Here is a 55828-nt window from a genome sequence, read left to right as displayed (position 1 = left end):
CGGCACTGCGGCTGGCTCACCGCGGCCGCCGCGAAGGAGTACCGCACGTGGCTCGACGCGCAGGAGTGGGCGCCCGCCCTCGGCCTGACGCGCGAGCGCTGGGACGTGCACGCGGTGTTCCTGCCGGAGCTGCAGCTCGACATCGAGGCCGAGGCCGCGCGCCTACGCACCACGATGGACGAGATCGGCAACGTCAACATCTTCCTGTCCGAGGGCGCGGGCATGCACGAGATCGTCGCGCAGCTCGAGGCCGCCGGCGAGGAGGTGCCGCGCGACCCGTTCGGCCACGTCAAGCTCGACACCATCAACCCCGGGCAGTGGTTCGCGAAGCAGTTCGCCGAGAAGCTCGGTGCCGAGAAGGTCATGGTGCAGAAGTCGGGCTACTACTCGCGTGCCGCGGCCGCGAACGCCGAGGACCTGCGCCTCATCAAGTCGATGACCGACCTGGCCGTCGAGTGCGCGCTGCGCGGCGAGGCCGGCGTCATCGGCCACGACGAGGAGGACGGCGACCGCCTCAAGGCGATCGCGTTCCCGCGCATCGCGGGCGGCAAGGCGTTCGACGTCTCGGTGCCCTGGTTCGGCGAGATCCTCGAGGGCATCGGCCAGCCGCTGGTCGCGGCGCAGCCGGCCGCGCACTGAGGCACCGGCACCGAGAGCTCGGGGGACCCGCATGAGCACCGCCGTCGACATCGTGGCACCCGGCACGGACCCTGAGGGGCTCGACCGGTTCCGCGCGCTCGAGGCACGCCAGCAGCCGGCCTGGCCCGACGCGGACGCCCTCGCGGCCGTCGCCGCGCGGCTGTCGGGTGCTGCGCCCCTGGTGGTGCCGGCGGAGGCCGAGCTGCTCACGCAGCGCCTCGCCGCGGCCGGCCGCGGCGAGGCGTTCCTCCTGCAGGGCGGCGACTGCGCCGAGACGTTCGCCGACGCGAGCGCGACGCGCATCCGCAACAAGGTGCGCACCATCCTGCAGATGGCGGTCGTCCTCACCCACGGGGCCAGCACGCCCGTGGTCAAGATGGGCCGGCTCGCCGGGCAGTACGCCAAGCCGCGCTCGAGCGACTCGGAGACGCGCGACGGCGTGACGCTGCCGGCCTACCGCGGGGACATGGTCAACGGGCACCCCTTCACCCCGGCCGACAGGGCCCCCGACCCGCGCCGCCTCGAGCAGGCGTACCGGATCTCGGCGGCGACGGCGAACGTCGTGCGGGCCTTCACCCGCGGGGGCTACGCCGACCTGCGGCAGGTGCACGAGTGGAACCGCGGCTTCATGCGCAACCCCGCGTACTCGCGGTACGAGCGCACGGCCACCGAGATCGACCGGGCGATCCGGTTCATGGAGGCGTGCGGCGCGGACTTCGACGCGCTGCGCACGGTCGAGTTCTACCTCAGCCACGAGGCGCTCATCCTCGACTACGAGCGGGCGCTGACGCGGGTCGACCCGGCGACGGGCCGTGCGTACGACACCTCCGCGCACTTCCTGTGGATCGGGGAGCGCACGCGCCAGCTCGACGGCGCGCACGTCGAGTTCCTGTCCCGCGTGGCGAACCCGGTCGGGGTCAAGCTCGGGCCGACGACGGCGCCGGCGGACGCGATCGCGCTCGCCGAGCGCCTCAACCCGGACAACGTGCCGGGCCGGCTGACGTTCGTCGCCCGCATGGGCGCCGGCCGGGTGCGCGACGTGCTGCCCGCCGTCGTCGAGGAGGTGACCGCGGCCGGGGTGGCGGTCACCTGGGTGACCGACCCCATGCACGGGAACACGATCACGTCGGACAGCGGGTTCAAGACGCGCCGGTTCGCCGACGTGCTGGACGAGGTCACCGGGTTCTTCGAGGTGCACCGGGCGCTCGGCACGGTGCCCGGCGGCCTGCACATGGAGCTCACCGGTGACGACGTCACCGAGGTGCTCGGCGGGAGCGAGGAGATCTCCGACGACGGGCTCGCGCTGCGCTACGAGACGCTGGTCGACCCGCGGCTCAACCACCAGCAGTCGCTGGAGACGGCGTTCCAGGTGGCGGAGATGCTCACCAGACAGTCACGGTGACGGTGCTGCCCTTGGGCGCCTTGCCGGTGGTGTCCTGGAACCGCACGGTATCGAGCAGCCCGCCGAGGTAGCTGTTCTCCTCCACCTGGAAGCCGGCCTTCTCCAGCGCGTCGTGGGCCTCGGCGCTCTTCATCCCGACGACGTCGGGCACGGCGACCAGGGGCGGGCCCTGCGACACGGTGAGCGTCACGGTGTCGGTCCGGTGCGCGGTGGCCCCGTGCTCGGGCGTCTGGGACAGCACGTGGCCCTTGTCCACGGTCTCGGAGTACTCGGGCTCGGCGAGCGTGACGCGCAGCCCCAGGCTCTCCAGGTCGGCGACGGCCTCGTCCTTCTCCTTGCCGACCTCCTGCGGCACCTGGACGGGTGCCGGGCCGTCGGACACCGTCAGCCGCACCGGGGTGTCGTGCCGCTGCCGTGAGCCCTCGGGCACCGAGACGCCCAGGACGGTGCCCTTCGCCGCCGCGTCGTCGTGCTCGCGGACCACGGGCGCGAGCCCGAACCCGGCGTCCTCGAGCGCTGCCGCGGCCTGCTTCCGGTGCGCGCCGACCAGCTCGCCCGGGACGGTGAGCATCTGCACCCCGCGCGAGACCACCACCTCCACGCTGCCGTCCTTGCGGACGCGCTCGCCCGGCGCGGGGCGGGTGGTGACGACGGCGCCGGCGGGGACGTCGTCGTGGAAGGCACGGCTGGCCGACGTGTCGAGGCCGGCCTGGCCGAGCACCTGCTCGGCGTCGTCCGCGGGCACGCCCGCGATGCCGGTGGGCACGGTGGTCCAGGCGCCGGGGCCGTCGTCGAACCACCACCAGGTGCTGTAGCCGCCCCCGCCGACCAGCAGGAGCAGCACGAGGACCCAGGCGACGACACGCCGCCGTCGCGAGCGCCGCCGGCTCCCGTCGTCGAGCGCCGCGGTCGGCTGCTCGACGAGGAGGTCGGTCGCGCGGCCCGGCGCGGAGACCTCCTGGAAGAAGCCGGTCGGGATCTCGTCCACGGCGCTCGTCCCGCCGTCGTCGACGTCGTCCTCGTCGGGGCCGCGGGGGGCGTCGTCGGCGTCGTCGGCCACCCGCGGCGGCGGGTCGGCACGCAGGTCCAGGACGTCGTCGTCGAGCCCCGCGCGCAGGAGCTCGAGCGCCTCGAGCGCCGCACCCGCGTCCGCAGGTCGGGCCTGGGGGTTGCGTGCGGTGCACGAGGCCACGAACCGGTCCAGCTCGGGGGGCAGCCAGGGCACCCGTCCGGACGGCGCCGGGAAGTCGTCGTGGACGTGGTGGAACGCCACCTGCAGGGGCGGCTCCCCGGGGTAGGGGAGCGTCCCGGTGAGCATCTCGTACGCGAGCACGCCCACCGCGTAGACGTCGGTCCGGGCGTCGCAGGCGCCGCTCGTCACCACCTCGGGGGCGAGGTAGGCGACGGTGCCCAGGATGGTCCCGGTGGCCGTCGACGTGACCTCGGTGACCGCGCGCGCGAGGCCGAAGTCCGCGACCTTCACCCGGCCACCGGCCGGCCCGTCGCCGTCCTCGGGCTCGTCGTCGGTGGCGTCCGGGTCGGCGACGACGAGGACGTTCTCGGGCTTCACGTCGCGGTGCACGAGCTGCTTGCGGTGCGCGGCGGCGAGCGCGGCGAGGACCTGGGCCAGGACGTCGAGCGTGCGCCGCACGCTCAGCGTGCCCTCGGTGTGCAGCTCGTGCCGCAGGTTGGTGCCCGGCACGTACTCCATCACGAGGTAGCTCGTGTCGCCGTCGAGCCCCTGGTCGTAGACGGCGACCACCCCCGGGTGGGTGAGGCGTGCGGCGGCCCGCGCCTCCCGCCGGAAGCGGGAGACGAAGGCCGCGCCGTCGACGCCGTCCGCCAGGTGGGGGTGCATGACCTTGACCGCGACGTCGCGGTCGAGCCGGCGGTCGGTGGCGAGGTAGACCGTGGCCATCCCGCCGCGGGCGAGGCGTGCGGAGACCTCGTACCGCCCGTCGACCAGGCGGCCGAGGAGCGGGTCGGTCGTCGCGATGGCCACGCGACGAGTGTAGGCGCGGGGGCGCCGGCGGGGCCGTAGGCTGGCCCGGTGAGTGATGCGTCCCCCACCCAGGCCCGCCCGTCCGACGACGACGGGCAGAGCTCGCTCGATGCGCTCGTCGGGGAGTGGCTGACGCTGCCCGACGTCGCCGAGGCGCTCGGCACCGACGTCGGCAAGGTCCGCCGGCAGGTGTCGGAGCGGAACCTGGTGGGGGTGCGGCGCGGGGAGCGTCGCACGTTCCAGGTGCCCGCCGCGTTCCTGGTGCCGTCCGAGGACGGCGGCCAGGAGGTGCTCGGGGCGTTGCGCGGCACGGTCCTCGTCCTCGCTGACGGCGGACTGCCCGACGACGACATCCTGCGCTGGCTCTTCGAGCCGGAGGAGTCGATGGGGACCACCCCGGTCGAGGCGCTCCGGTCCGGGCGCAAGCACGAGGTGCGGCGCGTGGCCCAGACCGTCGGCTGACGGTCCGGCACGCCCCGCGGACGTCCCGTGGACTCCCGGCGCGTCGGCGGTGGTCGGGCGCCGCTCAGGCGGCCCGGTCGACCGCCGCCCGCGCGAGGTCGGCGAGCACCGTCCGGGAGCGCTCGTCGAGGTCGGCCGCGCCGAGGGCGTCGAGGGCCTGCCCGGTCAGCTGGGCGATGAGGTCCTCGACCTCTGCGAGCGCGCCGCTCGAGGTGATGACGTCGCGCAGCCGGGCCACCGTCCCGGCGTCGAGGTCGGGGTCGCCCAGGCTCGTCGCCAGCAGCTCGCGGCCGGCACCGTCGGCGTTCGCCATCGTCCGGGCGACGAGGACGGTCCGCTTGCCCTCGCGCAGGTCGTCCCCGGCGGGCTTGCCCGTCACCGCCGGGTCGCCGAAGACCCCGAGGACGTCGTCGCGGAGCTGGAAGGCCTCGCCCAGCGGGGTGCCCGCCGCGGTCATCGCGGCGAGCGCCTCCGGCCCCGCGCCGGCGAGCAGCGCGCCGAGGACGAGCGGCCGCTCGACCGAGTAGCGGGCCGACTTCGCCCGCAGCACCGCCCGTGCGCGCTGCTCGTCGGACGCCGGGTCGAGCCCCCACGGCTCGGCCTGCACGAGCACGTCGAGGTACTGCCCGACGACGACCTCGGTCTGCATCGCGTCGAAGACCTCGCGCGTCGCCGCCGCGCGTCCCGCCGGCAGCCCGGCGACCGCGGCCGCCATCTCGCGCTGGCACGCGACGAGGCACAGGTCCCCGAGCAGGATCGCCGCCGCCGTGCCGAAGCGCCCCGCGTCCCCCGACCAGCGGGCGCCGGAGTGCCGGGCCTCGAACACGCGGTGGGCCGTCGGGCGGCCGCGGCGTGTGTCGGAGGCGTCCATGACGTCGTCGTGCAGCAGCGCCGCAGCCTGGAACAGCTCGAGCGCGGCGCCCGCGCGCACGGCCGCGTCCCGCCCGGGACCCTCGGCCGGCACGCCGTGGGCCCGCGCGGACCAGTAGCAGAACGCCGCCCGGAGGCGCTTGCCGCCGGAGAGCAGCGCGGCGACCTGCGTGGTCAGCGCGGACGCGGCGGCGCCCACCGTGCTCACCTCGGCGGCCAGGGCCTCGAGGTGCTGGTCGAGCGCCGCGTCCACGTCGGTGCGGAGGTTCTCGAGATCGACGAGGGCGGTGGCGGTGGGCATGTCCGACAGCCTAAGCCGACCCGCGGGCGCGGTGAGCCGGGCCGGGCGCCGGGAGGGGTCAGACGACGAGGGACCCGCTCACCGTCACGAGCCGCCGTTCGCCCTCGTCGAAGACGCCGAGGAGCACGGTCTCCAGGACGGGCTTCTTGTGCTGCTGCTTGCGGGTGAAGGTGGTCTGCGCCGTGAGCCCGGAGAAGGTCGTCGACGCCGACTCCTCGAACCCGGCGTCCCGGAGCCGTTCGGCGAGCTGGTCGATGACCTGCTGCGCGCTGCGGGAGGTGGTGAGGTTGAGCGTCACCTCGGTCAGCCGCCCGTCGCCGGGGACGGCGGAGCTGGCGAGCACCGTCGCGTCGTCCGGTGCGCCGAGGAGGTCCTTCGGGAAGTCCGGCGCGTACCCGCCCACGGTGGTGGCGGGGTCGAACGTGGGGAGCGCCGCCGGGGTGTCGGCGGGCTGGGGGTCCGTGGTGGTCTCCGCGTCGTCCCCGGGTTCGCCGCGGACGCCGCGCCCGGAGTCGTCGGACGTGTCCGACGCGGCCGACCGGGCGGAGGCGTCGGAGCCGGACGCGGGACCGCCGTCCGCCTGGCAGGCCGTGAGGCCGGCCAGGAGCAGCACGCTCGTGACGCCTGCCACGACGCCCGCGGGACGCGTCGCGGGACGCCTCACGGCGCGGGGTCGACGGGGGTGCGCAGGGTCGGACGGGAGCACGGCGCCCACCGTAGCGGGCCCCGCGGTCGTCGGTCACGACGGGTCGGTGCGCGGGGCGACGGGCGGCGGAACCTGTGCCCAGGTCGGGGCGTCCACAGACCTGCCCACCGGCCGCGCGGGGCGCGACCGGAGCGCGCTGGGATCGGGGCATGCCACCGACAGCCCAGACACGTGATGCCGTGCCGCCGCCCGACCCGTCCGCCGACCCCGGCGGCGGTGCCGCCGGCAGTCCCGCCGCGGACGCCGACCCGCCGGTCGTCCGGGCACGCTCCGCCCGCGACCTCCTCGCGGCGGTCCCGCACCTCCTCGGGTACCGGCCGAGGGAGAGCCTCGTGGTCGTGTGTGTCACCGACCGGCAGGTCGTGGGACTGGTCGCCCGGGTGGGCCTCGACGACCTGCGCGGCGGCTCGTCCGGCAGGGAAGGGCGGGGCGCCGTCGACCGGCTGGTCGCGGCGGCACGGCGGGTCGGGACCGCGGAGATCGTCGCGGCGGTCCACACGGCGCGCGACGCGCGGACCGCGCGGCGCCTGGTCGGTCCCGCGCTGGCGGAGCTCGCGCTCGTGGGCGACGTCGACCCCTGGCTGGTGGCGCCTGAGGGCTATCGCGGCCTGGACTGCACCGACCCCGCGTGCTGCCCTCCGCACGGGCACCCGCCCGCCGACCTCGAGCACCGCGCGGTCAACGCGGCGCTGGCGCTGACCGGGCGCGCGGTGGCGTCGTCGGCCGACGACGCGTACCGGCTCCCTCGGGTCGACGACGCCCGGCGCTCGCGGGCGGCGCGCGCTGCGACCCGCGCCGCCCGTGCCCGGGAGGCCGTCCGCGAGGCGCCGGCCGCGGGCGCCGGTGCGACGCCACGGGACCACGCCGCCCGCAGCCGGGCCTCCGGGTACGACCTGTGGTGCGACCTCGTGCGCCACGCCGCGCGGGACCTCGAGCTCGGCCCGGGGGAGTCCGCGCCGACGGACCTGCCGCCCGCACGCCTGGGCCGGTTCGCCGTCGCGCTCGACGACGTCGCGGTCCGGGACGCCGTCCTGCTGTCCGTGATCCCCGGCGGGGACGAGCCCGCGCGCCGCACCGTCGCCGGCAGGGACGCTCCCGACGAGGACGCTGCCGGGCGGGCCGAGGTCGAGGTGGCCACGGCGCGGGCGATCGCGCGCGTCGTGGACCCGCGGGTCGCCGTCCTGCCGGACCCGGGGACGGCGGCAGCCGCGCAGGTGGTGCTGGAGCAGCTCGTCGCGCACGTGCCGCGGCGGTGGCACGCCGCCCCGCTCACGCTGCTGGGCCTGCTCGCCTGGTGGCAGGGTGACGGCGGGCTCGCCGCCCACCGCGTCGCGGCGGCCGCCGAGGCGGACCCGGCATACCGGCTGGCAGCCCTGCTCGACGGGGTGCTCGCTGCGGCGGTCCCGCCCGGCTGGGTGCGGGCGATGCCCCGGGGCACCGGGGCCGGCGCGGACGGCGGGAGGGTCGGGTAGCGTGCCACCCATGTCGATCGTCGTCGGACTCCTGGGCACGGCGGAGGGGCAGGCGGCGCTCACCGCTGCCGTCACCGAGGCCCGGGAACGGAACGTCCCCCTGGCCGTCGTCGTGAGCCGGCCCGAGGAGGACCGGGAGGCGGTGGAGGCGGTCGGGGCCCGGCTGGCCGACGCCGGTGTCTCCTCCAGGATCGTGCCCGGCACGGGTGATCTTGCGGAGGACCTGGTGCGGACCGCGCACGGTTCCGGGGCCGAGCTGATCGTGATCGGCCTCCGTCGACGCAGCCCGGTGGGCAAGCTGATCCTGGGGTCGGGCGCGCAGCGGATCCTGCTGGAGGCGCCGTGCCCGGTGCTCGCGGTGAAGCCGTGACGACCGGAGGCCGCACGGCCCGGCCGCGCGAGGGACGCGAGCGTTCGTCCTGGTGGTGACGGTGCGGGCGATCGTGCGGGTGACGGCGACGGCGCCGTGGTGTGACACACGTGACCACCCGCCGGTCACAGGCCGGCGCGGCGGCCCCCGGCCGAGGTTCCGCCAGGCCGCGTCTGCCGCAGCATGGTGGGAATCTTCGTCCGGTCCCGGGCGTTGGACAAGGACCGGTGAACGAGCGGAGCAGGGTGCACATGCGGGCGCAGGAGCCCAGGGTGCCGTGCTGGCGCGGGTGTCGCCGGTACAATAGGGGTGTCCCGCTCGAGCCTCGACCCTCCCAGTCCCAGGGCAACGACGGCGGTGCACCGTACCCTCGAATGCCGAAAGGTCGGTTTGTGGCGTCCACAGCGCAGAACCCTGCACTTCCCCGTGAGTTCGAGCACCCTGCCCTGCAGGGGCTGCTCGCTCGCGGCACCGCCGCCGGTCGGGTCGACGCCGAGAGCTTCCGCGCCGCGTGCGAGGAGGCGTCGGTGGGCGACCCGAAGCGCCTGAAGGCGGTGCTCCGGGCCCTCGCCACGGCGGGGGTCGAGATCGGCGTGCCCGCCGCCACGAAGGTCGCGGCGGCCGCGGCCGGTCGTGCCACCACGACGCGCGCGAAGGCGCCGTCGACGCGGTCCGCGGCCACGAAGTCGGCCACCGGGTCGACGTCGACGACGAAGGCCGCGCCGGCCACGGACGCTGCCGACGACGACGCGCCCGCCGCGGCCAAGAAGCCGGCCCGCAAGTCCACGTCGACCCGTTCGACCAAGACGTCGAAGGCCGCCAGCCGCACCGCCGACGCCGTGGGCGAGGAGGTCGACGACGAGCACGTCGAGGCCGACGCCGACGACACCGCTGCGGCGAAGGCCAACGGCAAGGCCGCCGGCAAGGACGGCAAGCCGGAGGACGAGGCGTCGGGCTTCGTCGTCTCCGACACCGACGACGAGGACCAGCCGGCGCAGCAGGTCGTGACCGCCGGCGCGACGGCCGACCCGGTCAAGGACTACCTCAAGCAGATCGGCAAGGTCGCGCTCCTCAACGCGGAGCAGGAGGTCGAGCTCGCCAAGCGCATCGAGGCAGGCCTGTTCGCCGAGGAGCGGCTGTCCAAGGACTACGCCGACTGGGACCGGACCAAGGCGAACGCCGACGAGCGCCGCATGTACCGCGACCTGCGATGGATCGCGCACGACGGCAAGCGCGCCAAGAACCACCTCCTCGAGGCGAACCTGCGGCTCGTGGTCTCCCTGGCCAAGCGCTACACCGGCCGCGGCATGCTGTTCCTGGACCTCATCCAGGAGGGCAACCTCGGCCTGATCCGTGCGGTCGAGAAGTTCGACTACACCAAGGGCTACAAGTTCTCGACGTACGCGACGTGGTGGATCCGGCAGGCGATCACCCGTGCCATGGCGGACCAGGCCCGCACCATCCGCATCCCGGTGCACATGGTCGAGGTCATCAACAAGCTCGCCCGCGTGCAGCGTCAGATGCTCCAGGACCTGGGCCGCGAGCCCACCCCGGAGGAGCTGGCCAAGGAGCTGGACATGACCCCGGAGAAGGTGGTCGAGGTCCAGAAGTACGGTCGCGAGCCCATCTCCCTGCACACGCCCCTCGGCGAGGACGGCGACAGCGAGTTCGGCGACCTCATCGAGGACTCCGAGGCGGTCGTCCCCGCGGACGCCGTGTCGTTCACGCTGCTGCAGGAGCAGCTGCACCAGGTGCTCGACACGCTCTCCGAGCGTGAGGCGGGCGTGGTCTCCATGCGGTTCGGCCTCCAGGACGGCCAGCCCAAGACGCTCGACGAGATCGGGAAGGTCTACGGCGTGACGCGCGAGCGCATCCGTCAGATCGAGTCCAAGACGATGTCGAAGCTGCGGCACCCGTCGCGCTCGCAGGTGCTGCGCGACTACCTCGACTGACACCCGCAGGTCACAGGGCCCGCACCCGGTTCTCGGGTGCGGGCCCTCGTGCGTCCGAGGACCGCCCGAGTTGCGCGATCCAGGCATCGCGGGTGCGCTGGTGGCACCACGACGGAGTGGACCGAGGAAAGGTGACAGCGTTGTCGTTCCGGCAGAGATCACGCAATCCCCGTTCGAGCACACCCCTGAGCCGGCCCGAGGCACGGCCCGCACCACCGCCGCACGCGCGCCGTCGGCGGCTGGTCGCGGCCCTCGCGGCGGTGGCCACCGGCGGGGTGCTGGCGGTGGCCGGCCCGCTGCCGGCGTCGTCGGCGCCGGCCTCCGACGCCGACCCCTGGCCGGTGACCGACGCCCGGTTGCCGACCCCGTGGACCGACGAGGTCACCCCGGACAACGCGCTCCCGGAGTACCCCCGCCCGCAGCTGGAGCGCGACCGCTGGCTCAACCTCAACGGCCTGTGGCAGTACGCGGCGGCCGAGGAGGGTGCGGCGCCCCCGTTCGGCGAGGACCTCGCCGAGGAGATCCTGGTGCCGTACCCGGCGGAGTCGGAGCTGTCCGGGATCGACCGCCACGACGACCACATGTGGTATCGCCGCACGATGCAGGTGCCGCAGTCCTGGCGGGCCGGCGACCAACGGGTCGTGCTGCACTTCGGCGCCGTGGACCACGACGCCACCGTGTGGGTGAACGGCCAGGAGGTGGCCCGGCACACCGGGGGGTTCGGCCGGTTCTCGGCCGACGTCACCGACGCCCTGACCCGGTCGGGCCCGCAGGAGGTCGTCGTCGGCGTGACGGACAGGACGGACGCCACGTGGCAGCCCGTCGGCAAGCAGCGCAACGTCCCCGACCGCGGCATCTTCTACGAGGGGGCGTCCGGCATCTGGCAGACCGTGTGGGCCGAGCCGGTCGCGCCGGCGTCCGTCGAGAAGCTGGACATGACCCCCGACATCGACTCGGGGACGTTGGCGCTCACGGTCGAGGGCACCGACGCGGCCGAGGGGATGACGGTCGAGGCCGTGGTGCGGGCCGGCAAGCGGCCGGTGAGCCGCACCCGCGGCGTCGTCGGCGAGACCTTCGACCTTCCGGTGCCCGACGCCCGCCTCTGGTCGCCGGACGACCCGTACCTGTACGACCTGCAGGTGCGCCTCGTCGACGGCACGGGCCGGAGCGCCGGGCACGACGGCGGGAAGGGGCGGCCCGTCGACCGTGTCGACTCCTACTTCGGGATGCGCGAGATCGGGGTGGCGCCGGGTGCCGACGGCAAGAACCGGATCACCCTCAACGGCGAGATCACCTTCCTGCTCTCGACGCTGGACCAGGGGTACTGGCCGGACGGCATCTACACCGCGCCCACCGACGAGGCGCTCGCGTTCGACCTCGAGCAGCACAAGGAGCTGGGGTTCAACACGGTGCGCAAGCACATCAAGGTGGAGCCGGACCGCTGGTTCTACCACGCCGACCGGCTCGGCCTCCTCGTCTGGCAGGACATGCCCTCCATGAAGACCGGGGGGCGACCGCCGGCCGCCGCCCAGGAGCAGTTCGAGCGGGAGCTGCACGAGATGGTCGACCAGCACTCGAGCTGGACCTCCGTCATCGGCTGGGTGCCGTTCAACGAGGGCTGGGGCGAGTGGTCCCGGGAGGCCACCGGCCGCATCGCCGAGGAGGTCAAGGCGCAGGACCCGTCCCGCCTGGTGAACGCGCACAGCGGCGTGAACTGCTGCGACTCGCTCGGGGACAGCGGCGCCGGCGACGTCGTCGACTGGCACCAGTACGTCGGGCCGGCCACGCCGGCGCCGGACGCCAAGCGGGCGTCGATCGACGGCGAGCACGGCGGATTCGGCCTCGAGACGGACGGTCACATGTGGTTCGCCGACGGGCACGCGTACGAGATGACGCCGGACCCCGCCACGCTGACCCGGCGGTACGTCGAGAACCAGCGCGACGTCGTCACCGCGGCGCAGCAGTGCGGCGTCGGCGGGTCGATCTACACGCAGATCACCGACGTCGAGCACGAGGTCAACGGCTTCTTCACCTACGACCGGCAGGTCGAGAAGATGGACTTCGACCAGGTGCGTGCCATCAACGAGGAGATCATCGAGACCGCGGACGGCAGCGGTGCCGCGCCGCCGGACGACCCCGGCACGCCCGGCCTGACCGGGCTGTCGGCCTGGCCGCTGGACGAGGGCGTCGGTGACGTCGCCGCCGACGCGGCGGGCGACGCCGACCTGACGCTCCGCCCGGGCGCGACGTGGACGGCCGGCCGGGACGGCGGGGCGCTGCAGCTCGACGGGACGGGCGGCCACGCCGAGACCGCCGGACCCGTGCTGGACACGACGGGCAGCTTCACGGTCTCCGCCTGGGTCAAGATGGACCGTGACGACGGCTGGCGCACCGCCGTGGGTCAGGACGGCCCCGTCCAGTCGGCGTTCTTCCTGCAGAAGCGGGGGGACAACGACCGGTTCTCGTTCTCGACGGCCGGCGGGCGGGTCGAGTCGACGTTCGTGCCCGAGGTCGACCGCTGGTACCACGTCACGGGCGTGCGGGACGCGGCCACGCAGACCCACTCCCTGTACGTCGACGGCGTCCTGCAGGACTCGATGACGCAGTGCCTGAACCCCGCGTCCGAGGGGCCGCTCACCGTGGGCCGTGCGCGGTTCGGCGAGGGCGACGTCGACTTCTGGGCGGGCGCGGTCGACGACGTGCGCGTGTGGGACCGGGCCCTGGCCGCCGAGGAGGTGGCGCAGGTGGCCGGGGGCTGACGAGCCCGGACGCACCGGAGCCCCGCGCCGACCTGCGGCGCGGGGCTCCTGGTGTGTCGTGCTGCGTGGTGCTGTGTCCGTCGGGACGGGGCCCGCAGGCCTGCCGTCCGGGGGACCTCAGCCCGCGCCGTGCTCGGCGTGCAGCTTGTCGGTCTCGTCCTGGACGTGGGTCGCGACGTCCGCGTAGGCGTCCGCGTGCGCACGTGCGTGGTGCCCGCAGAAGAGGAGCTCTCCGACGGGCATGACCACGCGAACGTACGCCTGGGCGCCGCAGCGGTCGCAGCGGTCGGCGGCGGTCAGCGGCTGGCTCGGTTCGATCGTCGTGGTGCTCACATGACCATCCAACCATCCCCCCGCCGCGGAGCATCCCGGCCGCGGGGCGGGTTCGCTCCGGGCATAGCGGCGTGGGCCACACGGAACACCTGTTCGGGTCGTCTACCCTCGTTCCCGTGACTGCCACCTCCGAGTCCGGGTACACCGCGCGCCACCTGACCGTCCTCGAGGGCCTCGAGGCGGTCCGCAAGCGCCCCGGCATGTACGTCGGGTCCACCGACTCGCGCGGCCTCATGCACTGCCTGTGGGAGATCATCGACAACTCGGTCGACGAGGCCCTGGGCGGCCACGCGACGACGATCCGCGTCGTGCTGCACGCGGACTCGTCGGTCACGGTCGAGGACGACGGGCGCGGCATCCCCGTCGACGTCGAGCCCAAGACGGGGCTGTCGGGCGTCGAGGTCGTCTTCACCAAGCTGCACGCCGGCGGCAAGTTCGGCGGCGGCTCGTACACGGCCTCGGGCGGCCTGCACGGCGTCGGTGCCTCGGTGGTCAACGCGCTCTCCGCGCGCCTGGACGCCGAGGTCGACCTCGGCGGCAAGACCTACCGGATGACGTTCCACCGCGGCGAGCCGGGCGTGTTCTCCGACCCGGCGACGGGCCCGTCGCCGGAGTCCCCGTTCACCCCGTTCACCGACCACAGCGAGCTGGCCGTCGTCGGCAAGGTCAAGCGCGGTGTCACCGGCACCCGGGTGCGCTACTGGGCGGACCGGCAGGTCTTCCCGAAGTCGGCGGTGTTCAGCTACGACGAGCTGGTCACGCGCGCCCGCCAGACGACGTTCCTCGTGCCCGGCCTCAAGCTCACGGTGCGCGACGAGCGCGGCCTGCCGGGCACGCCGGGGGAGTCCGGCCCCTACGAGGAGGTGTTCCAGCACTCGGGCGGCGCCGTCGACTTCGTCGAGTTCCTCGCGCCGGACGCCCCGGTCACGTCGACGTGGCGGCTGCAGGGCAAGGGGCACTTCAGCGAGACGGTGCCCGTGCTCGACTCCCGCGGCCACATGACGCCGCAGGAGGTGCAGCGCGAGTGCGAGGTGGACGTGGCGCTCCGCTGGGGCGGGGGCTACGAGACGGAGCTGCGCACCTTCGTGAACATCATCGCGACGCCGAAGGGTGGGTCGCACCACGCCGGGTTCGAGCAGGGCCTGCTCAAGACGGTGCGCAAGCAGATCGAGGCGAACGCGCGCCGGCTCAAGGTCTCGACCAAGGACGCGGCGGAGCGCATCGAGAAGGACGACGTCCTGGCCGGGCTGACCGCCGTCGTGACCGTCCGTCTGGCGGAGCCGCAGTTCGAGGGGCAGACCAAGGAGGTCCTCGGCACCGCGCCGGTGCGCGGCATCGTCTCGCGGGTGGTGGAGAAGGAGCTCGGCGCGCTGCTCACCTCCACGAAGCGGGACGAGAAGGCGCAGTCGGCGCTGCTGCTCGAGAAGGTCGTCGCCGAGATGCGGGCCCGCGTCACCGCGCGCAAGCAGAAGGAGATCTCGCGGCGCAAGAACGCGCTGGAGTCGTCCTCGCTGCCGGCGAAGCTGGCCGACTGCCGCAGCGACGACGTCAACCGCAGCGAGCTCTTCATCGTCGAGGGAGACAGCGCCCTCGGCACGGCCAAGCTCGCCCGGTCGTCCGACTTCCAGGCGCTGCTGCCGATCCGCGGCAAGATCCTCAACGTCCAGAAGGCGTCGATCAGCGACATGCTGCGCAACGTCGAGTGCGCGGCGATCATCCAGGTCATCGGCGCGGGCTCCGGTCGGTCGTTCGAGCTCGACGCGGCGCGCTACGGCAAGATCGTGCTGATGACGGACGCCGACGTCGACGGCGCGCACATCCGCACGCTGCTGCTGACGCTCTTCTACCGGTACATGCGCCCGATGCTCGAGGGGGGCCGGGTGTTCGCCGCCGTGCCGCCGCTGCACCGCGTCGAGGTGATCGGTTCGGGGCGACGCAAGAACGAGTACCTGTACACGTACTCGGAGGCCGAGCTGACGGCGACGCTCAAGAAGCTCGACCGCGCCGGGCGCCGCTACAAGGAGGACATCCAGCGGTACAAGGGCCTGGGGGAGATGGACGCCGACCAGCTCGCCGAGACGACGATGGACCCCCGGCACCGCACGCTGCGCCGGGTCACGGTGGAGCACGCCGAGGCGGCCGAACGGGTCTTCGAGCTGCTGATGGGCAGCGACGTCGCGCCCCGCAAGGAGTTCATCGTGGCCGGCGCGCAGACGCTGGACCACTCGCGCATCGACGTGTGACCCGTCGGCCGGCCCGTTGCGCGCGGGCCGCGGCACGACCGAGGTGTGGATCGCCGGGCGAGCGGCGCGGCGGTCCGGGTAATCTCGGGGCGTGACGATCACCCACCCCCTTCATCGGCGCGCCCTGGCGAGCCTTCCGGCGGCGGTCCTGGCGGTCGGCCTGCTGGCCGGCTGCTCCGGGTCCGACGACGCCCCCGCCGCGTCCGCGAGCCCGACGGTCTCGGTCGACCCGAGCGAGCACGTCGCGGAGAACCTCAGCGAGTTCTCCTACGCGGGCGAGGACGGGCGCTCGGCGCTCGAGCTGCTCGAGGAGAACGACCCGCAGGCCCAGGTGCAGGGGAAGGGCGAGAACGCCTACGTCACCGCCATCCGCGGCCGGGAGGCCGATCCCGAGACCGAGTTCTGGGCACTGTACGTCGACGACGAGGCGGCCCAGGTCGGCGCCGGCTCCCTGAAGACGAAGGACGGCCAGACCATCACCTGGAAGCTCGAGGAGATCAAGTGACGTCTGCGCACGCCCCACGTCTGGACGCCCCGCTGGGCGCCCGCGACCTCGTCGGCCGCTGGTGGCGCCCGGCGCTGGCCGTGCTGCTCGTCGCGGGCGCGGTGGCCTGGCGCCTGGTGAAGGACGACCTCGGTGCCCCGCCGAACCTCGAGCTGTCGACGGCCGCGGCCTTCGCCGCCGCGGGCCTGCTGCGTCACCGGCTCGCGATGCTCGCGCCCCTGGTGGTGGTCGCGCTGAGCGACGTGCTGCTCGGCAACTCGAACGTGCTGGTGTTCACCTGGACGGCGTGGGCCGTGATCGGCGTCGGCGCCTGGTGGGCCGGCCGGGTGCGCGGCTCCGGCGCGCGGCTCGTCAGCGCGCTGGGCTTCGGCGTGGGCAGCTCCCTGTTCTTCTACCTGTGGACCAACGCCGGGGTGTGGTGGCTCGGCCGCGGCACCTTCTACCCGGCGGGGATCGACGGCCTGCTGGCCAGCTACGTGTCCGGGCTGCCGTTCCTGCGCCCGATGCTGCTCGGCAACCTGGTGCTGCTGCCGCTCGCCGCCGGGCTGGTGGCGCTGACCGGGCGCCTCGAGCGCACCACGGTCGTCGCGGCCCTGCCGCGCGCGGCGCACCAGTAGCAGTAGCCTCCCAGCGGGGAGCGCGAAGAACGGCACCACGAAGAACACGGCACCACGAGGTGCGGCACCACGAGGAGGCGACGATGGTCGCGGACCGGATCCGGCGGATGACGTTCGCCAGCATCTACCCGATGTACGTGCAGAAGGTGGAGCGCAAGGACCGCAGCACGGCCGACCTCGACCGTGTCCTCACCTGGCTCACCGGTTATGACGGGCCGGGTCTCGCCAGGGCGGTCGCCGACGAGGTCGACCTCGAGACGTTCTTCGCCGAGGCACCGGCCATGAACCCGGACGCCGTCCTCATCACGGGCGTCATCTGCGGCGTCCGGGTCGAGGAGATCACCGACCTGCTCATGCAGCGGATCCGCTGGATGGACAAGCTGGTCGACGAGGTCGCGCGCGGCAAGAAGATGTCCTCGATCCTGCGCGGCAGCACCGCGGCGTAGGGCGCAGGCGCAGCACGACGGCCCGGCCGGTCGGTTGGGCACATGCCGATCCTCCCGACCGACCGAGACCCCCGGCTCGTCACGCTGCGCCGCGGCGGCACCCTGACCGACGAGCACCACCGCCTGCCCACGACCTCGGCGCCGCGGCGGTGCGCGACCTCGTCCTGGACGGCCAGCGCCGCCGCGACGACATCTGCTGGCACGCGTTCCGCGACTGACGGCCCGGGTCAGCGGGCGTCGAGCCGCCGCCGCGGGTTCGGCGCTGCGGCGAGCAGCCGCCGGGTGTACTCGTGCTGGGGGTCGTCGATCACCTCGTGGCTCGGCCCGCGCTCGACGACCTGGCCGTGATACATCACGACCGTGTCGTCGGAGTAGGCGCGGGCGGAGCCGAGGTCGTGGGTGATGTAGAGGACCGCGAGGTCCTCGGTGCGGCGCAGGTCGGCGAGCAGGTCGAGGATCTCCTTGCGGATCGTCACGTCCAGCATCGACACCGGCTCGTCCGCGAGCAGCACCTGCGGCTGTGCCGCGAGGGCCCGGGCGAACGAGACCCGCTGCCGCTCGCCACCCGACAGCTCGTGCGGGAACCGGTGCAGGTACCGCTCGGGCGGCGTGAGGTTCACCCGGCGCAGGAGCTCGAGGCTCTGGTGCTCCACCTCCTCGGCGGTGGCGGCGTGACCGTGGATGCGCAGGCTCCGTTCCAGCACGTGGGAGATCCGGTGCACGGGGTTGAGCGACGCGAAGGGGTCCTGCAGGGTCATCTGCACCGTCGAGGTGTACTCCACGAAGCGGCGGCCGTGGGTCGCCGTGACCGGACGCCCGCGCAGCAGGATCTCCCCGGAGGTCGCCGGCACGAGACGTGCGAGCAGCCGCCCGACCGTGCTCTTGCCGGAGCCGGACTGTCCCACGAGCGCCGTCACCTGGCCGGTGCGCAGCGCCAGCGAGACGTGGTCGACGGCGCGGAACCGCGTGCGACGGAGCCCGGCACGCTTGCCCCGGAAGTCCTTGACCAGGTCGTGCGCCTCGAGCACCACCTCGCCGGTGGCGGGTCCGGGGCGTTTGGTGGTCGTGGTGCTCACAGGAGGGCTCCCAGGTCGGCGAGCGAGCGCAGCAGCGCGCGCGTGTACGGGTGGCGGGCGTCGGTGTACAGCTCGAGCGCGGGGCCGTACTCGACGAGCCGGCCGGTCTGCATCACGGCGATGGAGTCCGCGATCTCCAGCAGCAGGGCGAGGTCGTGGGTGGTGAAGACGATCGCGAACCCGTACTCGTCGCGCAGCCGCATGACCTGGTCGAGCACCTCGCGCTGGACCAGCAGGTCGAGCGCGGTGGTCGGCTCGTCCATGACGATGACCTCGGGCTCGAGCACGAGCGCGATCGCGATGGCGACACGCTGCTTCATCCCCCCGGACAGCTCGTGCGGGTAGGCGTCCACCCGGTCGGGCTCGATGCCCACCTTCTGCAGCATCTGCACCGCGAGCGCCCGGCGGTCGGCGGCGGGCATGGTGGGCCGGTGGACGCGGACCACGTCGTCGAACTGGGCCGACACCCGGGTGACCGGGTTGAGGGCGTTCATGGCGCTCTGGAAGACGATCGCGATCTCGCTCCAGCGCAGGACGCGCAGCTCGTCGTCGGGCAGGCCCAGGAGGTCGACGTCCTCGCGGCGGGAGCCGTCCCGCGACCTGCGGTGGTAGGTGATCGACCCGGCCGTGACCTCGGCGGGGGTGCGCAGCAGCCGGGTGACGGCGTTGGTGAGCGTCGACTTGCCGGAGCCGGACTCGCCGGCCAGCCCCAGGACCTCGCCGCGGTGCAGCGTGAGGGACACGTCGTCCACCGCGCGCACCCGGCCGTCGGGCGTGTCGTACTCGACCACGAGGTCGCGGACCGAGACGACGGGGTCGCCCGCGACGTCCGCCGGCCGGACCTGGGGGCCGGGGTCGGTGGGCTCCGACGACTCGGGCTCCCGGACCTCCGGGGCCGTGGTCGCCGCGGCGAGCGCGGCCGCGACGGGACCGGACCGCCGCACCGGCCGACGCCGGCTCCTGCCGGTGCGCAGGCGAGGGTTGGCGAACTCGTCGATCCCGAAGTTGATGAGGGCCAGGCCCGCGCCGACGACAGCGATCGCGAGCCCGGGCGGGACGAACCACCACCAGGCGCCGTAGAGGAAGGCCTGGGCGCTCTGCGCGAAGTAGAGCATCGACCCCCAGCTGGTGGTGGTCAGCGACCCGAGCCCGAGGAACGACAGCCCCGCCTCGGAGAGCACCGCCGTGATCACGGAGAACAGGAAGCCCGACGCGACCAGCGGCAGGGCGTTCGGCATGACCTCGGAGAAGATGATCCGGGTGCGCGACTCGCCGGTCGCGCGAGCCGCCTCCACGAAGTCGCGCCGGCGCAGCGACATCGTCTGGGCGCGCAGCACCCGCGCGGACCCCGCCCAGGACGTGATGGCGATGACGAGCGCGACCGACACCATCCCGCGGGACGGGAGGTAGCCGGTGAGGACGATGAGGAGCGGCATGCCCGGCACCACGAGGAACACCGCGGTGAGGACGTAGAGGAGCTCGTCGGTCGCGCCGCGGAAGTAGCCGCCGATCATGCCGACGAGCACGGAGATCACCTGCGAGACGATCCCCGCGACCACCCCGACGCCGAGCGAGACCCGGGCGCCGTGCACGAACTGGGAGAACACGTCCTGCCCGGTCTGCGTGGTGCCGAACCAGTGCTGGCCCGACGGCGGCTGCAGGATGTCCGGGCCGCTCTGCTGCGGGTCGTAGGCGGTGAGCAGCGGGCCCAGCGCCGCGAGGAGCACGAAGAACAGCGTGATGGCCAGGCCGAGCCGGACCTTGCCGGACGACGGGAGCAGCGTCGACGGTGACATCGCCCGCGTCATCGCGCGTGGGGTGGCCCGTGACGTGGCTCGTGACGTGGCCCGGGACGTGGCCCGTGATGTGGCTCGGGACATGCTCAGCCCTCCTGCCGGGTGCGCGGGTCGAGGAAGACGTACACGACGTCCGCGATGAGGTTCGCCGCGATCACCGCGAGCGAGATGATGAGGAACAGGCCCTGCATGAGGGGGAAGTCCTGGTTCTGGACCGCCTGGAAGAGGGTGTAGCCGACGCCGGGGTAGTTGAAGATGACCTCCGTCAGCATCGAGCCCCCGACGACGGCGCCGAGCGAGAGCGCGAACCCGGTCACCGACGGGAGGATCGCGTTGCGCGCGGCGTAGTCGAGCCGGATCATCCGGCGCGGCAGCCCCTTGGCCTCGGCCATCGTCACGTAGTCCTCGCCGAGGACGGTCACGGTCATGTTGCGCATGCTCAGCACCCAGCCGGCGAACGACGCGATGATGATGGTGATCGCCGGCAGGACCGCGTGGTACAGCACCGAGCCGACGAACTCGGGCGTCAGGCCCGGGGTCAGGCCCGGCGTGTACGCCTGCGAGACCGGGAACCAGCCCAGGTTCACGGCGAAGACGAGCACCAGGATCAGCGCCATCCAGAAGTACGGGACGGCGTTGAGGAACGTCAGGCCGGGCAGGAGGAGGTCGGTGCGCTTCCCGCGCCGCCACGCGAGGACGACCCCGAGAGCCGTGCCGATCACGAAGCTGATGACCGTGGTCGTGCCGACGAGGCCGATCGTCCAGGGGAGCGCGCCCATGACGATGTCCGCGACCGGCACGGGATAGAGCCCGATCGACAGGCCCAGGTCGCCCCGCGCGAGGGAGCCGAGGTAGTCCAGGTACTGCACCAGCAGGGGGTCGTCCGTGATGCCGTAGCTCTCCGCGATCGCGGACATCGCCGCCGGGTCGATCCGGCCGTTGAGCCGCTCGACCAGCAACGAGACCGGGTCGCCGGGCATCAGGCGGGGGATGAGGAAGTTCATCGTCAGCGCGGCCCAGGCGATGAACACGTAGAGCAGCACCTTGCGCAGGAGGTACTTCACGCCGTGGTCACTTCCCGGCCGGGGTCAGGCGGGTGACGACGAGCAGGTTGTCGGGGAACTGGTACGGCGCGCCGAGGGCGTACGGGTCCTCCTCGCTGGGGAAGCCCTCCCAGCTCGCGGTGTTGAACTGCGCCCAGTTCGGCGACTGGAGGAGCGGGATGAGCGGCAGCTCGTCGACCATGATCTGCTGCATCCCGTCGAGCGCGGCCTGCTGCTGCGCCTCGTCGTCGGTCGCCGCGTACGCCTTGAGGTGCGCGTCGGCCTCCTCGTCGTAGAAGCGCGAGTAGTTGGCGATGACCGGCCCCTCGTCCTCCCGGTACTCCGAGCTCATGATGGCCCGGTAGAGGGTGTACGGGGACAGCCCCATCGGCACGGACGCGATCGTCATCTCGAACGCGCCGGCGCCGCGCGCCTGCAGCCAGGCGTCGAACGACACGCCCTGCGGCTTCAGCTCGATCCCGACCTCCTTGAGCTGCTCGGACAACAGCTGGGACATCGTCACCCAGTCGACGTAGTCGGACGGGATCTGCAGGGTGAACGACAGGCGCTCGCCGTCGGGCGTCGTGCGCACCCCGTCGGGGCCCTTCGCGTAGCCGGCGTCGTCGAGGAGCTGGTTGGCCCGGTCCACGTCCCGCGTGAACGCCGCGTCGGCGTACTCGTCGCTCATGACCCCCTCGAAGGCGGGCAGCGGCAGTCCCGTGGGGTGGGCCGGCGGCGTGTACCCCTGCATCGCGACCTCGGACAGCTGGTCGCGGTCGACGGCGGCGGAGACGGCCTTGCGCAGCTCGAGGTCGTCGAACGGGGCCTTCTGGTCGTTGACGAGCAGGTTGACGAGGCCGTCGCCGGGGTACCAGTACGAGCGGTTCTCCGGGTCCTGGTTGATGAAGATCTGGTCGATGTTCGCGACGAACCCGCCGGCCCAGTCCAGCTCCCCGGCCTGCAGGGAGGTGTTGAACGTCTGGTCGGACGCCGCCGGGTACCGGACCTCGCCGACCTCGACCTCGTCGGCGTTCCAGTACCTGTCGTTCTTGGTCAGCGTGTACAGCTGCTGCGAGAAGTCGCCGAGGACGAAGGGGCCCGTCCCCACCGGCTTCTCGTTCGTGAACTCGACGGGGTCGACGTCCGCGAAGACGTGCTCCGGGACGATGACGGTGTTCTCGATCGCCTCCTTGAAGGCGAACGACGTGCTGTTGAACGCCACCTCGACCGTGCGGGCGTCGACGGCGGTCGCCTTGTCGAGGTCCAGGGCCGACGCGTTCGCGGCCGGGTTGTCGCGCATGAGGTTGAACGTGAACGCGACGTCGTCCGCGTCGAAGGCCTCGCCGTCGGACCACGTCACGCCCTCGCGGAGCGTGAACGTCGCGACTGTGCCGTCCTCGTTGAACTCCATGGACTCCGCCAGCCACGGGACGGACTCCCCGGGGGTCATCGGGGTGTTGAGCAGCAGGGGCTCGTAGATCATCCCCTTGGTGCCCTGGTTGGCGGTGGGCGAGTACGGGTTGAAGTTGCGCTCGTAGGTGTTCGCGGTGTTCGCGTGGACGGACAGGGCCGCCGGGGCGCCGCCGGGTGCGGGCTGACCGGTGTCGCCGCCGGCGCCGCTGCAGCCGGCCAGGGCGAGCGAAGCTGCGGCGAGCACCGCGGCCGCTCGGGGGAACGTCGTCGTTCTCATGGTGGCCTCTCGTGGGTGGATTGGTCGTGGGTTGCTCGTCGTGCCGGGCGGATGCCGCTGGCGGCTCCCGCGGGGAGGGTCAGGGGCGCGCGTCGAGCGGCGCGCGCATGACCTCGAAGCGCCGGACGACGTCGAACCCCGTGGACCGGTACAGGTGGCCGGCGGGGGAGTCCTCCCCGGTCCACAGGAACCAGGCGGAGTGCGCGCCCTCGGCCCGCATCCGCGTGAGGGTGAGGTGGAGCAGCGCACGGCCCAGGCCGGTCCCGCGACGGGACTCGTCGACGCCGATGGGCCCGAAGCGCTCGCGCAGGCCGCGGTAGGCGCCGTAGGTGGAGACGCCGACGACGTCGCCCGCGGGGTCCCGGGCGAGGAGCACCCGGCCGGGGCCCTGACCGTGCCGCAGGACGGAGTCACGGATCGCGAGCCCCCAGTCCGGCGCGAGCCGGCGGGACGCGAACTCGATGGCGTCCGGCAGATCGTCGTAGGTGGCCACCCCGAGGCGGTACCCCTCGTCGGTCCGGGCGCGCACCAGGTCCCGCACCGAGGCGGGCATGGCGTACGCGTCGAGGTCGAGCGTCATCGCGGCCGCGGTGTACCGCGTCGCGAAGCCGTGGGCGGCGAGCAGGGCGGCGGCCTCGGGATAGGTGTCGACGTCCAGGCCCGGCAGGAAGTAGGCCTGCGGGTATCCGGCGTAGGTGACCGACGTCGCGCCGCGTGCGGCGAGGTGCTCCGTCGCGCGCCTCAGCAGGCGCGTGCCGATGCCACGACGGCGATGGTCGGGGTGGACGCACCCGATGGTGAGGAAGCCCGCGGCCGGGTCGGCGGGGACGCCGCGGGCGGCGACCACCGCGTAGACGAAGCCGAGCCGCTGCCCGGTCTCCTGGTCCGCCGCCACGACGAGGCCGTCCGGGTCGAAGTTGACGTCGAGGAGCACGTTCTCCGCGAGCCACTCCTCGCTCACGACGTCGCGCGGCATGGCGACGGCCGTGAGCTCGGCGAGGGCCTCGAGGTCGCCGGGCCGGTGCCCCCGGTAGGTGACGGTCACGGGAGCCTCCGCAGCGCCGGGAGGTCGCCGCTCGAGAACGCGACGGCGTGCGGCACGCCCGCCAGGCAGCCTCGCGTGACCATCTGCGCCGAGTAGTAGTCGATGTAGCGGAACCCGTACGTCTCGCCCCGGGCGAACGCCTGGCCGCTGATCGCGTCCGTCCAGCGCGCCTGCGCCTCGGGCGAGATCTCGACGAAGGTGTCCGCCTCGAAGCCCGGGGCGTCCTCCCAGTTCTCGGTGTAGAGGAACCGCGCGACCCCGTGACGCGGGCGGTCATCCTCCCGGTGGCCCGGCAGGCCGGCCAGGAACCGTGCCCGCTCGGCGACCGTCGAGGCGTTGGTGTGGTCCGAGTGCATGCTGCGCGGCCAGTGGGCGAGCATCAGGTCGGGGCGCACGTCCCGCACCAGCATGGTGAGCCGGTCGGCGACGGCGTCGTCGGCGGGCAGGAAACCGTCGGAGAGGTCGTCGAAGACGACGACCCGGGCGCCGATGCCGTCGGCGAACGCCTCGGCCTCGGCGATCTTCTGCGCCTTGTAGCGCTCGGCGTCGAGGCGCGGGTGGCCGCGCTCGCCGGGGGTGAGAGCGACGAGCACGGACGTGCCGCCGTCGAGCACGTTCTGGGCGAGGACGGGGCCGGCCGCGAGGTCCATGTCGCCGATGTGGGCGCCGACGGCCAGGACTGTCTGGGGTGTCACGCAGGAACCTCCGCAGGGTGGTTCGGGTAGAGGACCGTGCCCGGCGGGATCGCGGGCGTGTCGGGCGCGGCCCGCAGGATCTCCGCGAGCGTGGCGCGGGAGTCGATGCCCTCGCGCAGCGACGGCGACCCCCACAGGAGGTCGACGAACGGGGGGCGGCCCTCGGACCGGTCGCGCCACAGGGCCCGGTCCGGGTAGAGGTCGGCGACGGTGCGCAGCAGGGCGAACCCCGTCGCGAGCGGGTCGAAGTCGCCCGAGTCCGTGAGGTGGAGCTGGACGCCGTGGACGGTCTCGCCGGCCCACGCGGAGAACATGGGGCGGAACACGGCCTCCCGCACTACGACGCCCGGCAGCTGCCGCTCGCGCAGCGCGGCCGCGAGCCGTCCGTCGGTCCAGCCCGCCCCGAGGAGCTCGAACGGGCGCGTGGTGCCGCGTCCTTCGGACAGCGTGGTGCCCTCGACGAGCCCGGTGGCGGGGTAGAGGACGGCGGAGTCGAGCGTGGGCAGGTTCGGGGACGGCATGACCCACGGCTCGTCGTCGGCTCGCCGGCCCCCGTCCCAGCCGTCGAGCTCGACGACGGCGAGGTCGGCGCCGCGCCCGGCGACGGCCGGCACGTGCACGGCGTTGAACCAGCGCGCCAGCTCGCCCAGCGTCAGCCCGTGCTGGAGCGGAACGGACTCCCGGCCCACGAAGCTCGCGCAGGCGGGGTCGAGTCCGGGCCCGGCCCGCCGGCGGCCGAGCGGGTTCGGCCGGTCCAGCACGGTGAGGCGCCGCCCGGTCCGGGCGGCGGCGCACAGCAGGTCGTACAGCGTCCACATGTAGGTGTAGAACCGGGTGCCGACGTCCTGGAGGTCGACGACGACGTGGTCGGCGCCGGACCGCCCGAGGAGCGCGTCGAGGTCGGCGCCGGCGACGCGGTAGGTGTCGAGCACGGGCAGGCGGGTGGGGGCGTCGACGCCGTCGCCGTCGCTGAGGCCCGCCTGGGCGGCGCCCCAGTACCCGTGCTCGGGAGTGAGCAGCGAGGTGACCGGGACGCCGGCGGCCAGGAGCGCGTCGACCCCGCGCTCGAGGTCCGCGGTGACGGCGGTGTAGTTCGCGCACAGTGCGACGGGTTCCTTGCCGAGCAGCCCGGGGTCGTCGACGACCCTGGTCAGTCCGGTCCGCGGCGGCGTTGCCGTGGTCACGAGTGACTCCTCTCACACCGGTGTGCCAATAAGTTACGAACAGATGCTTGTCCGCGTCAATAAATTTCGCGAACCGGTTCGATCGGGTGGCAGGCCGTGTGAGGAGGGGAGACGCTCAGCGACGGGGCAGGCGCATGCCCATCGTCAGGCCCCAGGGCTGGTGCTCCACGGTGCGGAAGCCCAGGTGCTCGTAGAACCCGATCGCACGCACGTTGCGCCCGCCGACGCCGAGGTGGATCCCCGGAGCGCCGGTGTCGCCGACGGCGTCCAGGACGGCCTCGAGCACGCGGCGGCCGCTGCCGCCCCCCTGCGCCTCGGGCAGCAGGTCGACGTGCAGGTGCGCGGGATACTGCGCCAACCACGCGGCGTCGGAGCGCGAGGGGGCGTGGATCGCGCGCACCAGGCGGGCGTCCGGCGACTCGTCTCCGGCGGCGGGCGGGGCGTAGCGGTCGCGCAGCGGGGGCCACCAGCTCTCCTCGCACCGGCGCTCGAAGTCGGGCGTGCTCGCGGTCGCCACGCAGTAGCCGACGGCGACGCCGTCCGAGCGACGCAGCACACGGGCCAGCTCGGGCTCCAGCGCCAGGTACGCGCCGAGGTAGAGGTGGCCGAGGAGGTCGCCGTCGGCGTAGACGGCGGAGGCGTCCTCGCCCGAGTCGCCGGTGCGCAGGCAGACGTCGTACAGGGCGTCGCGGTCGCCGGGCCGGTAGCGGTCCACCGTCAGCGTCGGTCGGGCGTCGTCGTGGTCGGGGCGTGGGTGCGAGGTCATGACCGCATCCTCCCGGACCGTGGCGCTCGAGCGCACCGCCAAGCCAGGAACCGCCCTCCGATCGATGACGCGGCAGAGGTGTCTCCGCGCAGCAGTCCCGGTCACGGGTGGGACTGACTAGGGTTGGTCAGCGAGCAGCCATGACGGGGGACCGGGAGCGAGGCACGGCCATGACGACAGACGACCACGACGCCTACATCGCTGCGGCACCGGAGAAGTTCCAGCCCGCGCTGAACCGTCTGCGCACCCTTCTTGCCCGCGCCCTGCCGGAGGCGGACGAGATCGTGGCGTACCACATGCCGGGGTTCGCGATCGGCGGCTCGGTGGTCGCGAGCTACGCGGCCTTCAGCAAGCAGTGCGGGCTGTACGTCCTCCCCGGCGCCGTCTCCGGGCACGCCGACGAGATCGCCGCCGCGGGGCTCAAGGCCACCAAGACCGGCATCACCTTCACGCCGAGCAGGCCGATCCCGGACGACCTCGTCGTGCGGCTGGCGCAAGCGTCGCGAGAGGGCGCCCCGACCTGACGACCCAGCCTGTCCCGGCCAGCCACGCGGTGGCCGCCGGCGCGCCGCTGCTCGGTGCGACCACCCGGGCGCTCACACGGAAAAGTACTTCGTTCTCGGGTATCGGGCAGGTGACCTGCGCGGACGTCGTCCGCGAGGCCAGGACGGCTCACCATGCGCACGAATTGCAGGCGCCGCGTCGGACGGCTGGCGCCGCGTGGATGCGGCTCTCTCCCTGTCCGGCAGGTGTGCGGCGCACACCTGCGGGGCATGAAGACGACGACGCACACCACGCACACGACGCCCCAGCACACGGCGCCCCAGCACACGACGCTACCGGCGACGGGGTACTTCACCCCGGAGCAGGCTGCCGAGACGCTCGGGGTCTCGGTACACACCCTGGAGAAGTGGCGACGCGCCGGGTTCGAGGGCATCGGCCCGCGCTACCGGCTCCACGGCAGGCACGTGCTGTACGACCCGCGCGACCTCCTCGCGTGGAGTGAGTCGAGGGTGGTGGCCTGATGGCTCGTGCCCGGCTCGGCCTCGGGGAGGCCGGCGACATCAACACCAAGCGGATCGACGGCACGAACCGGTGGCGCGCACGCGTGCGCTACCGCGACGCGCTCGGGGCATACCACTGGGCCTCCGCCGTCGGGCCCACGAAGACCAAAGCCACCAGCGACCTGCGAGACAAGCTCGACACGCTCACCGGGACCGCGCAGATCGCATCCGTGACGACTGTCGGCGAACTGTGCGAAAGGTGGCTCGACCGAGCGCTCGCCGAGTCGAGCGCGTACTGGACCCGCTCGGACGCGGCCGAGCGCCGGGGAAGCAAGCCCCCGAGACCCCAGTCAATGGTGCACTCGGTGCGCGCGGTGCGGAACATCCGCGCGCGCCCGGGTGGTATCGGCGACCTCAGGCTCAACGAGGCGACGACCCTGGCGCTGGAGACCTGGTTGTTCGAACAGGCGGAGGAGTCCCGCGGGCGCGCCGCCGAGATCCGCATCGTGTTGCGCAAGGCGTTCCACGGTGCCGTCCGGCTCGGGCTCCTGGTCACCGACCCGATGGCGGGAGTCGACTCGATCAACCGCACCGACCCTCGGCCGATCGTGCTCAAGCCCGAGGAACTGCGGGCGATCCGCAGCATCCTCACGACGTCGCCGAACATGCAGGCAGCGCACACGACGGTGCGAAACCTCGACGCTTTGATCGTGATCCTGCTCGGCACCGGGATGCGTGTGGGGGAGGCCGGCGCGCTGCGCTGGAGCGACCTCGACCTTGACGGCCATGACCCGACGGTCACGATCTCCGGCACCCAGGTAGAGCTCAAAGGGAAGGGCGTGCTGCGCCAGGACGTGCCGAAGACCGAGTCAAGCAACCGGACGCTCCTCTTGCCGCCGTCCGTGGTCGACGCGATCGAGGGGATCCGGCCAGCGTGGTGGAAGCCGACGGACTGGGTGTTCCCCACCCGCAACGGCACGCCGTGGAACACCGGCAACGCCGCCAAGGTCCTCGACCGGGTGGTCGAGCTCTCCGGCGGGGCGTTGCAGAAGCACCGTGTGAGCTTCCACAAGCTCCGGTCGACTGCCGCGACGGCGATCGACGAGGAGCACGGGCAAGAGATCGCCGGCCTCGTGCTCGGGCACAAGCTCACCGGCATCACACGGACGCACTACATCGCGCGCGCCCCGATGGCGCCGGACGTGCGACACACTCTCGAGCGCCTCGTCCGGTCCTCCCTCGGCACCGCTCGAGTAGGCGAGCAGGAGACGAGGAAGCCCGCGAAAGGACAGCACCTGCGCGCCGTCTGACCTGATGTCACGGTTCTCGTTGATCGGCGTCGGCGGCAGCCTGCCGACGCCTGGTCATCGATGGGATACCCGACCACGATCAGCGAGCAACCGTGAAGGAGGCCAGCAGATCGAGGCTCATCATTCAGAGGAGAGACGGGCCGCGAGGCGTCGTGCGTCGCGGTCGACGAAGCCGAGCAGCGCAGAGCCGCGGTCGCGTTGCCAGGAGCGCCCGATGGCGTAAAGCCCCGCGACGGGGGTCGTACCGTCGTCGACGATGAGGGCGCCGGCTTCGTCGAGGGCACCAGGGATGGTGATCCAGGTGTCGTCGTTGAGGTATCCGGTGGCCCACACGACGGCGGTGGGCTGGACGGTGTGCCGGTCGACGAACCCGACGGTGTCGCCGGCGACGCCCTCTGCGCGGGGGTGGAAGGTCACGCCCGCGGCACGCAGGGCACGACGCGGAGTGCCGATGACTGGTTCGTTCGCGCGCAGGCGATGCCCGACGCGCGAGGCAACCGGGGCGTCGATGGCGCGGGAGGTGGTCAGCCACCAGAACAGGTCACGGCCGAGCGGTCGTTGTGGCAGCTCGCGCAGCCTCGCACCCTCTGCCAGGTGCACGGGGCGCCTGGTCTGGGCGAGCTCGACCGCGATCTGCCGACCGGAGTTTGCGCCACCGACGACGAGTACCGGGCCCGGCGGGAGCATGTCCGACTGGTAGAGGTGCGTGCTCGTGAGGTGCGAGTTCCTGGGCGCTCGGGCGCTTCGCGACCGACTGAGCCGGCGACCGGTGTTCCCGGCTGAAGGTAGACCTTCACCCAAGCTCGGCGAGGTGCCGACGGGCTGTGGAGACCGACACTCCGAGCGCCCGCGCGACGGACGCAATGGATTGGCCACCCGCGACCGATGCCCGCGCAGTAGCGAGCCGTTCCGGTGACATGACGGTCGGACGTCCGCCGATCCGTCCGCGTGAACGCGCGGCCGCTAGGCCGTCGAGGGTGCGTTCGCGGATCAGATCGGCCTCCATCTGGGCGAGCGCGGCGAGCATGTGCACCATGAACCGGCCGGCCGACGTGCTCGTATCTATCTGCTCGGACAGAGAGCGCAGAGCAACGTCGCGGCGCTCGAGCTCGTCGACCACGCGCACCAGGTGGGACACTCTTCGTCCGGGGCGGTCGAGTTTGGTCACAACGACGGCGTCAGCCATTTCGATGTCGGCCAGGAGAGCGGCCAGGACCGGTCGGTCGTCCCGCCGACCCGACGCCGTCTCGACCCCGCAGGTGCCGGACGTCGACTCCGGCGGCCAGCAGCGCGTCACGTTGCGCGTCGAGTGTCCGCCGCCGAGGACCCGGTATGGGCCTGTTCGGTATCGGCACCTGGGTGCGGGCTGCACGCGAATTTTGAGGTTCGCCGGTGATTCACTTCGCAGCGACTGGCAGGGGGCACCGGTCCCCTGCCAGTCGACAAGCGGCCACGGCGGTCACGGCGAGCACGATAATGGCCGCAACCGTCGTACCAGCCGGTGACGGCAGTTCCTGGTAGAGGACGAATGCGCCCATGAGGAGCACGAAGTAGCCGAATCCCTTGCGAAGGGCTGCCTCGGGGACGCGTGAGGTCAGGCGAGCGCCGAGGATGGAGCCGACGATCGCGGCGGCGGTCACTGCGGCGACCAGGGGCCAGTCCATGCTGACGGTCGTCAGGTAGCCGCCGAAGCCGGCGAAGGACTTCATCGCGATCACGAGCAGGGACGTGCCGACCGCCACGGGCATGGGCAAGCCGCCGAGCAGGGCGAGTGCAGGCACGACGAGGAATCCGCCGCCTGCTCCGACCAGGCCGGTGACAAGTCCGACCACGAGGCCGTCGAGCAAAACCCGCCCGAGCGGGAGCTCCCGGTTGCCGTCGGCGTGGTGGGTGGTGCGGGCCTTGCGGCCGCGGATCATGGCCAGGGCGGTGGCGACCATCATGATCGCGAAGGCGATCATCAGGACGGTCCCGGGGATGTGGCCGCCGGCGAGACCTCCCAGGAAGGCTCCGGTCATGCCGGCCGCGCCGAAGATCAGTCCTGTGCGCCAGCGCACGTTGCCCTGACGGGCATGCATGACGGTGCTGACGATCGACGTGGTTCCGACCACGAACAGGGAGGCTGCGATGGCCTCCTTGGGGTCCAGTCCCGCGACGTAGGTGAGCAGTGGGACGGTCAGGATGGAGCCACCTCCGCCGAGAAGCCCGAGGGACACGCCAACGACGACGGCGAGTGCCATGACGATGACAAGGTGGATTTCCATGAGTGCCTCTTAGTCGTTCGTTGGAGCAGCCGGAGTAGGCCGGCACCGAGCTGGGATGGGGTTGTCGCGGCTCGGTACCGGCCGTCGACGTCGTGAGCAGTCAGGCTCGGGACGTCTGGGTCGCGCGCGGGATGCTCCGGATCGCGCTGTCGAGGGTGGGGTTCGCGGTCGTCTTGTTCCACGGCATCTTCGACAGGACCGCTGCCATGGCGCAGGAGTTGGTCAGTGCCGAGTAGGTGAGGCCGGCGCCGATGGCTGCCGAGAGGTATCCGAGCCCGGGGGTGACGAGCTTGCTGCCGACGAATCCGAGGAGGACGAGGGAGCCGGCGGTCATGCGGACCTGGCGGTCCATGGCCCAGCGTTGCGCGCCGCGGACTACCGCGCCGCCGGCCGCCTCATAGGCGGAGATTCCGCCCGACAGGATGGCTGCGCTGTCCAGGCCAACGGCGGCGAGACGCTTGCGAGCGTCCTCGGCGCGGACGCCTGACTGGCACACCAGTACGACGTGTCCCTGCAGTCGCTCTGCCAGGTCGTGGGTGTGCTCGGAGAGCAGCGGCAGGGGGACGTTGTAGGACCCTCGAATGTGGGCCGACTCGAACTCGGCGGCGGACCGCACGTCGATGATCGTCAGGGCATCGTCTTCGGCGATGCGCTCCTTCAGCTCCGAGGCGGCGAGGGTAGAGGGCCTGGTGATCGTTTCCAAGACTGTTTGTCCTTTCGTAGACGGGTACGCAAGGGTCGGCCCCGGCCGTGCCGGCGGTGAGAACTGATCGCCGACAAGTGAGACCGGGGCCTCGCCGTGTGAGGGCTGGAACTACTTCGTGGGGGCGGGAGCGTTCGCGCGGTCCTGGTCCCAGGTCCTCCAGCCGGCGTAGCTGCCGTCGAGCTCGACGACGTTGAACCCGCGGCGCCGCAGAGCGCTTGCAGCCACGGAGTTGCGGACTCCGGACTGGCAGTAGGTGACGATAGTGCCGTCGGCGGGCAGCTGGTCGGTGTGCCAGAGCACTCGGCCGGCGCTGAGCTGCTGCGAACCGGGGATGGTCCCGGCGGCGTGCTCGGTCTTGTTGCGTACGTCGAGCAGCAGCACCTTGTCGAACGAATCGAGGTCGGCCGGGGCGAGCGTTGGCGGCGTCACCGTCGGGAGCCCGTCGAGGGTAGTGACGTAACCGCTGAAGTGGTCGATGCCGACACGGACCAGGTGGTCACGCAGCTCCTGCGCGACCTGACCGTCCGGGGCCAGGAGGACCAATGGCGTGGTCTCGGCCTCAGGGTCGTAGGCCCATGCGCCGAAGCTGGCGGCCTTGGCCGGGCCCGGGATGTTCAGCGCGGCGGGCACGGTCTCGCCGTGCACCTCGCGGTGCGAGCGGGTGTCCACGAACACCACGTCCTGCGCGGCAAGAGCCTGGGCGACCTGCCCGGGCTCGAGCTCGGTTAGCGGCTCGAGCTCGCCGAGGAGGGTCGGGCCCTCCTTGTTCTGCCGCTTCATCCGGGCGAAGTACGCGTGGGCGTCGGGCTGGCCGTCGAGCAGCTCGGTGACGAAGCCCTGCTCGTCGTCGTTCTGCAGGAACGGCGCCCACCATGCGTACCTGCGCTCATAGCCCACGGTGGTCGAGGGCAGGGCGCCCAGCGCCTTCCCGCACGCGCTGCCCGACCCGTGCGCCGGGTAGACCTGCACGTGGTCTGGCTGAGCCAGGAAGACGTCCTTCAGGCTGCGGAACAGCTGGCGGGCACCCTCGAACCGGGTGTCGACACCGCCGGCTGCCTCGTCGAGCAGGTCCGGGCGACCCAGGTCACCCGCGAAGACGAAGTCGCCGGACAGCATGTAACCGGGCTCGTCGCTGAAGGCGCCGTCGGTCACCATGAAGGTCAGGTGCTCAGGGGTATGCCCGGGGGAGTGCCGGGCCCGGACCGCGATGTTGCCGATCGTGATGGCGTCGCCGTCGTGCAGCCGGGTCGCCTCGAAGCCGTACTGCCAGTCCTCGCCGCCCTCGCCGGAGACGTAGATCTCGGCGTCGACGGCGGCGGCCAGTTCCCGCGTCCCGGAGAGGTAGTCGGCGTGGATGTGCGTCTCGGTCACGGCGACGATGCGCATCCCGTGCCGGCGAGCGAGGTCGAGGTACCCAGTGATGTCGCGGCGGGCGTCGACGACGACCGCCTCGCCCTTCGCCTGGCAGCCGATGAAGTAGCTGGCCTGGGCGAGGTCCTCGTCGTAAATGCGTTCGAGAAGCATTGCATCTCTCCCAATCGGGGTCGGTGTGCCAGACGAGCGTGGCACATACCCCCGGGAGTATCCAAATCGACCGTTCGCCGACGCGGAGGGCTCGCACACCGGCCCCGGCAGGCGCGAAGACGGCCAGGGAGACGTACACCCCGGGGGGTATAGGATGCCCGCATGGCTCCGCACGACTTGCCGACCGACACACGCCAGAAAACCGGGCGATGACTCACGTCACCGCAGGCCCGCGGCTAGGCATCCGCGCGAACCTCGGCCAGTTCAGCCTCCTCGTGGTGGTCAACGCCTTGGTCGGTGGGGTGCTCGGGCAGGAGCGCACGGTGTTGCCGCTGCTCGCCGACCAGACCTACCACCTGAGCGGCTACACCTTCCTGCTGACGTACGTCCTGGCCTTCGGCGCCACCAAGGCGGCCGCGAACTATTTCGCCGGCACCTGGTCGGACCGGTTCGGCCGCAAGCCCGTCCTACTCGCCGGGTGGCTCGTCGCGATCCCGATCCCGCTGATGCTGATCTGGGCACCGTCATGGGGCTGGATCGTCGCCGCGAACGTCCTGCTCGGAATCAACCAGGGACTGACCTGGTCCACGACCGTGATCATGAAGATCGACCTCGCCGGCCCTGGCCGCCGCGGCCTGGCAATGGGGCTGAACGAAGCCGCCGGCTACCTGGCCGTCGCGTTCACCGCGGTGACCACCGGCTACCTCGCCACCGACTACGGGCTGCGGCCGGCACCGTTCCTGCTGGGGGCGGCCTATGTCGCGCTGGCACTCGGCCTGTCCGGGCTCGTGGTCCGCGAGACGCGCGAACACGCCCGCCTGGAAGCCGCCCGACACACGTCCCGCAGCGACGGCACAGACCACAACCTGCACGCGGAGTTGACCAACCGGCAGGTCTTCGTCCAGACGAGCTTTCGCGAGCCCGCGCTGTCGGCGGCAAGCCAGGCCGGGATGGTCAACAACCTCAACGACGGCCTGGCCTGGGGCCTGTTTCCGATCCTGTTCGCCGCCGCCGGGCTCTCGGTAGCGAGAATCGGCGTCCTGGCCGCCGTCTATCCCGCAGTGTGGGGGCTGAGCCAGCTCGTCACCGGGCCGCTGTCGGACCGGCTGGGCCGCAAGCCCTTCATCACCGCGGGCATGCTTGTCCAGGCCGTCGCCCTCGCCTTGGTGGTCTCCGCGGACACCTTCGCTCCCTGGGTGGTGGCCGCCGCCCTGCTCGGTGTCGGGACGGCGATGGTCTATCCGACCCTGCTCGCTGCGATCGGCGACGTCGCCCATCCCGCGTGGCGCGCCCGCGCGGTCGGCGTATACCGGCTATGGCGCGACGGCGGCTTCGCCATCGGCGCCGTCCTCGCCGGCGTCATCGCCGACCTGTGGGGACTCCGCTCGGCGGTCTGGGTCGTCGCCGGCCTGACAGCGGTCTCCGGCATCGTCGTCGCGCTCAGGATGTACGAGACACACTCCAGAGCCAACTGCCCGCCCACCACAAGGACGCGCAAGGAAGGCCCCGGCACTCGGGCCCGCCAAGCAGTCCCCTCGGTTCGCCTGTGATGCGGATCATGTTCGAGGAAACCCCTGGGGGTATATGGTAGTGGCATGGCCACGCGCGAGATCACGCTCGACAACCTCGAGGAGACCATCTCCGGCAACGACATCGTGTTGCTGGACTTCTGGGCCGAGTGGTGCGGCCCGTGCCGGTCGTTTGCGCCGGTCTTCGAGGCCGCCTCCGAGAATCATCCTGACATCGTGTTCGGCAAGGTCGACACCGAAGCCCAGCAGCAGTTGGCCGCGGCGTTCAACATCACGTCTATCCCCACACTGATGGCATTCCGGGAGAGGGTCATCACCTTTGACCAGCCCGGGGCGTTGGCGGCCCCGCAGCTGGAGCAGGTGATCGAGGCCGTTAAGGACCTGGACATGGAGAAGGTCCGCGAGCAGATCGCCGATCAGCAGGCGACGTGAAAGGGCGAGAGCCGCACGAGCGCCGTTTGAGATGCTCACCCTGCTCGCCGGCGCTTGACCGCGACCGCTTACCCCATCCCCGAGGAGACTCCGATCCCATGACCCCCGACGTCGAAGCACAGCGCAAGATCGTCAACCGGCTGCGCCGCGCACGCGGTCAGCTTGACGCAGTCATCAACGCCGTCGAGACCGGCGGGAAGTGCCGTGACGTGGTCACGCAGCTGGCTGCCGTGTCCAGCGCACTCGACCGGGCGGGGTTCGCCATCGTCTCCACGGCGATGCGCGACTGCGCCGTCGACCCTGATGGCACCTCCGAGAACGAGGACGGCCTGACCACCGCAGAGCTCGAGAAGCTCTTCCTCATGCTCGCCTGAGCACCACCGCACCAGCTAGGAGAACTCGCGTGTGCTACCCCGCCACCTGCAAGACCTGCGGCAAGACGACTTGGGCCGGCTGCGGCCAGCACATCGCCGACGTCAGGCGCGTCGTCGCCGCCAACAAGTGGTGCCCAGGCCACGAGGACGCAGCGCCGTCGCGCGGCTTCCTCAGCAGGCTCTTCGGCCGCTGACAGAGGCAACACGACAGGCCTGGTACTTGCTCTGTTCCACCCCTTTGCGCGTCCGCGGCCGAGCCGCCAAACCGAACCAGGTGTGGCAGGCCCATCCGGGCTGCGCGGTAAGGGCCCAACAAGGCGCCGGTCACGCTCTCGTGGCCGGCGCCTTGCCGTCTCGGGTTACAGCAGCGAGGCGATGTGGCCCAGGGTGCCGGACTCGATGAGGATGAACACGCCGAGGCCGATGAACACCACGGGCACGAGCCAGTGCTCGACCTTCTCCAGCGCCTCGGTGACCTTCTCGTTCGTCCCGATCGCGCGGGCGAGCAGGCACCACCCGGCGAGCAGGACAAGGAACACCGCGATCGTGACCAGTGCGTCCGTGGTCGACATGGTGCGGAACACCGGGGTGTAGATCGCGATGTTGTCCCCGCCGTTGGCGATCGTGATGCCGGCGACGCCGAGCAGCCCCACCGCCTTCAGCGCGGACTCGGCCTCGTCGTCGTCATCCTTGCCGCGCAGGGTGCGCACTAGGCCGAGCACACCGATGGCCAGCGGGATCAGGCCGAGCAGGCCGACCCATTCGTCCGGCACGATCGTCAGGCCCAGGGCGGCCAGGAAGCTGACCGCGATCAGGGTGATGAGGCCGAGGTACTGGCCCGCGACGATCTGCCACCCGCGTAGCTGCGAGGTGCCCCGCGCCGCGACGGCGAACAGGACGGTCAGCACCACGATGTCGTCGAGGTTGGTCGCGACGAACAACCCGGCCGCGGCCGCGATCGTGCTCAGCACGCCGACACCTGCCCGTCGACCCCGTACGTCGGGCACAGCGCGACGGCGCTGCCCGTCGCAGCGAGCAGTGTTTCGGCTGCCGCGAGCATGTCCAGCAGCTCGGGGCGGGCCAGGGAGTAGTACACCCGCCGGCCCTCCATCCGCCCCTCGACCAGGCCGCAGTCCTTCAGGCACGCCACGTGCGAAGACACCGTCGACTGCGCCAGGCCCAACTCGCGGGTCAGCTCCGCGACCCTCGCTTCCCCGACCGCGAGCCGGCGCACGATGGCCAGCCGTGCGGGGTCGCCCAACGAGCGGAACAACGCGACTGCCGGCTCGACGTCCGCTGTACTGGCGGTGCACACCTCAAGACTTATGATCGACACTCGTCGATGATAGCCGATGATCGTCGATCATTGGTCGCCGGCGATGGTGCGCGTCTGCGTGGCCCCCATCGCCTTGCTTCGGGCGGACCGCCAGCTGTCGCTTGGGCTTCGGCCGGTCCTCTACTTCTCTGTCGGGCGGTCGTCGTGCTCGGCCATCTTGGCGAGCATGGCGTTGTACTCGGTGAGCTCGGCGTCGCCGTCGCGGTCGGCCTTGCGGTCCCGGCGGCGCGCCTCTCGCTCGTCGGAGGTGGTCCACTGCACCGCGACGGCGACGGCGATGGCGAGCGCGAGCGTCGGGAGCTCGCCGATGCCCCAGGCGACGCCGCCGCCGCGCTGCTGGTCGTCGATGGCGGGCAGGCCCCAGGGGCGGCCCATGTTGCCGAACCAGTCGGCCACGAGCAGCGACTCGCCGGTGGTGAGCACCACGCCGAAGAACGCGTGGAACGCCATCGTCGCGAAGAGCAGCAGCAACCGCTGCGGGTAGCCCGGTCTCTTGGGGCCGGGGTCGATGCCCACCAGGGCGTTGGCGAACAGGTACCCCACCAGCGTGAAGTGCACGATCATCCACACGTGCCCGGCGTGGTTGCGCAGCGCGAACTCGAACGCGGGCGTGTAGTAGAAGGCGATCATGCCGCCGGCGAAGAGCACGGCGGCCACCACCGGGCGGGCGAGGAACTGGCCGAACCGGGAGTGCACCAGGCCGAGCACCCATTCGCGCGGCCCGCGCGATCCGTCCTTGCGGGCGGGGATGGCGCGCAGCAGCAGCGTGACGGGCGCGGCCAGGACGAGGAACAGCGGCACCAGCATCGCGAGCGTCATGTGCTGCACCATGTGGCCGCTGAAGATCACCTGTCCGTACACGGCCGGGCCGCCGCTGGTCACCCAGAACATCACGACCATGCCCAGGCACCACGACACCGTGCGCCCCACGGGCCACCTGTCCCCGCGACGCGCCAGTCTCCAGGCCCGGCGGAGGTAGACGACGACGCCCGCAATGCACGCGAACGCCAGCAGAGGTTCAAAGCTCCACTCGGTGAACCAGCGCGCCATGGTCGGCTCGGGGGGCAGCGCCTCGCCGGTGAGCTGGTAGGCGGGCGAGACGTCGACGGGTACCTCGTCGGGCTCCGGCGGCGCGGTCGCGCCGAGCGCCACGGCGACGCCGGAGACGGCGCCGATGACCAGCAGCTCGACGGCCAGCAGGCGCCAGGCGCCGCACGGCGGAGACGCCCGACGTCTTGCCCAGTCGGTCGACGACCCACATGCGGTGGGCGAATCCGAGGCCGCCGAGCGCGACCATGAGCACGACCTTGACCAACATCAAGGTCCCGTACGGGGTGAGCAGGTCGCCGACCGACGCCATCCGGATCCAGGCGTTCAAGACGCCCGAGATCCCCACGGCGGCGAAGCACCACCCCGCGACCGGCGAGAAGCGCGCGACCGCGGCAGCCGCCACCCGGCCGTCGTCACGCTGTTCACCCCGGGTGAGTACGACGACGAGCAGCGAGCCCAGGCCGCCCACCCACACGGCCGCGCCGACCAGGTGCAGCAGCATGGCGCCGACGGCCAGCTCGTGGTCGGCCGCACCGGCGGCGTGCCCGGTGGTGGACTGGGCCGCGAGGGCAGCCAGGGGCAACAGCGTCGTCCACATCGCCCCGACAGGCCCGCCGAGGGCCATCGCGAGAGCGGAGGTCACCGCGGCGACCATGATGATCGCCAGGTAGAGCCTGCCGAGCTCGAGCTCGGTGACGAACTGCGCCAAGCCTTGGCCGAACGCGGGTGAGGCGGGCGACGTACCGGACACGTTGGCGTACCGCAGCACGAGCTGGGCGACAGCGGCGACGGCCCACACGGCCGACGCGGAGCCGGCGGTCGCGAGCAGGCGCGACTGCGCGCGCCCCGGCGGGACCAGGCACGCGGCGACGACCAGTGAACCCAACGTGACCGACAGGGACAGCTCGGTGACGACGGTGGCCACGGGCAGACCGTGCCGCACCAGGGCTCCCGGGTCGGAGAACCCGCTCAGGGCCTGGGACGCGCCGGAGTAGGCGCCGCCCGCCAGCACGGCCAGGACGGCGACGAGAACAGCGGCGGGCCCGGCGGCGATCAGCCACCACGGCCGCGGCGGCATGCTCGGGATCCCGGACGGCCGCGAGGATCGTCCTGTCATGTGCCTGCGGGGTCGTTGCGCTGCGCCTTGCGGCGCTTCTCGATGAGCCAGATCGCGGCGATGGCAAGAAGCAGGACGGCGATGATCCCGGCGAACCACCACAGGACCGTGGACGAGACCTGACCATCGTCCGTGGACGGCTGGTCGACGGCGAGCGCGGTGCTCGCCGGCTCGGGCGCCTGTTCCGCGGAGGGGGTGGCGCTCGGCGCGGGTGCGGCGGCCTTGGTGTCCGAAGGGCTCGGGGACGGGTCGGGGACATCGAGCGTGAAGGAGAAGCTGCCGTCGATCGGGTGGCCGTCGGACGACACGACACGCCAGGTGACGTCGTAATCGCCCGACGCGAGGTCCGACGGGAGCGGAGTGGTGACCTCCGAACCACTGACTCCTACGGATCCGGTCGGGACCTGCTTGCCGCCGGAGTTGGTGACCACGATCTCCACGCCGGTGAGGATGAGGTCCGCGCTGAACGTGAGCTCGACCGCTGCGGGCACCTCGGTGGCGACCTGGCCGTCGGCGGGCTTGGAGGACAGGAGCTCGTCGTGGGCGCTGGCCGCGGGTGCGGTGGCGAGCATCGCCAGGGTGGCGGTGCCGAGTGCGGTGAGCGCGGCGAGGGCGCGGCGGACGGGGCGTGTCACAGGGGCATCTCCTTGGTGGTGGCTGTGGACGGGGGTGGTGTCCGAAGGCGGGATTGCTGACGTGGTGCGGGATCGGTGATCGGTCATCCGGTGGTCAGGCCCGAGTAGGAGTGCTTGCCGTTGATGATCAGGTTCACCACGGTGAAGTTGAAGATCACGCACGTGTAGCCGACCAGGACGAGGTAGGCGGAACGCCGTCCGGCCCAGCCCCGGGTCATGCGGGCGTGCAGGTAGGCGGCGTAGATGACCCAGATGACGAAGGTCCAGACCTCCTTGGGGTCCCATCCCCAGTAGCGACCCCAGGCGTCTTCGGCCCAGATGGCACCGCCGATCAGGGTGAAGGTCCACCCGATGAAGCCGATGGCGTTGAGCCGGAACGACAGGCCCTCAAGCGCGGCGGGCTCGGGCAGGTGGTTCAGCCAGCCCCATCCGCGCCCGGAGAGCGCCCTCGTGCCGTGCTGCTGGGAGTCACGCAGGAGCTGCAGGCAGGACAGGACGAAGCTGACGGTGAAGATCCCGGCCGAACCCACGGCGATGCCCACGTGGATGACGAGCCAGTAGGACTGCAGGGCGGGAAAAAGCCCGGTTGCGGGGACGTAGAACACGTTGAGCGCGAGCACCACAAACAGTGCCGCGATGCCGGTGACGAAGGTCCCGAGGAACCGCAGGTCCCGGCGCAGGTTGAGCAGGAGGAAGACGATCAGGGCGGTAGCGGCGCCGACAAGCGTGAACTCGTACATGTTCGACCACGGGGTCCTGCCGGCGGCGATTCCCCGCAGGACGATCGCGGCCACGAGCATCACGGTGGCGAGCCAGGTGGTGGCCATCCCGGCGCCGGCGGCCCGCCGTGGCCGGGTCACGGTCCCGGGTGAGGTCGCCGCAGGTGGTCCGGTGCGGTCGTCCGCACGGCGGGCGAGATCGGCCGCGAAGGCGACCATGGCGGTGGCCAGGGCCGTCGCGGCGCCCCAGGCGAACAAGGCGCTCAAGTCGGAGGGAGACACGGGATTCCTCTCCGCGGCACGACCGAACCGCCGACGGCTGGCGCCGGGGTCGCGGGGCCGCGACGATCGGCCCGGCAACATCCGAGATCTCGTCACGCGCCAGAGCGAGACGCGCGAGAGCAAGATGGATCAGGGTGCCGAGCGAGGAAGGGGCAAGGTGAGCTGACGGGGCGGGACGCTCGACGTGGCGACGTCGACGTCACGCCACCGGCGGGTCTACCTGCGGCACACTCCCCAGGCCAGAGCGCCCCTGCGCTGGAGGGATGCTCCGCCCAGACCAGCGGGCATGGCGCGAAGCCCCCGGTCGCCGGCTGAGGCCACCTGCCGCCACAGCGTCGCGGCACCGCGTACGAGCATCGCAATGCCGGCCACGAGCAGGGCACACAGGCACAGCAGGCTGACCGGCTCGTCGCCATGACCGGCCTCGACAACTTCGTAGGCGTCCGGCAGCGCACCGTGCGCGGCCGCGCCAAGGGCCTCGACGTAGTGTTCGCCACCCGCCGCGACGACGTGGTCGGACGTGCTCGAGGTGCTGAATGTGTTGGACGCGCTCGAGGTCGCCGCCGGCGAAGGTCCGGCCGTCTCCAGCACCGTGGTGCCAAGCAACACGGTGAGCGCGAGCAGCACGACCGTCAGCACGCAGCGCGTGACGGTCGATCCTGCACGGGTCCGGGTCTGAGCAGCCATGGCAGGGTCGATCCTAGACGCGTCGCGCCGTGCGCCTGAACCCTCGCGCAGTGGTCTCTGTTACGGTCCGTGCGGCATTCTGAGGTGGAGGTGGTTCGCCGTGGTGACGGTCCCGGCGCAGTTCGACGGTCCGGTCTGGGTGCCCACCGCGCCCCCCTCGTGGGAGACGTACCTCGCCCCCACGATCCAGCCGATCCCTGTGATCCCGGTGATCGCGTTGCTCGCGGCGGCCCTCTACCTGGCCGGCGCGATCCACGTGTGGACGACCGGTCGCCGGTGGTCGCCCTGGGCCACGCTGTCGTTCCTCAGCGGCTGCGCCGTCCTGACGATCGTGATGGGCGCCGGGGTCGAGGGTTACGGACTCGAGATGTACTCGGTGTTCATGTTCCAGCAGCTGACCCTCATGATGGCGGTCCCGCCGCTGCTGGTGCTCGGGCGTCCTGGGACGCTGCTGCTGCGCACAGTCCCGCACAACCGTGCCGGGCGCCCGGTCCTCGTCGCGGCGCGGTGGGGGCTGCGGTCGTGGCCGGGGCGGGTGGCCCTGCACCCGGCGCTGATGATCCCGCTGTTCCTGCTGTGCTTCTACGCCCTGTACCTCAGCGACCTCGCTGGGGACCTGCTGTCCACCTGGGGCGGGCACCTTTCGCTGGAGCTGTTGTTCCTGCTCGCCGGAATCCTGTTCACCGTCCCGGTGCTGTCCCGTGACCCGCTGCCCAAGCCGCAAGGTCACCTCGGCCGTGCGGCCGACATGTTCATCGAGATGCCCACGCACGCGTTCTTCGGCGTCATCGTGATGATGGCCAGCGCCCCGCTGGTCTCCGCGTTCACCCACCCGCCGGCGTCGTGGGGCGTGGACGTCATGGCCGACCAGGGCACGGCGGGGGCGCTCGCCTGGTCGTACGGCGAGCTGCCCTCGCTGATCATGCTGCTGATCATCTTCGTGCGGTGGAACAAGGACGAGACCCGCAAGGTCGCCGCCGCCGACCGGCGCATCGACGCCGAGGGCGACCCCGATCTCGACGCCTACAACGACTACCTGCGGCGTCTCGGCAGCCGGCCCGAGGCACCCTGATTTCGTGGGGGAGAGGTCACGCGTGGCCGGCGGACGCATGCTCGTCCGCGCGCAGCCGTGACGTCTCCAGCTGGATGGTCGAGTGCTCCACCGACACCGGGAAGTGTTCGGCGACGCACGTGCGGATGCGACGCAGGATGTCGGGCGCGTGGCCCTCCGCGAAGCACGCGTCGTCGACCACCACGTGCGCGGAGATGACGGGCAGCCCCGTCGCGACGGTGGAGGCGTGCACGTCGTGCACGTCTCGCACATGCTCGAGCGCCAGGACGTGCTCCCGGACCTCGTCGAGATCCAAGCCCTCGGGGGTGTACTCCATCAGCACCCGGAACGTCTGGCGCATGATCGTGAACGCGCGGGGCACGATGAGCACGGCGATGAACAGTCCGGCGATCGCGTCGGCGCGCTGGTAGCCCGTAGTCGCGATGACGATCGCCGCCACGATCACGCCCAGGGAGCCGAGCGCGTCGTTGAGGACCTCGAGGAACGCGGCGCGCATGTTGAGGTTGGCCCCGCGGCTGGAGGACAGGACCGTGATGCATGCCGACGATGTTCGCCACCAGACCGACGATGCCGAAGACGAGGAGCTCGGTGGACGGGACCTCCGGCGGCTCGACCAGGCGACGCACCCCCTCCACGGCCGCGTAGGTACCCACGACGATGAGCAGCGTCGCCTGGCCGAGCGCCGCGATCACCTCGATGCGGCGAAATCCCCAGGTGTGCTTCTTGTCGGCCGGCCGGTGCATGAGCGTGGCCGCGACCAGCGCCACCAGCAGACCCGCGGCGTCCGTGACGGCGTGGGCGGTGTCGGTCAGCAGAGCCAGGCTGCCAGTGACCACGGACCCGACTGCCTGGGCGACCACGATCGTCGCGGTGATCCCGAAGGCGATCGCCAGCCTGCGCCGGTGCGCCGGCGCCGTACCGCCACCGTCGGACGCCGCCGGCCCATGGCTGTGCCCGGCACCCATCAGGACACTCCCACAGACGAGGACGCGGGAGCGTGCGAGTGGGGGTGCATGAGGTGCGTGCAGAGCGTGACCCGGTCCCCGGTCGCGTCGAGCAGCTGCTCCGCCCCCGCCAGGAGCCGTGCCAGGAGTTCGGGCTCGGCCAGCGAGAACCACGACGCGCGCCCCTGCGTGCGCACCGATACCAGCCCGCACTCGCGCAGGCACGCCAGGTGCTTGCTCACGGTCGACTGCGCGAGGGCGAGATGCTCGACCAGGTCGCGCACGCGGTGTTCACCGATCGCGAGGTGCTGCAACAGCGCCAGCCGCGTCGCGTCGGACAGGGCGTGGAAGAGGTCGGCGAACGCTCCGGTGGCCACCCGGTCGATCTCGGGCCGCGGCGGAGCCTGTTGCATCGTCATACGGCGATGCTAGCGACGGATGGCGATGCTGTCGAGGTCGTCAGATCGGTGTCACGAAGCCCTTCACCCAGGCCTGGACGTTCGTCATCAGCAGCGACCACGCGCCCGTGGCCATGGCGAGCCCGACGAGCATCAGGACGATCCCGCCGGCGACGTTGATGGTGCGCAGGTGTCGGCGCAGGAAGGTCGTCGAGCGCTGGGCCCAGCCGAAGCCCCAGGCGATGAGCCCGAACGGCACCCCGAGGCCCAGGCAGTAGACGAGGCCGAGCAGTGCTCCGCGCGGTGCGGAGGCGGCATCGATGCTCAGTGCCGAGATCGCGACCAGGGTCGGGCCCAGGCAGGGTGCCCAGCCCAGGCCGAAGACCACCCCGAGCACGGGCGCGCCGGCGATGCCCACCCGCGGTGTCCAGGACGGGCGCACGACGCGCTGCAGCGGTCCGATCTGGCCGACGAACACCAAGCCCATCAGCATCACGAACACCCCGAGGATCCGGATCAGCGGTCCCTGATATCGCAGCAACCACGCCCCGAGCGCGCCGAAGAGCGCACCGTAGGCGACGAAGACGACGGTGAACCCGGCCACGAAGAGCCCGACCCCTGCCAGCAGCCGTCGCCGGGACGACTGCTCGCCCATCCCGCCGATGTAACCGAGGTACCCCGGTACGAGCGGCAGGATGCACGGAGAGGCGAAGGACACCAGCCCGGCCAGGAGGGCGAGGGGCACCGCCAGCGCGAGCCCGCCGGAGAAGACCACCTCGGGGATGCTCACTTCGCCAGCGCCTCCTGCACGACCTGCACCAGCTCATCCGGGCTGGACACCTCGAGCCGCTGCCCGTCGAGGAAGAACGTCGGTGTGCCCTGCACGCCGAGCGCGCGGCCGTCGTCGAAGTCGCGCTGGACGCGGGCCGCGACCTCGGGGTCGGCAACGTCGTCGTCGTACTGCTCCAGGTCCAGGTGCATGTCCTCGGCGAAGCCGCGGAAGACGTCGGCCTGGGAGTCGCCCTGCTCGCCCCATTCGGCCTGGGTCTCGTACATCCGCTGGTACATCGCCTCGAGCTGCCCCTGGCGGGCGGCAGCCTCGACGGCCACCGCGGCGTTCGTCGAGTTCACGTGCGACGGGATGGGGAAGTACCGGATGGCCAGGGTCAGCTCGTCGCCCTGGGTGGCTCGTAGCTGCTCGACGGCGGGATAGAACGCGCGGCAGGCCTCGCACTCGAAGTCGAGGAACTCCACCAGGACGGCCTTCTCGTCCTGAGCCTGGTTCACGATGTGGGTCTCGTCGTTCACGACGGCGGGCGCGTCGGCCCCGGACGCGGCTCGTGTCGGTTCGGGCGAGTCGCTTGAGCTCACGAGCCAGACAACGAGGCCGATGACGGCGATCACGGTGGCGACGAGCACGGACTGCAGTACGCGGCGGGTAGTCATGAGGGTTCCTCGGGGTTCACAGGAGCGGTGGCAGGTGCACGACGGAGCCCGTGAGGCACAGGGGGTCGAGACGGCCGACAGCCCTCATTCAGGACGGCGGCGGCCCTGGCCTCTCGTCGGCCGCGTCCCGCATCAGGACGTGGCCGGGCCGTGCGACGCGCGCAGGTGGTCGCACGGCGGCTCGCGGAGCACCTACGTGCGGCTCACGCCCCAGGTGAGCGGGTCCGGCCGAGCGGGAAGTGCCATGACGGGCCCACGTGGAAGGTCCTCACCACCGCGAACCGCCATGATCGCGGCACGGCGCACCGGGCGCCGGTGCGCCGTCACCAGCGCCGTGGCCACAAGCATCGCGCACAGGCACAACAGGGCGAATGTCCCGTCGTCGTGGTGACCCGCGGGCGCTCCGGGAGCGACCTCTTCGCCGCCCGCGGCCACGGGGGCTTCGAGGTTCGGGCCGTCCGCGAGGGTCGCGACCGCATCCACCGAACCTGACGCGGACGCGGTGCCCGACGGCGGCGAGTCGACCACGGTCAGCCCGAGCACGCAGGCGAGCGTGAGCAGCACGATCCCGAGCACGCACCGCACCGCGGTCGTGACGATTGGGTGTCGGGTCGTGGCAACCATGGCGAGAAGGATCCTAGGGCGTGAACCTGACTCGCAGATCACAGTCGTCCGCCACGGCGCACGTGCCGGGTTCAGGATTCCTGTGCCGCGACGCCCTCGACGAGCTCCCAGTGCCACGGCTCGTACTTCGAGCCGCCCGGACGCGCCCAGTCCGGGTTGTCCCAGCCGGAGGTCTGCGCCTGGTCTGCGAGCCAGTCCCATCGCTCCCCGGCGTAGGTCTCGGCGCACAGGTCGACCGCGAGACCCCAGCCGTGGTTGGACGTGCCCGGCGTGGCGGCGAGGTAGCCCTTGGCCGCCTTGGTCGCGACCTGCTGGTCGTAGGACCGGTAGCCGTCCGAGATGCACATGGACTCGCCGAACCGGGCGACGTAGGCCTCGTTCAGCTCGGCCAGCGCCTCGGCGGCATCCGCGCGTACCTGCTGCGCCCCGTCCCAGGGCGAGCACAGCTGGTCGTCCGGGACCTGCCCGTTGGCCGATCCCTCATCGACCGCGGCGACGCAGCCGGGCAGCGCCCCACCGCCGTCAGCCGCGTCGGCAGCCTGTTCCTGCGGTGCGTCCGATGCGGCCTCGGGCGGCGGGGTCGGCTTGGGCTCGGGAGGTGCCGGCTCGATCTTGATCTTCATTCGCTCTTCGGTCCTGGAGATCTTGGCGGACCGGTCGACGACGATCGGCGGGGCGGCGGTGACCTGCTTCGAGGCCCCTGTCGCTTCCTGTGCCTGCGTGTCGGGGTTCTGCCCGAGCGTCTCGGCGTGGGCGTGCTGAGGCTCGCCGGTGGTGATCGCGAAGGCCGCCGTGGTGGCGACCATGGCGGCGACGCCGAGGCTGCCGCCCAGGATGCGGGCGCCGGTTCGCGTGCCGGGCTTGCGGCCCTCGGCATGGCGGCCGCGTGCCGAGCGGCTGCGGGTCGGGCGGGCCTGTCGTGCCCCCGCCGGGATGGTGTGGCCGTGCCTCATGCGAGACCACACAAGAGTCGGCCCGCGGCAGGCGTGAGATGGAATTCGGGCACAGGGCACGGGTAAACGCAAACGCGCATCGATATCTCCTGGCGCCTGCGAGGTTAGCTGTCGGATTCGGGTCGGAGACTGACCCGGCCAGCGAGGCATGCTCGCGTGGCTTCACCCCGAGGACGCCGACCTGCGGCGCCCGAAAGTGGTTCCCCCGTCCCTGCCGGGTGTCGATCAGCACGCAGCGGCGGCAGGGCTCGGCGCCCGCCCGTGCACCCCACGATCGTGAGGTGGAGCGAATGTACCCGACGACGACCCAGAAAGTCACGAACAGATAACGCAGCTCGCTCGCATGTCCGAAGGTCGGTCAGCTCTGGCCGTCGATTCAGTCCTCCATGTACTGTTCACCGCATGCTGAACACTGTCGACCGCATCGAGGTGATGGGCAGGCTCGGGCGTGCCATGAGCGACCCAACCCGGGCGCGCATCCTGGAGCGCCTGCTGGCCGGCCCGGCGTATCCCGCCGACCTGGCGGCGAGCCTGGACCTGTCCCGGTCCAACGTGTCGAACCACCTCGCGTGCCTGCGCGGCTGCGGGCTCGTGCTCACCGAACCCGACGGGCGTCGTACCCGGTACGCCATCGCCGACCCGCACCTGAGCGCCGCGCTCGGGGAGCTCGTTCGCGTCGTGCTCGACGTTCGCGACGGGCGCGAGTGCGCCAACCCGCTGTGCGAGGTACCCGGCTGCACCGCCTGCGAGGTCGGCGCATGAGCCGCGAGTGCTGCGGCCCCGACGAGCCCGAGGACCGGCCTATGCCCCTCGGGCTGGGTTCGTCCTCCGCGGCCGGGAAGACCGGCTCGGCCGAGTCACCGGCCGGCGCCGACGGGACAGGCCGCGACGGCCACGACGAAGAGGACGCGCAGGAAGAGCTCGCGCCGTGGTGGCGCGACCGCGCGCTGCTGCTGCCCGCGGTCTCCGGCGTCCTCCTCGCTGCTGGGTACGGCTTGGAGTGGAGCGGCCTCGAGGTGTCTGCGGGTGTCGTCCAGGCCGCGAGCCTGCTCGCCGGCGCCTGGACGTTCGCCCCCGGCGCGCTGCGGCGACTGCTGCGTGGGCGCCTCGGCGTCGGGCTGCTCATGACCATCGCCGCCGTCGGCGCCGTGGCCCTCGGCCACGTCGGCGAGGCGGCCGCGCTGGCGTTCCTGTTCTCGATCGCGGAAGCCCTCGAGGACCGTGCCATGGACCGCGCGCGGCACGGCCTGCGCGCGCTCCTGGACCTCATGCCCGAGACGGCCCGCATCTCCCGGCTGTCTGGCGAGATCGACATCCCCGCCGACCAGGTTCGCGAGCTGGACCTGCTCGTCGTGCGCGGCGGCGAGCGGCTCGCCACCGACGGCGTCGTGACCTCCGGGCGTAGCTCGCTGGACACCTCGACCATCACCGGAGAGTCCATCCCGGTCGAGGTCGGCCCCGGCGACTTCGTTCCCGCCGGCGCCATCAACGGCACGGGCACCCTGCAGGTCGAGGCCACCGCGGACGGACGCGACAACTCCCTGACCACGATTGTGCGCCTCGTCGAGGAGGCCCAGGCGCGCAAGGGCGAGCGCGCACGCCTGGCCGACCGCATCGCCCGCCCCCTGGTCCCCATCGTGCTGGTCGCCGCTGTCCTGGTCGCCGTCTGGGGCTTCGTCGTCGGCGATCCCGGAACCTGGATCCAGCGAGCCCTCGTCGTCCTGGTAGCGGCCTCACCCTGCGCCCTGGCGATCGCCGTCCCCGTCACCGTGATCTCCGCCATCGGCGCCGCCAGCCGCTTCGGAATGATCATCAAGTCCGGAGCAGCGTTCGAAGAGCTCGGCACGGTCCGCGCCGTCGCCATCGACAAGACCGGCACGCTCACCCTCAACCGGCCCGAGGTCGTCGAGGTCGTCACCAGCCCCGACACCACGCGCGAGCGCGCCCTCGTGCTGGCAGCAGCGCTGGAGGCCCGCAGCACCCACCCCCTGGCCGCGGCGATCCTCGCCGCCGCGCCGGCAGCCTCCCGCGCCGACGACGTCGAAGAACACCCCGGCCGCGGCCTGCAAGGCATCGTCGCGGGCACACCCGTGCGCGTCGGCACCACCCGCTGGATCGACGCCGGCGACCTCGAGCCCGACGCGGCGAAGCTGGAAGAACGGGGCATGACCGTCGTCGCCGTGGAGATCGGCGGCGCTCCCGTCGCGCTCCTCGGCATCCGCGACGAACTGCGCCCGGAGGCCGCCGAAGCCGTCCGCCACCTTGCCGACGACGGCGTCCGGGTGATGATGCTGACCGGCGACAACGAGCGCACGGCGAACGCTCTCGCCCGCGAGGCGGGCATCCCCGACGTGCGCGCCGCGCAACTGCCGCAGGACAAGGAACGCGCAGTACGCGAGTCGGCCCAACGAGTCCCGACGGCCATGATCGGCGACGGCGTGAACGACGCGCCCGCGTTGGCCGCCGCCAACGTCGGCATCGCGATGGGCGCCGGCGGCTCAGCCGCGGCCATCGAGACCGCCGACGTCGCCTTCACCGGCAGCGACCTTCGCCTCGTGCCCCAGGGCCTGGCCCACGCCCGCCGTGGCCGGCGGATCATGACCGGAAACATCCTGCTCGCCCTGGCTATCATCCTCGTGCTGTTCCCGCTCGCCCTGTTCGGCGTGCTCGGGCTGGCCGGCGTCGTCCTCGTCCACGAGATCGCGGAAGTCGTGGTCATCCTCAACGGCCTACGTGCAGCTCGAGGAAGCGTCGCACTACCCCCGCTGCCGCACCTCGAGAACCCCGCACCGTCGCGCAGCGAACGGCAAGCAGCAACTCCCGCGTCCAACCCGGGGCCCTGACTCGCGGCGGCTCGGCGCCCGTACACAGGGCGGGTAGGGGAGATTCGGAATGCTCTGATTCGGTGGGTGCCCCGAGGGCTTCCGACAACGAGGGCTTGACCTTCAAGCCGAGTCGAAGGTTTACCGTCGTGGTCATGAGGATCTCCGAGCTGTCGGCGCGTACCGGAGTGCCGGCGTCCACGCTGCGCTTCTACGAGTCCGAGGGCCTGCTGCCGGCGGACCGGGCTGAGAACGGCTACCGCGTCGACGGCGACGCGGCCGTCGACAGGCTCGCGTTCATCGCCCAGGCCAAGCACCTCGACCTACCGCTGCCCGCGGTGCGCGAGCTCGTCACTGCGTGGGAGTCGGAGCCGTGCCACAGCGTGCGCGCGACGTACCGGCCGATGCTCGTCGAGCACGCGGCCCAGGTCGATGAGCGGATCGCCTCCCTTGAAGCGCTGCGCTCGACCCTGGCGACGGCCGTCGAGCGGCTGGACGCCCTGCCCGACCGCGCCGAGCCTTGCGACGCCGGGTGCACTTTTCTCGATCGCGCGCGGCCGGCCCTCCCGGTCGTGGACGAGCCTCGTACCCCGATCGCGTGCTCCCTCGACGGCGACGACTATGGCGGCCGGGTCGCCGACTGGCGCGAGCTGCTGGCCGGCGCGCCGCGCGCCGACGTGAACGGCGGAGTTCGCGTGACGCTCCCGACCAGCACTCTGGGGCGCGCCACCGCTCTCGCGCAGGCCGAGCAGGGCTGCTGCGCGTTCTACACGTTCCGGATCGACCTGCACGACTCGACGTTCGACCTGACGATCACCGCGCCGCCCGAGGCGCGCACCATGCTTGACGACCTGCTCGGTGCCCAGGAGGCCGCCCGATGAACCTTGCCCGCTCGATCCTGCTGTTCGGCGCCGCCGCCCTCTTCGAGATCGGCGGTGCTTGGCTGATATGGCAAGGAATCCGTGAGCACAAGGGCTGGGTCTGGATCGGCGCGGGTGTGATCGCTCTCGGCCTGTACGGCTTCTTCGCCACGCTCCAACCGGATGCGAACTTCGGCCGCATCCTCGCGGCCTACGGCGGCATCTTCGTCGCCGGGTCCCTCGCCTGGGGCATGGTCGTCGACGGCTTCAAGCCCGACCGGTGGGACGTCACCGGCGCCCTCATCTGTCTCGCCGGTGTCGCCGTCATCATGTACGCCCCGCGACCTACCTGAGCCACTCCGACAGGCTCGGTCGGTGAGACGCTGGGCAAGGGGGTACCCCAAGGCCGGAGGCAGTCGTGATCGATATCCCGGGTCTGCCGGAACCGGACGCGGGTCCGGTGTTCGACATGGCCCTGCTTCTGCACATCACTGCGGGGATCACGGCGGTGCTCGCGGGACTTGTCGCGATGCTTGCCGTGAAGGGCGGTCGGTGGCACATCGGAGCGGGGCGTGTCTTCCTCGGCGGGATCGCCGCCCTCTTCGGATCGATGGCGGTCATGGTCGTGATCCGCTGGCCTGCGACGGTCCATCTGGCGGTGCTCGGGGGAGCTTCGCTGACTGCCGCGTCGCTCGGATGGCGTAACCGCCGCCACAGCGGGGACGACGTCGCGCACATCGCGTGGATGAGCCTGGCGTACGTCGCGATGCTGACCGCGTTCTACGTCGACAACGGGCCGCACTTGCCATTGTGGGAACGGCTACCAGACTGGTCGTTCTGGCTCCTGCCCGCAGCGATCGGGGCACCGATCACTGTTGGGGCGATTCGACGTCACCGCCCATACGACCCGACACGTGCCCATGGGCCCGAGGCGGCACCTTAGGGCCGGTCGAGCACGGTCAGCGCCCGGTGCGGGCCGCGACCGCGGCACCCAGCGCATGATCGTCGGGCACTCCACGCAGGCCGGCGGCCGTGGGATAGACCCGGCACGCCACTCCAGGCTGGGAGCCCGGGGCGGGGAAAACGTCGTGCCCGTCGATGTGGAACGACGGCGATCCGAGAAAGCTGCGCGCCTGGGCCTGGTCGTCGTCATCGATGACCACGGTGGCGATCGGCGCGTCGAGGCCAGCCCGATCCAGGACCCGGCGCAGCGCAGCGCGGGCGGGCGCCACGTTCGGGCATGCGTCAACGACCAAGAGCTCGATCTTCATGCGCCGATTCTCTCTCACGTGGGCGGACGAACGGAGAACATGGTTCGGGCCCACCGGTCGGAGCCGAGCAGGTCTCCGGTGTGGAGGGGCCCGGGTTGGCTACAACATAGACATGTGTCAATATTGACGTATGTCGATACAGCAGGTCCACGACCTTGTCATCGTTGGTTCTGGCCCGGCGGGCTACACCGCGGCCGTGTACGCCGCGCGGGCTGGTCTGGCTCCCGTCGTGATCGCGGGGTCCGTGACCGCGGGCGGCGCGCTCATGAACACCACCGAGGTCGAGAACTTTCCCGGCTTCCCCGCCGGCATCCAGGGCCCGGACCTCATGGAGGCGATGCGCGAGCAGGCCGAGAGGTTCGGCGCCAAGGTGCTGTGGGACGACGCGGAGCAGGTGGAGCTCGCCGGCGACGTCAAGACGGTCGTCACCGGCGGCGGCGAGACGTTCAAGGCCCGTGCGGTGATCCTCGCGACCGGCTCCGCCTACCGCGAGCTGGGCCTGCCCGAGGAGAAGCGGCTCTCCGGCCGCGGCGTCTCGTGGTGCGCCACGTGCGACGGGTTCTTCTTCCGCGACCAGCACATCGCCGTCGTCGGTGGCGGCGACTCCGCGATGGAGGAGGCCACCTTCCTCACCCGCTTCGCGTCCAAGGTGACGATCGTGCACCGTCGCGACTCGCTGCGTGCCTCGAAGATCATGGCCGACCGGGCCCAGGCAGACCCGAAGATCGAGTTCGCCTGGAACAGCGAGGTCGCCGGCATCTCCGGCGAGAACAAGGTCACCGGGCTCACCCTGCGCGACACCGTCACCGGCGCCGAGCGCGAGCTCGACACGACCGGGCTGTTTGTCGCCATCGGTCACGACCCGCGCACCGACTTGGTCAAGGGCCAGATTGACCTGGACGACGAGGGCTACATCCTCGTCGAGGGCCGTTCGACCCGCACCAACCTGCCCGGCGTCTTCGCCTGCGGCGACGCCGTCGACCACACGTACCGCCAGGCGATCACCGCCGCCGGTTCCGGGTGCTCAGCCGCGCTCGACGCCCAGTCCTACCTCACCGAGGTCGCCGACGCCGAGGGCGAGCAGTCCCTGGCCGGCACCCCGACGGCGCCCAACCCTGACGGGCTCCCTGCCGCCCTCGCTGACGCCGACGCGCGGGAGGTGGCCCGGTGAGCGACGCAGCGACCCCGCAGACCGACGCCGTCCGGCGCCTGTCCACCCTGGATCGCTGGCTTCCGGCCTGGATCGGCCTGGCCATGTTCGGTGGCCTGCTGGTGGGCCGGTTCGTCCCGGGTCTGTCGGACGTGCTGGCCTCGATGGAGGTCGGCGGCATCTCGGTCCCGATCGCGCTCGGGCTGCTGGTGATGATGTACCCGGTGCTGGCCAAGGTCCGCTACGACAAGGTCGCCTCGGTCACCGGCGACAAGAAGCTGCTGGTCAGCTCGCTGCTGCTGAACTGGATCGTCGGCCCGGCGCTGATGTTCGCCCTGGCCTGGACGTTCCTGCCCGACCTGCCCGAGTACCGCACCGGGCTCATCATCGTGGGCCTGGCACGCTGCATCGCCATGGTCGTGATCTGGAACGACCTGGCCTGCGGCGACCGGGAGGCCGCCGCGGTGCTGGTGGCGATCAACTCCGTGTTCCAGGTGATCGCCTTCTCGCTGCTCGGGTACTTCTACCTCACCGTGCTGCCCGGCTGGCTCGGCCTCGACACCCAGGGACTGGACGTCTCGATCGGGCAGATCGCGCTCAACGTGCTGGTCTTCCTCGGCATCCCGCTGGTGGCGGGGTTCGCGTCCCGCTGGATCGGCGAGCGGACCAAGGGCCGCGACTGGTACGAGGAGCGGTTCGTGCCGAAGATCGGCCCCTGGGCTCTGTACGGGCTGCTGTTCACGATCGTGCTGCTGTTCGCCCTGCAGGGCGACGCCGTGACCTCGAACCCGCTCGACGTCGTGCGGATCGCGCTGCCGCTGCTGGTGTACTTCGCCGTCATGTGGGGCCTGGGGATGGTGCTCGGCAAGCTGCTCGACCTCGGCTATGCCCGCACGACCACGCTGGCGTTCACCGCGGCGGGCAACAACTTCGAGCTCGCCATCGCGGTGGCGATCGGCACCTTCGGCGCCACTTCCGGCGAGGCGCTGGCCGGGGTTGTCGGGCCGCTCATCGAGGTCCCGGTCCTGGTGGGCCTGGTCTACGTGTCCCTGTGGGTCGCCCGGCGATGGTTCGCCGTCGCCCCCTACTCCATCGAGCCGCCCGCACGAGAGCTGGACGAGGTGAGGTCATGACCGCCACCGACACGACCGAGGGGAGTGTGCCGCTGACGGTGCGCGACCCGGACTGCGGGCCCCGCATCGAGGCGCACGCGATCGGCACCGAGGCCGCGGGCGCGGTTGCGGCCACGCTCAAGGCGCTGGCCGAGCCGCTGCGGCTGCGGATGCTGTCCTTCCTCGCCACCGCGCCGGCCGGGGAGGCGTGCGTGTGCGACCTGGCCGAGCTGACCGACGTGTCCCAGCCCACGGTTTCCCATCACCTCAAGGTGCTGCGCGACGTCGGCGTGCTCGCCTCCGAGCGGCGCGGCACGTGGGTCTGGTATCACATCACCCCCGGCTACAAGTCCGCGATCAGCACCCTGCTCGAGTCGTTCGCGCCCGCCGCCCTGGACGCCCTGGGCGAGCACCCGCACCTGACCGGGCTCGAGGACGCCGACGCCGCGCTCGACCGGCTCGCCGCCGACCTCGCGGCCACTCATCCCGACCTGGCCGACGACGTCGTGCTGCGCACCGTGCGCGAGTCGTACACGGCGCTGGCCCGCTCGGCCAAGGTCTCGGCGCACCTGCTCACCCTCACCGACAGGTTCGCCCGCCAGCGGCTGGACGACCTGACCCGCGAGGCATCCACGAACGCCCACACCGGTACTGCGGACGCTCCCCAGGTGCTGTTCGTGTGCGTCGCGAACGCCGGCCGCTCCCAGCTCGCCGCCGCGCTCGTACGGCACTACGCCGGCGACCGGGTCGTCGTCCGCTCCGCCGGGTCCACCCCGGCGGCAGACGTGCACCCCGCCGTGCGCCCCGAGCTCGCCGCACTGGGCACCGACGAGCCGTTCCCGAAGCCGCTGACCGACGACGCCGTCCGCGCCGCCGACGTCGTGATCACCATGGGCTGCGGCGACGTGTGCCCGATCCTGCCCGGCAAGCGGTACGAGGACTGGCTCGTCGGCGACCCCGCCCTGGCCTCCCCGGCAGGCGTCGCCGCCATCCGCGACGAGCTCGACACCCGCGTGCGCGCACTGCTCACCGACCTGCTGCCCGACCTCGACCTGCCCACCCCGTGAACGACCGAACCCCGGAGACCACCGTGACCGACACCCACGCCACCACGAAGCCGTCCGCCCTGTTCGTCTGCGTGCACAACGCCGGCCGCTCCCAGATGGCCGCGGGCTTCCTGCGCGCGCTCTCGGGCGGCGCCGTCGAGGTCCGGTCCGCCGGCTCGATGCCCGCCGACCGCATCAACCCCGTCGCCGTCGAGGCGATGGCCGAGGTCGGCGTCGACATCACCGCCGAGCAGCCCAAGGTGCTCACCACCGACGCCGTCCAAGCGTCCGACGTCGTGATCACCATGGGCTGCGGCGACGCCTGCCCGATCTTCCCCGGCAAGCGGTACGAGGACTGGCAGCTCGACGACCCCGCCGGCCAGGGCATCGACGCCGTGCGGCCCATCCGCGACGAGATCGAGCGTCGAATCCGCGAACTGCTCGCCTCGCTCGACGTCGAGCCGGTGGCCTGACCCGCACCGATCCGCATCCCGAGCACTACGGGCCGCAACCGGAGGAGGTTGCGGCCGTCATACGCTGTATGGCTGAGCTCAGGCAGCGGCTCGGCGCAGCAGGATGCCGGCTGAGCGCGAACCGCGCGGCCACTGGGCCTTTCCCCCCTCGCGCCGCCCTCACCGGGCTCGTCTCGTCTCTCTCAACGGGCGACAGAGCCCACGCCCAGTGCTTCAGCCGTCGATCGCGACTCTGACCTGCGGTAATGCGGCTCTTCGCGGATGAGGGGGGTCCCCGGTGACACGCCGGGCGTGGTGATGACGTCGGGGTAGGG

58 protein-coding genes, 2 pseudogenes and 1 riboswitch (1 of these 61 cut by a window edge) are annotated in these 55828 nt (G+C 72.0%); of the genes and pseudogenes, 29 read left to right on the top strand and 31 right to left on the bottom strand.

Annotated elements, in window-relative coordinates:
* Window positions 1–639, top strand: the 3' portion of a protein-coding gene (locus IEW03_RS19450) for a pyrophosphate--fructose-6-phosphate 1-phosphotransferase (protein ID WP_188525376.1). 588 nt of this gene lie to the left of the window's left edge; 639 of the gene's 1227 nt are visible here — the last part of the coding sequence; its start codon lies off the left edge, out of view; its stop codon occupies window positions 637–639.
* Between the two features lie 31 nt (window positions 640–670).
* Window positions 671–2041, top strand: coding sequence for a class II 3-deoxy-7-phosphoheptulonate synthase (locus IEW03_RS19445; protein WP_188525375.1), 1371 nt, complete (start codon window positions 671–673; stop codon window positions 2039–2041).
* On the opposite strand, the gene pknB is transcribed toward IEW03_RS19445, so the two are convergent.
* A complete protein-coding gene (gene pknB / locus IEW03_RS19440) occupies window positions 2022–4043 on the bottom strand; it encodes a Stk1 family PASTA domain-containing Ser/Thr kinase (RefSeq protein WP_188525374.1) in 2022 nt (673 codons plus the stop codon). The two genes, IEW03_RS19445 and pknB, sit on opposite strands and share 20 nt — an antisense overlap.
* A gap of 48 nt (window positions 4044–4091) precedes the next feature.
* Between pknB and IEW03_RS19435 the strand changes: the two genes are divergently transcribed.
* Entirely contained in the window at window positions 4092–4505 is a 414-nt protein-coding gene (locus tag IEW03_RS19435; protein WP_188525373.1) for an Rv2175c family DNA-binding protein, read from the top strand.
* Between the two features lie 64 nt (window positions 4506–4569).
* Here IEW03_RS19435 and IEW03_RS19430 read toward each other — a convergent pair whose 3' ends face one another.
* Window positions 4570–5676 (bottom strand): polyprenyl synthetase family protein, encoded by a 1107-nt coding sequence (locus IEW03_RS19430; protein ID WP_188525372.1) that lies wholly within the window; start codon window positions 5674–5676, stop codon window positions 4570–4572.
* Between the two features lie 58 nt (window positions 5677–5734).
* Entirely contained in the window at window positions 5735–6340 is a 606-nt protein-coding gene (locus IEW03_RS19425; protein ID WP_188525371.1) for a hypothetical protein, read from the bottom strand.
* A gap of 191 nt (window positions 6341–6531) precedes the next feature.
* Here IEW03_RS19425 and IEW03_RS19420 point away from each other — a divergent pair, with 191 nt between their 5' ends.
* The 4 genes from IEW03_RS19420 to IEW03_RS19405 all read left to right on the top strand — a co-directional run bounded on the left by IEW03_RS19420 (window position 6532) and on the right by IEW03_RS19405 (window position 12935).
* Window positions 6532–7854 carry a DUF4192 family protein gene (locus tag IEW03_RS19420; protein WP_188525370.1) on the top strand — a complete coding sequence of 441 codons (1323 nt, stop codon included), beginning with the start codon at window positions 6532–6534 and terminating at the stop codon, window positions 7852–7854.
* A gap of 10 nt (window positions 7855–7864) precedes the next feature.
* Window positions 7865–8224: a universal stress protein gene (locus IEW03_RS19415; RefSeq protein WP_188525369.1), complete on the top strand. Its 360-nt coding sequence runs from the start codon at window positions 7865–7867 to the stop codon at window positions 8222–8224.
* A 392-nt stretch (window positions 8225–8616) separates the two neighbouring features.
* The gene (locus IEW03_RS19410) at window positions 8617–10176 is read left to right on the top strand and encodes an RNA polymerase sigma factor (protein WP_229738446.1); all 1560 of its coding nucleotides are present in this window, start codon (window positions 8617–8619) and stop codon (window positions 10174–10176) included.
* Window positions 10177–10436: 260 nt separating this feature from the next.
* On the top strand, window positions 10437–12935 hold the full coding sequence (locus IEW03_RS19405) for a LamG-like jellyroll fold domain-containing protein (protein ID WP_229738445.1): 2499 nt from the start codon (window positions 10437–10439) through the stop codon (window positions 12933–12935).
* A gap of 117 nt (window positions 12936–13052) precedes the next feature.
* Here IEW03_RS19405 and IEW03_RS19400 read toward each other — a convergent pair whose 3' ends face one another.
* On the bottom strand, window positions 13053–13268 hold the full coding sequence (locus IEW03_RS19400; protein WP_188525367.1) for a DUF7455 domain-containing protein: 216 nt from the start codon (window positions 13266–13268) through the stop codon (window positions 13053–13055).
* Window positions 13269–13384: 116 nt separating this feature from the next.
* Between IEW03_RS19400 and IEW03_RS19395 the strand changes: the two genes are divergently transcribed.
* The 5 genes and pseudogenes from IEW03_RS19395 to IEW03_RS20695 form a co-directional block, all read left to right on the top strand.
* Window positions 13385–15511 carry a DNA gyrase/topoisomerase IV subunit B gene (locus tag IEW03_RS19395; RefSeq protein ID WP_188525366.1) on the top strand — a complete coding sequence of 709 codons (2127 nt, stop codon included), beginning with the start codon at window positions 13385–13387 and terminating at the stop codon, window positions 15509–15511.
* A 91-nt stretch (window positions 15512–15602) separates the two neighbouring features.
* Complete coding sequence (locus tag IEW03_RS19390) at window positions 15603–16016, top strand: DUF4430 domain-containing protein (RefSeq protein WP_188525365.1); 414 nt, start codon at window positions 15603–15605, stop codon at window positions 16014–16016.
* Window positions 16013–16633, top strand: a complete 621-nt coding sequence (locus IEW03_RS19385) for a DUF6580 family putative transport protein (protein ID WP_188525364.1) — start codon at window positions 16013–16015, stop codon at window positions 16631–16633. The genes IEW03_RS19390 and IEW03_RS19385 overlap by 4 nt, the downstream gene beginning before the upstream one ends.
* A gap of 83 nt (window positions 16634–16716) precedes the next feature.
* Window positions 16717–17079 (top strand): DUF2200 domain-containing protein, encoded by a 363-nt coding sequence (locus tag IEW03_RS19380; protein ID WP_188525363.1) that lies wholly within the window; start codon window positions 16717–16719, stop codon window positions 17077–17079.
* 42 nt (window positions 17080–17121) lie between these two features.
* Window positions 17122–17205: pseudogene (locus IEW03_RS20695) on the top strand (putative immunity protein); the annotation flags it as partial.
* Window positions 17206–17306: 101 nt separating this feature from the next.
* Here the strand turns inward: IEW03_RS20695 and IEW03_RS19375 are convergent.
* From IEW03_RS19375 to IEW03_RS19340, 8 genes are all read right to left on the bottom strand, one after another.
* Window positions 17307–18155, bottom strand: a complete 849-nt coding sequence (locus IEW03_RS19375; RefSeq protein ID WP_188525362.1) for an ABC transporter ATP-binding protein — start codon at window positions 18153–18155, stop codon at window positions 17307–17309.
* Entirely contained in the window at window positions 18152–19951 is a 1800-nt protein-coding gene (locus IEW03_RS19370; RefSeq protein WP_188525361.1) for a dipeptide/oligopeptide/nickel ABC transporter permease/ATP-binding protein, read from the bottom strand. The genes IEW03_RS19375 and IEW03_RS19370 overlap by 4 nt, the downstream gene beginning before the upstream one ends.
* 86 nt (window positions 19952–20037) lie before the next feature.
* Window positions 20038–21015, bottom strand: a complete 978-nt coding sequence (locus tag IEW03_RS19365) for an ABC transporter permease (RefSeq protein WP_188525360.1) — start codon at window positions 21013–21015, stop codon at window positions 20038–20040.
* 7 nt (window positions 21016–21022) lie between these two features.
* Window positions 21023–22684 carry an ABC transporter substrate-binding protein gene (locus IEW03_RS19360; RefSeq protein ID WP_188525359.1) on the bottom strand — a complete coding sequence of 554 codons (1662 nt, stop codon included), beginning with the start codon at window positions 22682–22684 and terminating at the stop codon, window positions 21023–21025.
* 79 nt (window positions 22685–22763) lie between these two features.
* Entirely contained in the window at window positions 22764–23729 is a 966-nt protein-coding gene (locus IEW03_RS19355; RefSeq protein WP_188525358.1) for a GNAT family N-acetyltransferase, read from the bottom strand.
* The gene (locus tag IEW03_RS19350; protein ID WP_188525357.1) at window positions 23726–24424 is read right to left on the bottom strand and encodes a PIG-L deacetylase family protein; all 699 of its coding nucleotides are present in this window, start codon (window positions 24422–24424) and stop codon (window positions 23726–23728) included. Before IEW03_RS19350 ends, IEW03_RS19355 begins: the two co-directional genes overlap by 4 nt.
* Window positions 24421–25608: an exo-beta-N-acetylmuramidase NamZ family protein gene (locus IEW03_RS19345; RefSeq protein ID WP_188525356.1), complete on the bottom strand. Its 1188-nt coding sequence runs from the start codon at window positions 25606–25608 to the stop codon at window positions 24421–24423. Before IEW03_RS19345 ends, IEW03_RS19350 begins: the two co-directional genes overlap by 4 nt.
* A gap of 115 nt (window positions 25609–25723) precedes the next feature.
* Window positions 25724–26374: a GNAT family N-acetyltransferase gene (locus IEW03_RS19340; RefSeq protein WP_188525355.1), complete on the bottom strand. Its 651-nt coding sequence runs from the start codon at window positions 26372–26374 to the stop codon at window positions 25724–25726.
* Window positions 26375–26544: 170 nt separating this feature from the next.
* On the opposite strand from IEW03_RS19340, the gene IEW03_RS19335 reads away from it, so the two are divergent.
* The 3 genes from IEW03_RS19335 to IEW03_RS19325 all read left to right on the top strand — a co-directional run bounded on the left by IEW03_RS19335 (window position 26545) and on the right by IEW03_RS19325 (window position 28688).
* Entirely contained in the window at window positions 26545–26898 is a 354-nt protein-coding gene (locus tag IEW03_RS19335; protein WP_188525354.1) for an iron chaperone, read from the top strand.
* A gap of 249 nt (window positions 26899–27147) precedes the next feature.
* Window positions 27148–27399 carry a helix-turn-helix domain-containing protein gene (locus IEW03_RS19330; protein WP_188525353.1) on the top strand — a complete coding sequence of 84 codons (252 nt, stop codon included), beginning with the start codon at window positions 27148–27150 and terminating at the stop codon, window positions 27397–27399.
* Window positions 27399–28688 (top strand): tyrosine-type recombinase/integrase, encoded by a 1290-nt coding sequence (locus tag IEW03_RS19325; protein ID WP_188525352.1) that lies wholly within the window; start codon window positions 27399–27401, stop codon window positions 28686–28688. Before IEW03_RS19330 ends, IEW03_RS19325 begins: the two co-directional genes overlap by 1 nt.
* A 120-nt stretch (window positions 28689–28808) precedes the next feature.
* On the opposite strand, the gene IEW03_RS19320 is transcribed toward IEW03_RS19325, so the two are convergent.
* From IEW03_RS19320 to IEW03_RS19300, 5 genes are all read right to left on the bottom strand, one after another.
* Window positions 28809–29288, bottom strand: coding sequence for an NAD(P)/FAD-dependent oxidoreductase (locus IEW03_RS19320; protein WP_188525351.1), 480 nt, complete (start codon window positions 29286–29288; stop codon window positions 28809–28811).
* Window positions 29289–29481: 193 nt separating this feature from the next.
* Window positions 29482–29985, bottom strand: coding sequence for a recombinase family protein (locus IEW03_RS19315; protein WP_229738444.1), 504 nt, complete (start codon window positions 29983–29985; stop codon window positions 29482–29484).
* A 100-nt stretch (window positions 29986–30085) separates the two neighbouring features.
* Complete coding sequence (locus tag IEW03_RS19310; RefSeq protein WP_188525350.1) at window positions 30086–30952, bottom strand: sulfite exporter TauE/SafE family protein; 867 nt, start codon at window positions 30950–30952, stop codon at window positions 30086–30088.
* Between the two features lie 100 nt (window positions 30953–31052).
* On the bottom strand, window positions 31053–31655 hold the full coding sequence (locus tag IEW03_RS19305) for a rhodanese-like domain-containing protein (RefSeq protein WP_308808272.1): 603 nt from the start codon (window positions 31653–31655) through the stop codon (window positions 31053–31055).
* A 111-nt stretch (window positions 31656–31766) separates the two neighbouring features.
* Window positions 31767–33182, bottom strand: a complete 1416-nt coding sequence (locus IEW03_RS19300) for an MBL fold metallo-hydrolase (protein WP_188525349.1) — start codon at window positions 33180–33182, stop codon at window positions 31767–31769.
* Window positions 33183–33391: 209 nt separating this feature from the next.
* Between IEW03_RS19300 and IEW03_RS19295 the strand changes: the two genes are divergently transcribed.
* The 4 genes from IEW03_RS19295 to IEW03_RS19280 all read left to right on the top strand — a co-directional run bounded on the left by IEW03_RS19295 (window position 33392) and on the right by IEW03_RS19280 (window position 35711).
* Complete coding sequence (locus IEW03_RS19295; RefSeq protein WP_188525348.1) at window positions 33392–34732, top strand: MFS transporter; 1341 nt, start codon at window positions 33392–33394, stop codon at window positions 34730–34732.
* 45 nt (window positions 34733–34777) lie between these two features.
* Window positions 34778–35143: a thioredoxin family protein gene (locus tag IEW03_RS19290; protein WP_188525347.1), complete on the top strand. Its 366-nt coding sequence runs from the start codon at window positions 34778–34780 to the stop codon at window positions 35141–35143.
* 98 nt (window positions 35144–35241) lie between these two features.
* Window positions 35242–35517, top strand: a complete 276-nt coding sequence (locus tag IEW03_RS19285) for a metal-sensitive transcriptional regulator (RefSeq protein WP_188525346.1) — start codon at window positions 35242–35244, stop codon at window positions 35515–35517.
* A gap of 29 nt (window positions 35518–35546) precedes the next feature.
* Entirely contained in the window at window positions 35547–35711 is a 165-nt protein-coding gene (locus tag IEW03_RS19280) for a DUF8730 family Cys-rich protein (RefSeq protein ID WP_188525345.1), read from the top strand.
* 165 nt (window positions 35712–35876) lie between these two features.
* On the opposite strand, the gene IEW03_RS19275 is transcribed toward IEW03_RS19280, so the two are convergent.
* The 7 genes from IEW03_RS19275 to IEW03_RS19250 form a co-directional block, all read right to left on the bottom strand.
* The gene (locus IEW03_RS19275) at window positions 35877–36488 is read right to left on the bottom strand and encodes a cadmium resistance transporter (protein ID WP_188525344.1); all 612 of its coding nucleotides are present in this window, start codon (window positions 36486–36488) and stop codon (window positions 35877–35879) included.
* Entirely contained in the window at window positions 36482–36847 is a 366-nt protein-coding gene (locus tag IEW03_RS19270; protein WP_188525390.1) for an ArsR/SmtB family transcription factor, read from the bottom strand. The genes IEW03_RS19275 and IEW03_RS19270 overlap by 7 nt, the downstream gene beginning before the upstream one ends.
* A gap of 126 nt (window positions 36848–36973) precedes the next feature.
* Complete coding sequence (locus IEW03_RS20525; protein WP_229738443.1) at window positions 36974–37783, bottom strand: cytochrome c oxidase assembly protein; 810 nt, start codon at window positions 37781–37783, stop codon at window positions 36974–36976.
* 88 nt (window positions 37784–37871) lie between these two features.
* On the bottom strand, window positions 37872–38981 hold the full coding sequence (locus tag IEW03_RS20520) for a CopD family protein (protein ID WP_229738442.1): 1110 nt from the start codon (window positions 38979–38981) through the stop codon (window positions 37872–37874).
* A 35-nt stretch (window positions 38982–39016) separates the two neighbouring features.
* Window positions 39017–39655, bottom strand: a complete 639-nt coding sequence (locus IEW03_RS19260; RefSeq protein WP_188525343.1) for a copper resistance CopC family protein — start codon at window positions 39653–39655, stop codon at window positions 39017–39019.
* Window positions 39656–39738: 83 nt separating this feature from the next.
* Entirely contained in the window at window positions 39739–40641 is a 903-nt protein-coding gene (gene ccsB, locus IEW03_RS19255; RefSeq protein ID WP_308808269.1) for a c-type cytochrome biogenesis protein CcsB, read from the bottom strand.
* A 231-nt stretch (window positions 40642–40872) separates the two neighbouring features.
* On the bottom strand, window positions 40873–41343 hold the full coding sequence (locus IEW03_RS19250) for a hypothetical protein (protein WP_188525341.1): 471 nt from the start codon (window positions 41341–41343) through the stop codon (window positions 40873–40875).
* Window positions 41344–41446: 103 nt separating this feature from the next.
* Between IEW03_RS19250 and IEW03_RS19245 the strand changes: the two genes are divergently transcribed.
* Window positions 41447–42415, top strand: coding sequence for a cytochrome c oxidase assembly protein (locus IEW03_RS19245; RefSeq protein ID WP_229738449.1), 969 nt, complete (start codon window positions 41447–41449; stop codon window positions 42413–42415).
* 16 nt (window positions 42416–42431) lie between these two features.
* Here the strand turns inward: IEW03_RS19245 and IEW03_RS19240 are convergent.
* From IEW03_RS19240 to IEW03_RS19215, 6 genes and pseudogenes are all read right to left on the bottom strand, one after another.
* Window positions 42432–43380 (bottom strand): annotated as a pseudogene (locus IEW03_RS19240) (cation diffusion facilitator family transporter).
* Window positions 43380–43772, bottom strand: a complete 393-nt coding sequence (locus tag IEW03_RS19235; RefSeq protein ID WP_308808276.1) for an ArsR/SmtB family transcription factor — start codon at window positions 43770–43772, stop codon at window positions 43380–43382. The pseudogene IEW03_RS19240 and the gene IEW03_RS19235 overlap by 1 nt, the downstream one beginning before the upstream one ends.
* A 46-nt stretch (window positions 43773–43818) precedes the next feature.
* Window positions 43819–44547 carry a cytochrome c biogenesis CcdA family protein gene (locus IEW03_RS19230; protein ID WP_188525338.1) on the bottom strand — a complete coding sequence of 243 codons (729 nt, stop codon included), beginning with the start codon at window positions 44545–44547 and terminating at the stop codon, window positions 43819–43821.
* Window positions 44544–45203, bottom strand: coding sequence for a DsbA family protein (locus IEW03_RS19225; protein WP_188525337.1), 660 nt, complete (start codon window positions 45201–45203; stop codon window positions 44544–44546). The genes IEW03_RS19230 and IEW03_RS19225 overlap by 4 nt, the downstream gene beginning before the upstream one ends.
* Before the next feature lie 192 nt (window positions 45204–45395).
* A complete protein-coding gene (locus IEW03_RS19220) occupies window positions 45396–45827 on the bottom strand; it encodes a hypothetical protein (protein ID WP_188525336.1) in 432 nt (143 codons plus the stop codon).
* 71 nt (window positions 45828–45898) lie between these two features.
* Window positions 45899–46780, bottom strand: a complete 882-nt coding sequence (locus IEW03_RS19215; RefSeq protein ID WP_188525335.1) for a M15 family metallopeptidase — start codon at window positions 46778–46780, stop codon at window positions 45899–45901.
* A 79-nt stretch (window positions 46781–46859) separates the two neighbouring features.
* Window positions 46860–47021: riboswitch (cyclic di-AMP (ydaO/yuaA leader) on the bottom strand.
* A 161-nt stretch (window positions 47022–47182) separates the two neighbouring features.
* Between IEW03_RS19215 and IEW03_RS19210 the strand changes: the two genes are divergently transcribed.
* From IEW03_RS19210 to IEW03_RS19190, 5 genes are all read left to right on the top strand, one after another.
* Complete coding sequence (locus tag IEW03_RS19210) at window positions 47183–47542, top strand: ArsR/SmtB family transcription factor (RefSeq protein WP_188525334.1); 360 nt, start codon at window positions 47183–47185, stop codon at window positions 47540–47542.
* A gap of 41 nt (window positions 47543–47583) precedes the next feature.
* Entirely contained in the window at window positions 47584–49623 is a 2040-nt protein-coding gene (locus tag IEW03_RS19205; RefSeq protein WP_229738441.1) for a heavy metal translocating P-type ATPase, read from the top strand.
* Window positions 49624–49757: 134 nt separating this feature from the next.
* Window positions 49758–50483: a MerR family transcriptional regulator gene (locus tag IEW03_RS19200; RefSeq protein WP_188525332.1), complete on the top strand. Its 726-nt coding sequence runs from the start codon at window positions 49758–49760 to the stop codon at window positions 50481–50483.
* Window positions 50480–50815 (top strand): YnfA family protein, encoded by a 336-nt coding sequence (locus IEW03_RS19195; protein ID WP_188525331.1) that lies wholly within the window; start codon window positions 50480–50482, stop codon window positions 50813–50815. The genes IEW03_RS19200 and IEW03_RS19195 overlap by 4 nt, the downstream gene beginning before the upstream one ends.
* Before the next feature lie 65 nt (window positions 50816–50880).
* Window positions 50881–51405: a DUF2306 domain-containing protein gene (locus IEW03_RS19190; RefSeq protein ID WP_229738440.1), complete on the top strand. Its 525-nt coding sequence runs from the start codon at window positions 50881–50883 to the stop codon at window positions 51403–51405.
* A 16-nt stretch (window positions 51406–51421) separates the two neighbouring features.
* Here the strand turns inward: IEW03_RS19190 and IEW03_RS19185 are convergent, their stop codons facing one another.
* Window positions 51422–51733, bottom strand: a complete 312-nt coding sequence (locus IEW03_RS19185; protein ID WP_188525330.1) for a DF family (seleno)protein — start codon at window positions 51731–51733, stop codon at window positions 51422–51424.
* A 130-nt stretch (window positions 51734–51863) separates the two neighbouring features.
* Between IEW03_RS19185 and trxB the strand changes: the two genes are divergently transcribed.
* The 4 genes from trxB to IEW03_RS19165 are packed head-to-tail and all read left to right on the top strand — an operon-like array spanning window position 51864 to window position 55514.
* A complete protein-coding gene (trxB, locus tag IEW03_RS19180; protein WP_188525329.1) occupies window positions 51864–52904 on the top strand; it encodes a thioredoxin-disulfide reductase in 1041 nt (346 codons plus the stop codon).
* Window positions 52901–54016: an ACR3 family arsenite efflux transporter gene (gene arsB, locus IEW03_RS19175; RefSeq protein WP_188525328.1), complete on the top strand. Its 1116-nt coding sequence runs from the start codon at window positions 52901–52903 to the stop codon at window positions 54014–54016. Before trxB ends, arsB begins: the two co-directional genes overlap by 4 nt.
* Window positions 54013–55062, top strand: a complete 1050-nt coding sequence (locus IEW03_RS19170; RefSeq protein ID WP_188525327.1) for a metalloregulator ArsR/SmtB family transcription factor — start codon at window positions 54013–54015, stop codon at window positions 55060–55062. The genes arsB and IEW03_RS19170 overlap by 4 nt, the downstream gene beginning before the upstream one ends.
* Before the next feature lie 23 nt (window positions 55063–55085).
* Window positions 55086–55514 carry an arsenate reductase ArsC gene (locus tag IEW03_RS19165; RefSeq protein WP_188525326.1) on the top strand — a complete coding sequence of 143 codons (429 nt, stop codon included), beginning with the start codon at window positions 55086–55088 and terminating at the stop codon, window positions 55512–55514.
* Window positions 55515–55828 lie beyond the last annotated feature (314 nt).

The organism is Isoptericola cucumis (assembly GCF_014635665.1).
Taxonomy (GTDB): domain Bacteria; phylum Actinomycetota; class Actinomycetes; order Actinomycetales; family Cellulomonadaceae; genus Isoptericola; species Isoptericola cucumis.
This window is presented reverse-complemented; position numbering and strand designations above follow the sequence as displayed.

Excerpts from the sequence above, each read along its gene's own strand:
- IEW03_RS19445 (WP_188525375.1), top strand. The coding sequence starts at position 671 with ATGAGCACCGCCGTCGACATCGTGGCACCCGGCACGGACCCTGAGGGG.
- IEW03_RS19430 (WP_188525372.1), bottom strand. The coding sequence starts at position 5,676 with ATGCCCACCGCCACCGCCCTCGTCGATCTCGAGAACCTCCGCACCGAC.
- IEW03_RS19420 (WP_188525370.1), top strand. The coding sequence starts at position 6,532 with ATGCCACCGACAGCCCAGACACGTGATGCCGTGCCGCCGCCCGACCCG.
- IEW03_RS19415 (WP_188525369.1), top strand. The coding sequence starts at position 7,865 with ATGTCGATCGTCGTCGGACTCCTGGGCACGGCGGAGGGGCAGGCGGCG.
- IEW03_RS19380 (WP_188525363.1), top strand. The coding sequence starts at position 16,717 with ATGGTCGCGGACCGGATCCGGCGGATGACGTTCGCCAGCATCTACCCG.
- IEW03_RS19370 (WP_188525361.1), bottom strand. The coding sequence starts at position 19,951 with ATGTCACCGTCGACGCTGCTCCCGTCGTCCGGCAAGGTCCGGCTCGGC.
- IEW03_RS19360 (WP_188525359.1), bottom strand. The coding sequence starts at position 22,684 with ATGAGAACGACGACGTTCCCCCGAGCGGCCGCGGTGCTCGCCGCAGCT.
- IEW03_RS19340 (WP_188525355.1), bottom strand. The coding sequence starts at position 26,374 with ATGACCTCGCACCCACGCCCCGACCACGACGACGCCCGACCGACGCTG.
- IEW03_RS19335 (WP_188525354.1), top strand. The coding sequence starts at position 26,545 with ATGACGACAGACGACCACGACGCCTACATCGCTGCGGCACCGGAGAAG.
- IEW03_RS19330 (WP_188525353.1), top strand. The coding sequence starts at position 27,148 with ATGAAGACGACGACGCACACCACGCACACGACGCCCCAGCACACGGCG.
- IEW03_RS19325 (WP_188525352.1), top strand. The coding sequence starts at position 27,399 with ATGGCTCGTGCCCGGCTCGGCCTCGGGGAGGCCGGCGACATCAACACC.
- IEW03_RS19310 (WP_188525350.1), bottom strand. The coding sequence starts at position 30,952 with ATGGAAATCCACCTTGTCATCGTCATGGCACTCGCCGTCGTCGTTGGC.
- IEW03_RS19300 (WP_188525349.1), bottom strand. The coding sequence starts at position 33,182 with ATGCTTCTCGAACGCATTTACGACGAGGACCTCGCCCAGGCCAGCTAC.
- IEW03_RS19295 (WP_188525348.1), top strand. The coding sequence starts at position 33,392 with ATGACTCACGTCACCGCAGGCCCGCGGCTAGGCATCCGCGCGAACCTC.
- IEW03_RS19290 (WP_188525347.1), top strand. The coding sequence starts at position 34,778 with ATGGCCACGCGCGAGATCACGCTCGACAACCTCGAGGAGACCATCTCC.
- IEW03_RS19285 (WP_188525346.1), top strand. The coding sequence starts at position 35,242 with ATGACCCCCGACGTCGAAGCACAGCGCAAGATCGTCAACCGGCTGCGC.
- IEW03_RS20520 (WP_229738442.1), bottom strand. The coding sequence starts at position 38,981 with ATGCCGCCGCGGCCGTGGTGGCTGATCGCCGCCGGGCCCGCCGCTGTT.
- IEW03_RS19250 (WP_188525341.1), bottom strand. The coding sequence starts at position 41,343 with ATGGCTGCTCAGACCCGGACCCGTGCAGGATCGACCGTCACGCGCTGC.
- IEW03_RS19235 (WP_308808276.1), bottom strand. The coding sequence starts at position 43,772 with ATGCAACAGGCTCCGCCGCGGCCCGAGATCGACCGGGTGGCCACCGGA.
- IEW03_RS19225 (WP_188525337.1), bottom strand. The coding sequence starts at position 45,203 with ATGACTACCCGCCGCGTACTGCAGTCCGTGCTCGTCGCCACCGTGATC.
- IEW03_RS19220 (WP_188525336.1), bottom strand. The coding sequence starts at position 45,827 with ATGGTTGCCACGACCCGACACCCAATCGTCACGACCGCGGTGCGGTGC.
- IEW03_RS19215 (WP_188525335.1), bottom strand. The coding sequence starts at position 46,780 with ATGAGGCACGGCCACACCATCCCGGCGGGGGCACGACAGGCCCGCCCG.
- IEW03_RS19210 (WP_188525334.1), top strand. The coding sequence starts at position 47,183 with ATGCTGAACACTGTCGACCGCATCGAGGTGATGGGCAGGCTCGGGCGT.
- IEW03_RS19205 (WP_229738441.1), top strand. The coding sequence starts at position 47,584 with ATGCCCCTCGGGCTGGGTTCGTCCTCCGCGGCCGGGAAGACCGGCTCG.
- IEW03_RS19200 (WP_188525332.1), top strand. The coding sequence starts at position 49,758 with ATGAGGATCTCCGAGCTGTCGGCGCGTACCGGAGTGCCGGCGTCCACG.
- IEW03_RS19195 (WP_188525331.1), top strand. The coding sequence starts at position 50,480 with ATGAACCTTGCCCGCTCGATCCTGCTGTTCGGCGCCGCCGCCCTCTTC.
- IEW03_RS19185 (WP_188525330.1), bottom strand. The coding sequence starts at position 51,733 with ATGAAGATCGAGCTCTTGGTCGTTGACGCATGCCCGAACGTGGCGCCC.
- trxB (WP_188525329.1), top strand. The coding sequence starts at position 51,864 with ATGTCGATACAGCAGGTCCACGACCTTGTCATCGTTGGTTCTGGCCCG.
- IEW03_RS19170 (WP_188525327.1), top strand. The coding sequence starts at position 54,013 with ATGACCGCCACCGACACGACCGAGGGGAGTGTGCCGCTGACGGTGCGC.